This is a genomic window from Deinococcus aetherius (genome assembly GCF_025997855.1).
Classification (GTDB): Bacteria; Deinococcota; Deinococci; order Deinococcales; family Deinococcaceae; genus Deinococcus; species Deinococcus aetherius.
In genome coordinates, this window is sequence record NZ_AP026562.1 from 305,001 (window position 1) to 359,691 (window position 54,691).

A 54,691-nucleotide genomic window follows, 5' to 3' on the forward strand; every position below is an offset into this window, starting at 1 on the left:
TCGCCGCGAGTCGCCACGAAGGCGAAGGGCGCCACGTCGGGGTTCTCCGCCAGCCACGCGGGGAGGGAGGGGATGGGGGGGAACAGCGCCTCGCCCCGTGCCGCCTGCGGAAGGCTGGTGAGGCGGGCCCGCGCCCGCAGCCCCGGGTGGCCGAGCAGGGTGACCCCGCCGCCGAGCGCGGCGCTCTCCCCCACCGCCGGTACGGGCGCCGCCTCGCGGGGCCGCACGGTGGTGAAGGTCCAGGTGCCCGTGGTCCAGTCGGGGTGCTCGTCCGCGTCCTCGGGGGCGGGGCCCAGGTCGCGGGTCTGCACTCGGCTCAGGAGGCGGTCGAGGGCGCTCCGGGGGACGGGCCGGTCGCCCCGCCCGCCGCGCGGCACGTCGAGCGCGTCCTGGGCGAGCAGCGTCGCGTCGAAGGGCCGCTCGCTCACGATGAGCTTGAGCACGTCGGTGAACTCGGTGCGGCCCTCCTCCCACAGCGCCCTCGGCACGGCGGGGTAGATCGGCCGCCCGCCGTTCGCCGTGATCTCCTCCCCGGGGCCCAGCCGCAGGCAGCCCCCCGGGGTGAGGCCCGCGACGACCGCGAAGGTCTCGGGCAGGTCGAGGAGGGCGCAGTGCAGCTCCCAGCCCGTCGTGTTCCTCAGCCGCAGGCGGAGCTGGGGCTGGACCCACCGCCCGTCCCGGAACTCGTACTCCAGGCGCAGCGGGCCGCCAAGGGGAAGGGGCTCGGCGGTCAGGGCCACGCCGTCCGCCCCGGACCCCGGACGCAGCCGCTCGGCGGTCAGCTCCACGGCGTCCGGCGGAAGGCGGGTGTCCCCGTGGAGGAGGTCGCGGGTCTGTTCCCAGCGGGCGACGTGTTCGAGCCGGGCCACGACCAGCCGCGCGCCCTCCGGGGTGAGGCCGGGCACCTCGGGCACGAGCAGGCGGTCGGTGTGGGGCCGGGTAAGGCGGAACGCCCCGTCAGCCGCGAGGACCCGCAGCCCGGCGTCCCGCAGGTTCCCGGGGGTGGTCGCCTCGCGCACGAACAGGGACGGGACCTGCCCCCCGGCCTGAGCCAGCGCGTCCCGGAGGAGCCCCACCCCCTGCGCCTCCCCAGCGAGGATCACGGGCGTCCTGGGCAGGGGCGCGGACAGGACGACCGCCCGGTACGTCGTCCGGGAGTCGGGCGCCGCGCCCTCCCGCAGGGTGAGCCGCACCCGGCTCGCGGACGGCCCCACCTCGGTGACGCGGGCCGTGCCCAGTGAGGCCCTAGGGTCCCTCCACCCGGCGGGGGGACTTCCCAGGTCGAGGACGGCGAGGGTAGTCGTCTCCCCGCCCTCCGGCGGGCGCAGGCCGTGGAGGGTGCCCGCGTCGATCTCCCACTCGCCGCCGGGGGCGTGGCGCAGGGTGAAGGAGGGGGGCCGCGCGGCGACGGCGCCGCCGAGGAAGGGGCGGTCGAGGTCGCGCACGTCGCCCGCCTCCAATTGGGGCGTCTGCGCCTCGACCTCGTGGCGGATGACGGTGCTCACCCGGCCGAAGACGTCGCGCAGGCTGACGTTGGGGGGAAGCTGGCGCAGGGCCGTCTCCAGGGCGGCGGAGAGGGCGCCCCGTACCTCCCCGTCCCCGGCGCGCACCTCCTTGGCGGTCTCGAAGGCCTCGCAGGCGGAGATCACGGCGGCCCGGCTCTCGGGGAGGACGAACCACCCCTGGGCGGGGCCGCGCGCCCGCATCCCGGCCAGGGTCTCCGGGGCGAAGAGGTAGCTTTCCAGGGGCCGCACCTCCTCCCCGGCGGGCTGGTGGCGCACGCCCAGCACATCCTCGCCCGAATCGCGGGTGATGCCCCCGGCGTGGCAGCAGTCGAAGACGGCGAGGACGTGCGCCCCGCCCGCCGCGACCTCGGCGAGGAGGGCCCCGACCTCCTTGTCCGCGAGGTCGTACCCGCCTGGCAGGCGGCTGTCGAAGCACACCAGGGTCTGGTTGCGCCCGCCCGGCTCCAGGTGCCGGAACTCGGGGGGTGCTTTCTCCTGGGAGCCGTGCCCGCTGAAGTACAGGAGCGCGGCGTCCCCCGGGCCCGCCCGGTGCAGGTGGCTCCGGACCGCGCCGATCACCGCCTCCCGGGTCGCCTCCCCGTCGAGGAGCCGCAGGGGCACGAGGTCGGCCCCGGCGGCGCGCGTCCGGTCCTCCAGCAGGGTGAGGAGCGCCTGGATGTCGTTCCCGCAGCCCCGCAGGGGGCGAACCGGGCCAGCGTACGTGTCGATGCCGACTGCCAGCACGTAGACCTTCTTGCCCATCACACGGCCTCCTGAGAGAGGGAGTAGGGCGTCAGGGAATCGGGGACTCGACGGGCCCCCGGTTGGGCTGCCGGGGTTCCGGCGGGACGGGCTCGCGCCGCCCGCGCGTCTGCCCCACGTACTCCACCAGCGAGGTCGGCACGGGCACCCCGTCGAGGCGGGCGTGGTCCACGATGCGGCGCACCCAGGGGAAGAGGTTGGGCTGGGTGGGGCGCAGCACCTCGACCAGGTCGGGAAGCTGGGTGAGGGGGTAGGTGCCGCCCCGGACGAAGCCGCCCACGCCCTGCGGGGTGCCGTCGGGCGAGGTGAGCCAGAACGACCCGGCGCCGAGGGTGCTGGAACGCCCCAGCACGTCGCCCTGCGCCGTCCGCACGGGCTGCACCTCCGCCCGGCCCTCGAAGAGCAGGACGAGGGTGAGTTCGCGCTCGGGGACGTACACCAGCCCGATCCAGGTGCCCGTGGGCCTGACCCGGGCGGTGGGGGTCTGGAGGATCAGCTCGCTGCGGCAGAAGTTGCGGTAGGCCGTCGCCCCACCCGTGTTGCAGACGCTGTTGCCCGCCGCCCGCAGCGACTTCGGGCACTTGTCCACCGTGAGGCCGCTCTGCTGGAACACGTACAGCAGGCCGCACTCCCGGCGGTTTTCCCCCAGGAAGCGCAGCCAGCCCTCGCCGTCGCGGTCGGTCGTGATCCGGCTGCCGCCCGGCAGGGTCTGCCAGTCCCGCCCCCCCAGCATGGTGAGGTCCTGCCCGCCCGGCGATCCGGTCCACACGTTGAGCAGGCTGGTCCGGATCTCCATCGGCTGCCGCGTCTGGAGGGTCGTCGGGGTCACGGTGATCTGGGCGGACACGAACTGCGGGGAGCCGAGCCGGGCGGTTCCCGTGCCGCAGGTCCTCCCGGCTGGGCGGCCAGCCCCCGCGTCCGGAAGCGCTCCCGCCAGCGCCACGAGCAGCCCGGCGGGCAGGAGGGAAAGCCAGGGGAAGGTGAGCCGGTGGGTCTTCTTCATGCGAAATCTCCTCGCTGTGAGGTTGAAACCTTGCTGTGAAAGGCGACGAGCGTTCCGGTGGTCCTGGCGACCGGCCGCTGGGGCTTGGCCCTACTCCAGACGGGCAAGCCGCCGCGCGAGAGCGCCGCCGAGGGTGGTGCCCAGGACGAGGAGCGCGCCGACCAGGGCGGCGTCGAGGAGCACGAGGCCGTAGTACCCCCGGGCGCCGAGGTCGAGCGCGTTCAGGACCGCCGAGAGGTAGTACGCGTCGAGGAGCAGCACGACCCCCTGCCCGATGCGGTGGAGTTCGCGCACGGCGGGCCACTGGCCGGAGGCAGCGGTGACGAGGACGACGGTGACGACCATCGTGAGGGCGCCCGCCCCGAGCCGCAGCGCCCAGCCGACCACCCCCAGCCGGGCGGTGAGGGGCGGCTGGCCCCGCAGCGCGAGGCTGAGCCCCAGACCGGCGAGGAGGCCCGCCGGAAGGACGTACGGGTGGCGCCCCGGGTCGAGGCCGTTCTGGAGCGCGACGAGCAGGTGGGCGAGCCCGAAGCAGAGCGTCCCCGAGACGAGGGCCAGCCCGCTCGTGCTTTGGTCGTGCCCGGCGTCCCGGCAGACCCCGGGGATAACCCCGCGCTCGTCGGGCGGCGCGGCGCGCAGGGGCACCGCGAGCGCCGTTCCCAGGGCGAGGGCGGCCCCCAGCGGCAGGGCGGTGTAGAAGGCGCTGAAAAACTGCCCGCTCCCCGGCTCGGGGCTCAGCCGGAACTCCACTAGGCGCAGGGCGGCGACGGCGAGGCCCGCCCCCAATGCCCCCCCGGCGGCGAGGGGGCCCCAGCAGCGGCGGTCCCGGATGAGGCGGCGGCGCACCCGCCACGCCCACACACTCAGCCGCTCGGGGAGGGCCAGGTCCCCCCGCATCCGGGCGAAGCCGCTCGCGGGGTCAAGATCGGCCCGCGCGTCGGCGAGCGCGGCGAGGAGTTCACCCGTGCGCGACCAGCGCCGCACCCGGCCCGGCAGCTCGCACACCGCCCGGCGCAGTCGGTCGGGGCCCTCGAAGCCGTCGAGCAGCGTGAGGGCCAAGGCGGCGGTCCGGCGCGTTGCGGGGTCGGGCCCCAGCGCCGCCGCCCACGACAGCGGGCCGAAGCCGTGCGTGAGGGCGGCGGCGCTGGGGCCTCCCCCCGTGCCCAGCACGATCCGGGCGGCGCTGCTCGCCCAGCCCCTCACCCGGGCCTCCGGTGAGGTCCCGGCAGCCCGTGAGGGGGCGGCCGCTAGAGTTTCCGGCGGGCTGAACTCCAGGAGTTCGATGGTCGAGCGGCCCTCCTCGTGCCGCAGCAGGTCGAGCCAGGGCCGGGGCGGGTCCTCCCGGGCGACGGCGGCGCGCAGCAGCAGCAGCGCCTGCGGGGGGTCGGCGGGCGGGAGGTCCGCGAGGGCTTCCGCGAGGTGCCGGAGGTCCTCACGCGAGGGCAAAATCCCCTCCTCCTGCCAGTCGTCCCAGACGTGATCGAGGTCGCGCCGGGCCCGGTCCCGGGGGCTTTCCTCCCGCTCCCCCACCTCCGGCGCCGCCCAGGCCAGCGCCGCCCCCGGGGTGAGCGGGATGACGAGTTCACCCCCCTCGTCGAGGAAGAAGGTGCCGAACACCGGGGTCTGCCGGGAGTCCGACGCGCGCCCGACCGCCTTTTGCAGGAAGAGCCCGAGTTCGGAGGAGGTGACCAGGCCGTCGCCGTTCAGGTCCGCCGCGCCCCCGTCCAGGCCGCCCAGCAGGGTGCCCGTGAAGAGCGAGTTGCCCGCGAGCGGCCCGCCGCCGTCGCTGGCCTCCTCGTCGCGCTGGGCGGACGTGATCACCCGGCGGGAACGCTGCCGGGCGAGGGCCTGCTCGTAGCGCAGGGAGCGGTCGGCCCGCTCGACCGTCATCGCGTCGCCCACCGCGAAGCCGCTGCGGCAGGCGTCGAAGATCAGGAGGACATGCCGGGCGGGCAGTTCGCTGAGGTCCACGAGCAGGGGTTCGAGCTTGACGTACTCGCTCCAGTGGTCACCCCGGCTGGCCTCCGCCGGGATGAGGTAGCCGCTCTCGATGCGCCGCCGCCCGACGACGCTCAGGCGGGTGTGGCCGTGCCCCGCGAAGAACAGCACCAGGCTGTCGTCCTCGCGCAGCCGCCCCGGCAACTCGTCCTGGATGAGCGCCTGGATCGCCCCCCGGGTCGCCTCGCGGTTGAGCAGCGGCCGGGTGAGAGGCTGGAAGCCGAACTTCTCGACGAAGAGCTGCTGAACGCGCACGGCGTCGCTCACCGCGTTGTGCAGCGTCGGCCAGGCGGCGTACTCGTCGATGCCGATCACCGCGACGAAGTTGTGCCCGGACCGCAGCGGGGTCTCCTCCGGCCCCAGCCCGAGGTCGCGCGTCACCACCGGCGGGCCGCTCGTCTCCCCCGCCCACCCGTTCAACCCGCCTTCCGCACTGCCGGGCATCCCCACCTCCCCGCCCCCTCGGCGCGTGGCCTGCCGACTCCCCCGCTCCCCTCAACGCACGGTCACCGTGACCGTGAAGGTCCGTTCGGGCGGCGCTTCCCCCTCCCACGCCCGGCGCAGGGCGAGGCGCAGGGTGGCCTCCCCCGCTCCCACGGCCCGGACCTCGAAGGTGCGCGTGCCGCCCCCGCCGATCCCCCCGCCCCCGGGTGTGAAAAGGCCCTCGTCCGTGTGCAGGACGCCGCCCCCGGGCATCTCCGGCGACCAGCGGTAGCCGGTCCCGGGAGTCTCGGGCAGGGTGAGCGTGAGGGTCTCCCCCACCGTCGCCGTCACGTGGCGTCCGTCGTCCGCCTGGGTCAGTCGCATGGGTCCTCCTCCCCGCATGGCCCGGCCCCAGCGTACCGCCCGGGGCGGCGCCGGAACCAGGCCCAGGCCAGTGGGCTCACCAGACGTACAGCTCGTGGAGCAACCCGTCCCCCTCCTCGCGGGCGTCCACGCGCCCGGCGGCGAGGCGGGCGTGCGCACCCAGCAGGGTCAGGGCGAGGTGGGTGCCGTCCGAGGTCGTGGCGAGGCGCTTCCAGCCCTTGTCCTTGAGATACACCCAGGTGTTGCGGTTCTGGTTGACGGCCCACAGGGCGGTGACCCACGTGTCCTGGTGCCAGGTCGTTGCTCCCGCCCCGGAGGCACCCTCCACGCCGGGGGGCGGCCCCATCGTCGGGCCTTCCCGCACCGTCTCGGCCCCTCCGCCAAGCGTCTCCGGGTCCTGCTGCGGTCGTCCTTGGGTCATGGGCTGGCCTCCCTGCCCGGCGCCGGGCGGCGTGAGTTCGGGTCTCGCGTTCGAGTTCGTCATGGGCCCCACCTCCTAGAAGACGTAGACCTGCCTGACCACGCCCTGCTCCACGTACACGTTCGCGGGCAGCTTGCCGAGCTTGGCGGCGGCGAGGTCGGTGAGCAGGGAGAGCAGGACGTTGTCGTTGTCGAAGGCGAGGCGCCTCCAGCCGATCCCGTCGAGGTAGGCCCAGGCGTTGCGCTCGGCGTCGCTGACCCACAGCCCGAGGACCCGGACGCCGTTGCGCCAGCCGGTGTCCTCGACGCCCTCGACCGCGTGGACCCGCCAGGTGTCTATGGCGCACTCGCCGTACGCGATGCGGAAGAAGCCGCCCTCGCCGAAGCCGGTGTTCCACGAGTTCTTGCAGATCCAGGCTCCCGCCGCGTCGTCGTACCCGACGATGCAGACGCAGTGGCCGCCCTCCTGCCCGCCGGTGACGTGACGGTACACGCCGCCCCGGTAGCTGTAGAAGTCCGCGTACACCACCAGGCAGGCACTCAGGGGCCCCTTCGTCGCCAGCCACTCCTTCATCTCCGCGGCCTTGCCGGTGAGGTCGCGGGAGCCGCTGATCTTCGTCAGCGCCCCCTCCCAGCCCTCCTTCACGTTGCAGCCCGAGTCGCGCGCCACGTAGGGGTAATGAGCCTCGTCGGTCACGCCCTTCGTCCTGGCGAATTCGAGGGCGTGCTCGGGCATCCAGCCCGTGTCGCAGGTGACCCCCTGGGTGCGCCCGTAGCAGTAGAAGAGCTGCGCCTCCGAGAGGTCGATGGCCAGGGCGGGGTTGTTGCCCTGCACCCGCGCCGTGCCCTCGATGGTGGCGGCGGTGCCGAAAGCCACGCACGAGCCGCAGTTTCCCTGGTCACGGACGGGCGTGATGAAGTTCTTCCCGCCCACGTTCCGCCAGTCGTGCGCGGCGGGAGCCCCCACCTCGCGCGCCTCCGGGCGCTCGCCCGCGAGCCGTTCGGCCCCGCGCCGCACGATGTCGTCGAGCGAGCCCTCCTCCGGTCGGGGCCGCACCCCCAGCCGCACCCGCCTCTCCTGCGGGGACAGCTCCGAGACCGACGTCACGCCCGCCTCCCACCCGGCGCCCGCCGCCCGGATGGCCGCCCGCACCGCCTCCACGCTCACGTCCTGACCCGTCATCCTCGTCTCCTTCCCACCCGGCGGGAGCAGGGCCCGGCCGGCTCCACCAGCCCCCCGACTCTCTCCCCGCCTCCTGTGGTCGGGCTCACGATGCCGGGGGGCCCGTGTCCGCCCCGTGACACGGGCGTGACCCGGCGCCCACATGCGTGGGCAAGGAATTCAGCCCCACCCCCTCCAGATCGGGAAGATGCCGGACGCAGGAATTTCAAGCACGCGTCATCCGCGCACACGGGGACGGCGGGACACAGCACGGGCGGAGGCTACGACCGTTCCCGCCCTCACCACGGGGACGTCTTGCAAGGGGCTGGAAGTCTCACCCGACGGGCGGCCCTTCCTGCTCCCGGGCCGACACCGGCTGGGAACTGTTTCACCGCCTGAACCGCGACGACGCCTGCACGTACCTCCAGACCCGCGCCCGGCAGGGCTTCACGGTGGTCCAGGCCGTGGCCCTCGCCGAGATGGACGGCCTGACCGTGCCCAACGCCCGGGGTGACCTGCCCCTGGTGGACAAGGACGACGGGGGCCACCTCGAAATCGAGGTGGAGCACGCGGCCTCACTGGGGCTGGTCGTCGCGCTGCTGCGGGGGTGGGGGCGCCGGGTGAACGACGAGCCCATCTTCATGGCCGAGTCGGTCCGCCGCTACGGCACAGGCGTGAGGCAGCGGTGCCGGACCACCCCGTCCTCTGAATGCCAGCCCGGCGCCGGGGTGCTTCACGGGCACGCGGCCCGCCGTGGCGCTGCGGGGCCCGGATCACGGCCGGGTATACCTCCTGGACGACGGCGGGGCAGCCGTGACGCTCGAAGGCGTCATGGTTCAGCCCCAGGACCGGGCGGACCACCCGAATCGACACCTCCGCCGGGGTGAGCAGCCACACCTTCCTCGCCCGCCGCAGCCAGGACTGGCTCCTGCGGCCGGAACCCTCAAGCCGGAGCCCTCAACACGCCTGCCCCCGGTTGACGGGGCCGCGCCGCGAGGGGGCGGCGGCTCCTCCCGGCCCACTCATTCCCCCGACTCCCCGAAAGTTACGGGCGCCGCGCCGGCCCGGCGCCGGATGGCCGTGACCTCGTAGTGACGCATCTCCTCGATGTTGCCCACGAAGGGCCTCACGTCCCGGAAAAAGGCCCCGAACTCCGGGCTGCGGCGAAACCCCTCCAGGTGCCCTGTCAGGGAGTCCCACTCGATGCGCAGGATGTAGTGCGAGGGCTCCTCGACGCAGCGCGAGAGTTCATACCCCAGGCAGTGGGCCGAGGCGTCCAGGGCCGTGCGGGCGCTCGCGTAGGCGCGCTCAAGGGCGCCTGCCGCCCCCTCCTCCACCCGGTAACGGATGTATTCGACGATCACCGAAAATCCCCTCCCCTCGTCCGGCCCCTTCGGGTGTCCGGCCGTGCCCGCAACTGTAAGGGCAAAGGGAGCCGGGCACCTCCCCCGAACGGCCAAGTTGCCCCTCATCCGTTCGATGCGGGAGGCCTCCGCCCCTGGCCTACCCGCGCAACTGTTCGAGCAGCCCGTGAACGTCCCACACGTTCCACAGCGCCGAGATGTGCCCCTCCTCAACCTGGAAGAGCGTCACGCCGGTCATCGTGACCCGCCGCCCGCTCGGCGCCAGACCGGCGAAGGAACCGAGGTGGGTGGCGGCGGCCCGCCAGCGGGTCACGACCCGGCGACCCTCGACCAGGGTGTCCACGACCTCGTACCGAATGTCGGGGAAGGCGGCGAGGAAGGCCCCGATCACGCCCCTGGCCGCCTCCGGCCCCACGACCCGCTGGCCGTTGACCTCCCCCACGTACTCCGAGGCGAGCAGGCCGTCGAGGAGGCTCAGGTCGTGGGTGTTGTACACCTCGTAGAACCGGCGGACGGGAGCCAGGGTCGCCTCTCGGGATTCGGTCACCCCGACATTGTGCTTCCGGTAAGGGGGGCAGGTGCAGGGTGGGAAAATTACCGTGCTGGACGCAAATGAATTTGCCGTGTTCTGACGCCTTGAAGCACGAGGAACAAAAGTGCCTCTCTCCGGGCCGAGAAGGCCTCTCGAAAATCCTCCGTGGGGAAATTCCTCTCGCAAGTCCGGAAGGCGCCTTCTCGTGGCTCCTGTGAGCAACCAGGGCCATCGTCGCCCGGAGACCCAGCCCACTTTCGACGCGGACGCTCCTCGACCCCCGACCTTCAGATGCCGTAGGTGCCCCGAATCTGTTCGGCGAATTCCGGCAGGCGCAGTTCGGAGGCGGCGCGCATGACCTCGCGGTAGAGGCCGTAGGGTTCTAGCTCACCCGCCTGGAGGGCGATCAGCAGCCGACGGAGGTGGTCTTCTCGCAGTTCGCGCCCCACGAACAGCCGCACCTGCGTGACCGCGCGGGCGGCCTGCTCGTCCGGGGGCAGGGCCAAAAATTCACGTTCCACCGCCGTGGTGAGGCGCTCGGTCTCCTCCGCCTCGCGGCGGGCGAGTTCGGTGCGGCGGGTGGAGGGGACGGCGCGCCCTTGCTCGGGCTGGGCCTCCCTGGGGTCCAGGTACTTCCCCTCGTCGTCGCGGATCACGTCCACGAGGAGGGCACCCTTGTTGCGGGCGCGGTACCCGGCGCGGATCATGGCCTCGAACTTCTCCAGCCGCGCGGTGACGTGTCCCTCGCCCCGGTCCTGGACGAGCTTTCGGGCAACCGTGTGAGCCACCCCGTAGCGGCGCAGGGCGTCGATCACGGGGGCGTCGGGAATGACCTCGATGACGGGTTCCGGTGCAGGCGCGGTGGCGGGCAGGTCGCCGAACTCGTACACGATCACGGTGTCGTTGCGGGTGCCCTCGTAGGTCACCGCGCGCAGGTAGCCGCGTTCGAGCAGTTCGGTGTGGGCACTTTCGAGGTTGCGCTTGATGCGGGCCGGAAGCGTCTCGCGCAGCTTGCACTCGCGCGCCCACTGCTGGAGCTGGATGCGGAAGTCGGGCGCGGGCTCATGGGGGTGCTGGGGGTCGTAGCGGTGGGCGTCGAGCACCCGGTAGAGGCTGCGGGTCAGCGAGCGCTTGAGGCTGAGCACGAAGGTCATGTCGAGCGGCTTGAGGTACCGCTCGCGGATGCTCTGCACGACCGGGCGGGCCAGCCGGACCTTGAGGCTGGTGCCGCTCCCGAAGGAAGTGTCCCCCTGGGTGTCGGCCATGATCTGCTCGATGATGTTGAACTTCACGGTCGTCCAGCGCTGCCGCTTGTGGTCGCGCCACGACTCGCTCGCCGTGTACGTCGCGCCCTTGAGGCGGTCGAGGCTCTCCTGCAAGGCCGCGTAGTACTGGCCCGAGTCGGGAAAGCCTGCCCGCTGGAGGAGCTGGTAGGCCGTGGTGTGGACCTCGCCGTCCTCGGGGGCCCCCTGCTCCAGGTACATCACGTTGAGGATGGTGGCGAAATCGCCGTCCAGGCCGTGCGGCACACCCCCGTACTCGCTGGGCGAGATGCAGGTCAGCCGGGCGTCGCGGTTGTCGATCACGAACTGGACGTCCCAGCGGGTGTAGTCGCTCGGAATGCGTTCCTGCACGCAGATGAGCCCCAGCCGCGCCGAGTTGGCCTCATCGAAGCGGTCGATGTCGGCGGGCGCCGTGGGCTTGACCTTGCGTTTCTTCTCCACGGATGACAAGGGAAGGGGCCTCCGCCCGGAACTATACCCGACCCCGCCCGGCCCGGTTCGCCCTGCCCTATGCACCCTTGATGATGATTTTTTGTATGTAGTTATCTTTTAAAAGATATTGATGATCAACATCAAGGGCGGGCGGCCCGGCGAGAAAAAACTGCGGTCCAGACGCAAAGTGCTAAAAGAACATGCCGAGTAAATCGGTACTTTCTGCCGAGTAAATCGGTAGTTAACACTGTTTACATGCCGAGTAAATCGGTACTTTCTGCCGAGTAAATCGGTAGTCGGGCGCCCGAAGATGCCGAGTAAATCGGGAGGGGCCTGTGGAAAACTTGAACAAGATGCCGAGTAAATCGGTAGTCGATGCCGAGTAAATCGGTACCCCGGGGTGAATTGTTCTACCGATTTACTCGGCAGAATATGCAAAAGATGCCGAGTAAATCGGTACTTCCTGCCGAGTAAATCGGTAGGGGGCGCTCGGGTACTACCGATTTACTCGGCATGTTCCCTGAAGAGCCGGAGGCCCGCCAGGAGCAAAAATTTCCGATTCGAGCCCCTAACCCCCCTTTTCGACATGCCGAGTAAATCGGTAGTCCCTCTGCATAAAGGGCGAGGCAGGAAATGACGGGAGTGTCACTTCTTTCAAAGCGGCGCCTGGAGGGCTTTTTTGACGTACCAGGCCTGTGGACGACCTCGCTTGCCTTTATGTGGACCGCTCCGCCGCGTCGAGGGCCGCCCTGACGTGGCGGTAGACCTCGCGCAGTTGACCGAGGTCGCGCGGGAGGCCGGAGCGCAGGGCGTCGAGGGCGCCGAGGATGTGGGAGGCGCCGACCATGCGCTCCTCCTCGGGGAGGGCCCAGTCGGGGAGCTTCAGCGGGGTGACGGGCGCGCGGCGGGCCTCGTCCCAGGGGACCCAGGTGGCGGGAAGGTCGTAGAGGTAGCGGCCCACCCCGAAGTGCACCGCGCAGCGTTTGAGGGCGTCGCTCGCTGCGGCCTTGAGGGTCCCCGCCTCGCCCTCGCCCGCCTCGCCCACGTCGCTGCGGGTCAGGCTCAGGACGGTCAGGCGGCCCCGGGCGGTGGGCGGGGTGCCGGGGAAGAGCTTCACGTCGAAGGCCCAGTCGCCCGGGCACACGGCGTCCAGGCGCTCCATGACCGCCCGGGCATCGATGAAGGCCACCATCAGCGCCGAGGAGCGGTCCCGGCTGAACGCCTGAGGCTTCCACGAGACGCGCCGGGCCGGGAAGGGGGCGGCCAGTTGCTCCTTGACCTTCAGGTAGGACACGCCCGCAGGCTAGCGAAGCCGGACCGTCCGGACAGGTCAACAGGAACGATAGGGGAAGGGCCCCCGCTCCCCCCAGCGGGGGCGTTAGGCTGTCGCCCGGAGGTTACGACGATGAACCAGCGTTTCCTGGGCCGCACCGGCCTCTCCGTCAGCGAGCTGTGCCTGGGGGCCATGACCTTCGGGCGCGAGACCTCCGAGGAAGGCAGCCGCCGCCTGCTCGACCGCTTCGTCGCCGCCGGGGGCAACTTCATCGACACCGCCAACGTCTATGGGCGGGGCGAGTCCGAGCGCATCCTGGGCGGGTGGCTGGGGGAGCAGAGGCGGGAAGACCTCGTGATCGCCAGCAAGGTCCGGTGGCCGATGGGCGACGGGCCCAACGACCAGGGGCTCGGGCGCGGGCATGTCCTGCGGCAGATCGAGGACAGCCTGCGGCGGCTGAAGACCGACTACCTCGACCTCTACCAGGTCCACGGCTGGGACCCCGCCACGCCGCTTGAGGAAACGCTCGCCACCCTGAACACCCTCGTGGCGCGGGGGCTGGTGCGGTACATCGGCGTGAGCAACTTCAGCGGATGGCAACTGCAACGCTCGCTCGACCTCAGCCGGGCGCTGGGCCTGGAACCCTTCGTCAGCCTGCAACCCCAGTACAACCTCCTGTGTCGCTCGACGGAGTGGGAACTGCTGGAGGTGTGCCGGGTCGAGGGGCTGGGGGTGCTGCCGTGGAGCCCCCTCAAGGGCGGCTGGCTGACGGGCAAGTACACGCGTGGGATGAGCGCCCCGCCGCCCGGGACCCGGGTGGACGCCGCCGAGCGGGAGGGCTGGAGCGAGTCGTGGACGAACCTGAACAATGAGCACACCTGGCGGGTCATCGACGCCCTGCTGGCGGTGGCCGGGCGACTGGAGCGCACTCCAGCGCAGGTGGCGCTCCGCTGGCTGCTGCAAAAACCTGTCGTCACGTCGCCGATCATCGGGGCGCGGACTGCGGAGCAACTGGAGGGGCACCTGGGGGCGCTGGGCTGGGAGCTGCCCGAGGACGCCATGCGGGAACTCGACGAGGCGAGCGACCTCCCTCTCCCCTACCCCTACGACTTCGTGCGCAACGGGATTCTCAGCCGGGAGCGCCGGGGGTAGGCGCGTCCGGGGCCAGCAGACCCCCGGCCTTGAGGTCCTCCCACAGCTCGGGCGGAATGGGAGCCCGCAGCAGGCGCAGGTTCTCCTCCAGATGCTCCGGCACGCGGCCCGCCACGAGCACGGACGCGACCGCCGGGTGGGCGAGCGGAAATTGCAGGGCGGCGGCCTTGAGGGGGATTCCGTGCCGTGAGCACACCGCCTCGATAGCCTGGGCGCGGGCGAGAACTTCGGGCGGCGCGGGGGCGTAGTTGTAGGGCGCTCCGGGCCCCGGACCCGCGAGCAGGCCGCTGTTGTACACGCCGCCGATCACCACCTTCGCGCCTCGCTCCTCGCACAGGGGCAGGAACTCCCGCAAGGACTCCTGTTCGAGCAGCGTGTATCGCCCCGCGAGGAGGAACACGTCGAAGTCGCCCTCCCGAAGAAATTCGGCGGGCATCTCCCACTGGTTCATGCCCGCCCCGATGGCGCCGACGAGCCCCTGCTCGCGCAGCTCGTGCAGGGCCCGGTAGCCTCCCCGCATGATCTCGCCCACGCTCACGCCGACGGCGTCCGGGTCGTGGATGAAGAGGATATCGAGGCGTTCCACCCCCAGCCTCCGCAGGCTGTCCTCGAAGGAGCGCAGAAAGCCGTCGTACGAGTAGTCGTACTCGACGTTGAGGGGCGAGGAGGTCTTGAACCCCGGCGTGCCGTCCGGGCCGAACTGGCTGGAGTGCGGGGGAATGTCCGCCCGAAGCACCCGCCCCACCTTGGAGGAGAGCACGTACCCCTCCCGTCCCCGCAGCGCCTCGCCCAGCCGCTCCTCGGCGAGGCCGTAGCCGTACCAGGGGGCGGTGTCGAAGTACCGCAGGCCCGCGTTCCACGCCGCGTCGAGGACGGCGCGGGCCTGCCCGTCGGGCACCTCCGTGTACAGCCCGCCCAGGGGCGCCGTGCCGAAACCCAGGCGGGGCAGCGACACCCCACCGCCCCGCAGGCGGACGTGCTCGAACGCGTCGGTCATGCTCCCCGTTGTACACCTCCGGGCCTCAGCCCCCCCGTTTCCCCACCCGCGCCGCCGCGACCCAGGTGACGAGGGACCCCAGCAGGGTGACGAGGAAGGCGAGGGCGAAGGCCCGGCTCAGCGGCTGGGCCCGGGCGAGCAGCGCCCCTCCCACCCCCGCCGCCACCGCCGTCATCAGGACCTCGATATTCGCCAGCTGGCCGGAGAGCCGTCCCGAGGCGTCAGCCCCGACGCTCAATAGGGCGAGCAGGCTGTTGCTGTTGTACCCCACGCCCATCCCGAAGGCGGCCACGAACCACCCCGCGTAGGCGGCCCCGAGCGGTAACTCCCCCAGCGCCGCCAGCGCCGTGACGAGCAGGCCGACCGACACCCCCACCATCCCGAGGCGAATCCGCGCCGGGCGCGACCCCGGGCCCAGGCGCCGCTCCAGGCCCGCCTGCGCCCACGAGCCCAGGGTCCACGTCGCGCCCCCCACGCTCAGGAGCCACCCCGCCTGGGTGAGGCTCAGGCCGCGCAACTCGTGCAGGGCGAGCGGCAGGAAGGCGTTGGCTCCCAGCAGGCCGAAAGCGGCCCAGCCCCGCACCATCAGCATGGCCGGGAGCCCGGGGGCGAGGCGCCACATCCCCGCCGGGAAGAGCGGGCGCGAGGCGAGCAGCACCCCGGCCACACCCAGCAGGGTGAGGGGCAGGGACAGCGCATCCTCGCGGCGCAGCCCCTCCACCAGCGCCCCCGCCGCGAGGGTCAGGCCCAGGGCGGGCCACAGGAGGGGCCGCTCCGCCGTTCCCGGCGCCGCCCGCTCCCCGCCCCGCAGCGGCAGCACGCACAGCGGCGCGACGAGGGCGAGGGCCGGGATCAGCCCCCAGAACACCGCCCGCCACGACCACGCGTCCGCGATCAGGCTGGCGACCAGGGGCCCGACGAGGGCGGGCAGCAGCCACGCGCCCGAGACGGCGGCGAGCATGGGGGCGCGGCTCGCCTCCGGGTAGCGGGTGCTGATCACCGCGAAGGGGAGGGCGCCCAGTCCCCCCGCCCCGAAGCCCTGCACGAGCCGCCCGAGCACGAAGACGAGCATGGACGGGGCGAGCCCCGCGACGAGCAGCCCGAGCGCGAACACCGCCAGGCAGAGCGCGGCTCCCCGGGCCAGCCCCCGGCGGTCGGACAGGGCCCCGAACGCCACCGCGCCGAACAGGCTGGAGAGCAAAAACGCGCTCGACGCCCAACCGTACAGGGGAAGGCCCCGCAGGTCCTCCGCGACGCGCGGCAGGACGGTCCCCACCGCCATCGACTCGAAGGCGACGGCGAGGACCACCAGCAGCAGGCCCGCGTCGAGGGTGCGCGGCGCGTGGGGAGGGGTGGAGGCGGACGAACGCGCGGACGGCAGGGACACGGCCGCTATCCTGCCACGCCGGGACGAGCCGGTGGGCGTGTTTGTCATCCTGTGGGGAGGTTCAGCCCGCCCGCGAGGTACCACCCCACCGTCAGAAGTTGGGTCAGCGGCGCCCGTTCCCCCGGCTGGCGGCCCAGGCCGAGCGGTCTCGGCAACAGCACGGCGCCCAGCCCGGCGGCGAGCCCGAGGGCCCCTCCCCTGCCCCAGGCGTTGCGCGGGCCCCCGACGCCCACCAGCGCGTAATACAGGGTGTTCGAGGCGAGGTCACCCAGCAGCGTCCAGCGGTAGAGGCTGTCTCCCCGGGGCGGGTTCACCCCCACGGCCTCCAGCGCCTCGCTCAGGGCCCGCTCGCCGATCACGTCCATACGCGGCGCGTGGGGCGTCACCCGACGGACGCCCTCGTTCAGGAGTGTCACCGTAACGGCCCCCGCCACGCCGCCCGCCACGACGGGCAGCCAGCGCCGGAGAGCTGTGCCGCGGAGTTCGGGGGAACGTTCGTCCGGTCGGAGTACCGCGCCGCCTTGGATGTCGTCTTCCGTCATGGTCCCCCCAGTACAGCATGGAGGGCGCGGAAGGCGTCTTCCTAAAACGTTCGGGGGACGCGCCGGGCCGGCCTCCCCGCTCTCCTGGGAAGGACCGCCCCGTTCCATTGGAAGAGTGAGGGAGAATCCGAAGACCAGCCCCGCTCTCGTGGCCTCAAAGGAGTTGGGTGCCGCCGATCACTCAGCCCGCCTTCACCCGGCTCGCCGTCGTCGGGCTGCTCGGCCTGCTGGGGCTCTCCCCCACCCTGCTCGGCCTGTTGGAGGGGGCGGCGCGGGGCGAGGGGCCGCTGCCGAGCCTGCCCGGTTCCCTCTCCCCCGCCCTGCTCGCGGCCCTCTCGCTGATCCAGCCCGGCCTCCTGCTGCTCGGGGGCGTCGCGCTGGGCGTCGTCCTGGCCCCCAGGGTGGGGCTGCGTTCGGTGCTGCCCGGGCTCTCGGACCGTCCCTTCTCGTGGGGCGACGGGGCCGCCGGACTCCTCGCGGGCGTCCTCTACGGGGGGCTGACGGAGGAACTGCTGTTGCGCTGGGGATGATGACGTTGCTCGTCTGGCTGGGCTGGGGCCTGGTGGAACGCGGGCGGGGTCGCCCGGGAGCGGGGGTGATGTGGGGGGCAGTGGTTTTCTCCGCCGTGCTCTTCGGGGTCGGGCACCTCGGGGCGGCGGGGCTGGTGACCGACCTGACGCCCGCCTTCGTGGCGCGTACCATCCTGCTCAACGCCCTCGTCGGGGTGGCGTTCGGCTGGCTGTACTGGCGCCGCAACCCGGAGACGGCGATGCTTGCGCACGCCTCGTGGCACATGACCGTCACGCTGCTGAGTCGGCCGGTGTGAGTTGGCTGGGGGAGGAGGCGCCCCTCGCCCCGCTTCCGCGCTAGGGTGAGGCACCATGAGCCGCCCGAACATCGACTGGACGACGCTGGGCTTCAGCTACCTCAGGACCGATCTGCGGTTCCTCTCCCACTGGCGGGACGGCGCGTGGGACGAGGGCGTGCTCACGGGGGACAACTGCCTCCACATCAGCGAGGGCTCGGCCGCCCTGCACTACGGCCAGCAGTGCTTCGAGGGGCTCAAGGCCTACCGTTGCCGCGACGGCTCGGTCAACCTCTTCCGCCCTGACCGGAACGCGGCAAGACTTCAGCGCAGTTGCGCCCGCTTGCTGATGCCCACCATTCCGACCGAACGCTTTCTCGACGCCTGCCGCCAGGTCGTGCTCGCCAACCTCGACTATCTCCCGCCCTACGGCTCGGGCGGGGCCCTCTACCTGCGGCCCTTCGTGATCGGCGTCGGTGACAACCTCGGCGTCCACAGCGCGCCCGAATTCCTCTTCTCGGTCTTCTGCGTGCCGGTGGGCGCTTACTTCAAGGGCGGCCTGACCCCCACCAACTTCGTCGTCTCGCGCTACGACCGCGCCGCTCCCAACGGCACCGGGGCCGCCAAGGTGGGCGGCAACTACGCGGCGAGCCTCCTCCCCGGCCGCGAGGCGCGGGAGCGCGGCTTCGGCGACTGCATCTACCTCGACCCCGAGACTCACACCCGGATCGAGGAGGTCGGCTCGGCCAACTTCTTCGGTATCACCCGGGACGGGCACTTCGTCACCCCGCGCTCGCCCTCGATCCTCCCCGGCGTCACCCGAGATTCCCTGCTGTCCCTGGCGAGGGAGCGCCTGGGCCTGGAGGTGGAGGAGCGGGACGTGTTCGTCGACCGGCTGGACGAGTTCGTGGAGGCTGGGGCCTGCGGGACCGCCGCCGTGATCACCCCCATCGGCGGCATCCAGAACGGCGACCGCTTCCACGTCTTCCACAGCGAGACCGAGGTGGGGCCGGTCACCCGGCGCCTGTACGACGAGCTGACGGGCATCCAGTCCGGGGATGTCGAGGCGCCGGGGGGGTGGATCGTCAAGGTGGAGTGACCCTCCAGAACACAGGTCAGGTCGGCTCGCTGACGGCCGCGTCGAGGGCCACCGCGCGTCCCTCCCCCTCGCCCACGTCGTCGAGGTTCATCGCCCGCAGTTCCGGAGCCAGGTAGGCGGTCACTCCCACCACGAGCAGCGTGACGAGGCCGCCCAGCCACACGCTGCGGGCCGTGCCGAGCAGGCTGGCCGCCACCCCGCTCTCGAAGGCGCCGAGTTCGTTGCTCGCGCCGATGAACATGCTGCTGACGGCGCTGACACGCCCGCGCAGGTGATCGGGGGCCTTGAGACGCAGCGTCGCGCGGCGGATCACCATGCTGATGCCGTCGAAGAGGCCCGCGAGCACGAGCGCCGCCACGCTGAGGGCGAGGTTTCTGGAGAGCCCGAAGACGATCATGCACACCCCGAAACCCGCCACGGCGGCGAGCAGAGTCCGCCCGGCATTACGGCCCGGGGGGCGGTTGGTCGCGTACAACATCACCGCCAGCGCGCCGACGCTGGGCGCGGCCACCAGGATTCCCAGCCCCTGCGGACCGACCCGCAGGATGTCCGAGGCGAACACCGGCAGCAGCGCCACCGCCCCCCCGAACAGCACGCTGAAGAGGTCGAGGGCCATGCTTCCCACGAGAACCTGTCGCCGCAGGACGAAGGCGAGCCCCTCCTTGATGCTGTGCCACACGGGCTCGCCGGGGATGAACCGGGGTCTGGGCTTGGGCCGGATCAAGGCCACGCAGAGGAGCGCCACGCCGAACAGCGCGGCGGCGAAGAGGTACGCGCCCCCGGCCCCCAGCACGGCGTACAGCACCCCGCCGAGCGCTGGGCCCGCAATGGCCGCCGCCTGCCACACGCTCGCCTGCCACGCCGAGGCCCGCAGCAGGAGGTCACGCGGCACGACCTGGGCCTCGAAGGCCGGGAGGGCCGGGTCGGAAAAGCCGCGCGCCAGCCCCAGGCAGAAGATCAGGGCCAGGATGGGCCACACGCCGCTCCCCGCCCCCAGCAGCGCGTACCCGGCGAAGAGCAGCGCACACCCGAGTTCGACGGTGGTCGTCGTGAGCAGGATGCGGCGCCGGTCGTTGCGGTCGGCCACCACGCCCCCGAAGAGGGCCAGGCTCAGCGCGGGGATCGCCTCGACAAGCCCCAGGATGCCCAGGGTGAGCGGGTTCTTCGTGAGTTGATAGAGCTGGTACGCCACGGTGAGGGCCACGGCGCGGCCTGCCAAAGTGCTGCACAGGGTCGCCAGCAGGAGCGCGCGAAACTCGGGCAGCCGCAGGACGGCCCGGTTGGAGGAGTCGGCGGGAACGGGCATAGGCGAAACTGTAGCGGGCGAGTGGGCTTGGAAGTGCACGCCTGTTTCGCCTTCCCCTGTCCCTCCCGGGGGCACGCGCTGCTTGCCGTCCGGACGGTCGGGGTCACGCCTCAGAGAAGTCCTTGGAAGAGGCGCCTAACCGCTTTAGGACGGCTCCAGGCAGTTCTCCCCCTCTGAAGTCGCCCGTTCTCTCCCTGTCCCGGATGTCCGTCGAGGGCGGTTTATCTTTCCGGAAAGATAAGAGGGCTTGGGTCCCTGCCACCCCGCCCGGTGCGAGGTTGAGCGCGTGTCCACCCTCCACCCCTGCTTCACCGTGCTTGTGGGTTAGACTCGGCTGGATGCGTGCCATCACGTTTTTCAATCATGCGGGCGGCGCGGCGAAGACGAGCACGGCCCTCAATGTGGGGTACACGCTCGGTGCCGCCGGATACCGCGTGCTGCTCATCGACGCCGACCCGCAGGCGAACCTCACCCGCTGGCTGGGGGCGGAGGTGCCCGGCGGACCCGACGCCAAGTTCGAAACCCTGTATTCGGCGGTCCTGGGCCCGACGGAGGATCTGAGCCTACCCCAGCCGGTGCGTGTCCACGGCCTCGACCTCGTGCGGTCGTGCCTCGACCTGGCGGAGGTCGAGCCGCTGCTGCCCGGGCAGGTCATGGGGCAGATGCGGCTACGCACGGCGGTCCGCCACCTCGCCTCCGCGTACGACTTCGTGCTTATCGACCCGCCCCCCAGCCTGGGGCAGCTTTCGACGCTGGCGGTCCTCGCGGCGGACGACCTCGTGGTGCCCGTGCCCGCCGGGAACAAGGGGCTGGAGGGCCTGACGGGGGTCACGCGCATGGTCGCCACCTTCAGGCAGGTTGCAGTGCCCTCGCTGCGGATCGCCCTGATGGTGCCGACCCGGGTGGGAAACACCAACCTCAGCCGCGAGAGCGTCGAGGCGTTGCGGGCGGCGGGCGTCGCCCCCGTGAGCACGCCCCTGACGGAGCGCCCCAGCGTCTACCCGAACTCACAGCTCCAGGGGTTGCCCATCGCACTCTACGACCCCAGAAACCCAGCTGTCGCCGAGGTGCAGGCGGTCACGCGCGAACTGCTTGAAGTGCTGGGGGAGGTGCCGCATGCCCAGGCGCGACCCTGACGCCCGGCGCGGGGCCCTCGGCGCCCTGGTGGCAAACCTGACCCCGGTGGACACCCGGGAGGAGTCTCCCCGCGAACTCTCCGTCGAAAGCCTGACCCCTAGCCGTTTCCAGCCCCGCCGCCACTTCGACGAGGCCGCACTCCGGGACCTGGCGGCGAGCGTGGGCGACAGGGGCGTCCTCCAGCCGCTGCTCGTGCGCCCGCTGCCGGGAGGAGACGGTCACGAGATCGTCGCGGGGGAGCGGCGCTGGCGGGCGGCGAAACTCGCGGGCCTGAGGGCCGTGCCCGTGGTCGTGCGCGACCTGAGCGACGAGGAGGCGCAGGACGCCGCTGCCGTCGAGAACCTCCAGCGCGCCGACCTCGATGTCATCGACGAGGTGGACCTGACGGTCGCGCTGGTGTCCCGCGTCCTGGGGCTGCCCGCCGAGGAGGTGCCCGCCCGCCTGCACGTCCTCGTGAACCGGCCGGGTGAACACCCCGAGGACGTCACGCGCCTGGAAGCGCTCTTCACCGGGCTGGGGCGCGGCACATGGACGTCCTTTGTCAAGAACAAGCTGCGGGTTTTGCGCTGGCCTGCCCCCGTCCTCACCGCCATGCGCGAGCACGGCCTGGGGTACAGCCTCGCCGGGGTCGTCGCCGCCGCGCCCGAGGGGCGTCAGGGCGAACTGCTCGACCTCGCCCTGGGCGGCGCGACCAAGGCCGAACTCCGCGAACGGCTCCTATCTTTCCGGAAAGATAAACCTGCGGACCCCGCCGCGCTCGTCGCCCGCGCCCTGCGGGACAGGCGCCGCCTCGACGCCCTGGGGGCGAAGGAAAGGCGCCGTGCCGAGACCCTGCTGGGGGAACTCGCGCGCCTGCTCGGGGAAGCCGGGTAGATCGACCCGCCGGGCATCCGGAACAAACGACGGAAGCAGCGAAGGGACACCTTGAGCCTTCGCTGCTTCCATCGTTGCCGTCTAGTTGAACGCCGCCTCGCTGGATTCGGCGGTGGGGGAGAGGGCGCCCCGCCCCTTTACTCGTCCCGGCCGTGCATCTCGGCGGGAGGGTGGGTGGCCTCGACCGCCGTGAAGGGTTCGAGAATCTTGTAGCGGTGCTCGGCATTTTCGGGCACCACCCAGGAGTCGCCGGGTTCGAGGAGAAGCACCGAGCCCGAGATGTGCAGCTCGGCGCGCCCCGAGATCACGAAACCGACGGTCTCGTACGGGCGGGCGTGGGCCTCGTCGCCCTCGCCGGGCTGCTCGTCCTCCCACAGCCGCATGGACATGGACTTGCCGTTCACCAGATACTTCTGGCCCTGCTTGCCCTTGGGGGAGTAGTGGGAGTTCACCTTCTTCACCGTCGTGTCAGCCATAGCGGCCTCAGTATCGACGACTCCCGGCCTAGGAGGGGAGAGGCCGGGCGGTCATGAAGCAAACCGCAAGCCGGGAGGTCCGAACCCTCGGGCCGGGTCGGTGGAGAAGTCTCCTGCGCCCGCCCTTTCGGGAACTCGTGGGGGCACCCATCACCCGCGCGGGGCCGCATGACCCTGGTGATCGCCCACCGCCTCGCCACCATCCAGGGGGCCGACCGCATCGTGGTGGTGGAGGGGGGCGTCGTCGCCGAGCAGGGCACCCACGAGGCGCTGCGGCGGGGCGGGCTCTACCGCCAGCTTCACGACGCGCAACTCCACGCGCAGGAGGTGCGCTGAGGGGCCGAGGGTCACCGCGCCCCCGCCCCGGAGTCCGGCAGACCCTCAACCAAATCGCCGCCGGGGCGGGAGAGCAGGACCCAGGCGCCCTGGTGGACCTCACGGCGGCCACCCGTGAGCTTCGCAAGGGCCTGGAGATGGTCGGCTCTCTCGCTCAGCATGTGCAGACCCTGGAGAAGCGCATCGAGGCCCAGGAGGGGCAGGGCAGCGAGACCCAGAAGGCCGTGGGTGAACTGAGGACCACCATGCAGAATCTGACCAGGGCTGTAAACGGCGCCTTTGCGGAGCTGCTGACGGCTCAGGAAGAGGCCCGCAATCAGCCCAAGGGCGGCCTGTTCGGGCGGCGGTAGTCGAGGAGAGGGGAGATCATGGCGCGATCCTTCGCGGTGGTAAAGGCCAGCTACACCCGCAGCGTTGCCGAGGCCAAGGGGTCAGTGAGGTACATGCAGCACCGGCAGAACGACCTGGGCGAACGCGAGACGCGGCTCCTCTTCGACCGCCAGGGGGAGGTCAGCCGCCAGCAGGCTTATGAGCGGTTGGATCAGGCCGGGGAGCAGCCCGGCAAGGCCTACCACTACCGCCTCGTGCTCAACCCGGGCGAGGGGCACGCTGACCTCGACGAGGAGGGGCGGCAGGCATGGACGGCGGCGGTCATACAGCGCATTGAGGAGCAAGGCCTCAAGGTGCGCGATTGGGTGGCGGTCAGCCACACCGACCAGGGCGAGCACGACCACGTGCATGTGGTGGCGGCCACGAGTAGGACCTTGCAGAAGGACGAGTTGGCGGAGCTGCGGACCTACAGCCGCGAGGCGTACAGCCAGCAGAAGGAGTTGCAGCTAGAGCTGGGCATCTACCAGGAGGACCCCCGGACGCTGCTCGAGCTGGAGGAGGTTCACCAGTGGCACCGCGAGCTGGAGGTCGAGCGCCAGCAGCACCAGCGTCAGCACTCCCTCGACTGGGACTACTGACCGAGAGCGGGCGACGGCGGCGCCGGGCATCAACACAGGGGAGGGGGTCTGCGAGCGCTCCTCCCCCGTGTTGATGCTTGGTCTTAACCCATTCAAGAAGGAGTGTTTGAAACCGTCTAACTGGAGGTTTACCCGCCGCCGGGCAAGAGGTGCTGAGCTCCTTCGGAAGAGGTTGTGAGGTCCAGCAGGACTATTCCTGCCGGAGAACGTCGTCAGGCCGGGGTCTAGCGCGATCCCTTCATGTTCAAAGGTTCACCGGAGAGTAAGAGATTCGACATTCTGCACCGGGTACAACTCGGGGCAGATGCAAGCAAAGCCATCCTCACAGAGCCTCATTTCCCTGGGTTCGGAAAGGAGTTGACGTGGCTCTCTTCGGCGACCTTGAACACCATCCGCTCACCGATCTGGCGAGAGTCCTCAAACCTCGCAGTGGGACGCTGTACTTCCACAGTGCCTACCGAGGTCGCACCCTCGAATTGACGCTGATTCAAGGCGCTCTGCGCGCCCTGTACCTCGACGGCTTCCCGGTCCGGGAGTCGAGCCGGGTTCACGACATCCTGGGGGAATTGTGCGCCCAGGGCCGGGGGGCCTTCGAGTTCAAGCCTCGCGAGTTCTCGGCCATCATCTCCGGCTTCTACAAGCTGCCGCTGCTGGAGCTGCTTCCTGCCTCAGCCGAAACCTCCGTCCCCGAAGACCAGTTGCCCCACCCGGACACCCGCTTCATGCCCGCCTCGACCACCGCGCCCGTTCCCCCTGGGCTCGCGGACACCTGGGCCATGATCGGGCCGCATCTGGCCGCAGGAGCGAGCGCCTCGGACCTGGCCCGGCGGGTCGGTCGCCCCGAACGCGAGGTTCAGGAGACGTTGCACCGACTGCGAGCCGTGAGTTTAATTGCGCCGCTGCGGGCGGGGAGCGTCCTGCCCCAGGCGGCGGGCGCCGTAGGGTCGGTGGCAAGCCCGGTCCCCGCCGCCCCTCCTCTCGCTCCCGCCCCTCCTCTCGCTCCCGCCCCGCTCGTGCAACGCCTGCTCGGCGCCCTGCGCCGCTTCTCCGGCCTGGCGAGCGCATGACCGATTTCCAGGCCCCACTGAAGCTCGTGGTGTCCGGCCCCGTCGGCGCGGGTAAGACCACCTTCGTCCAGACCCTCTCCGAGACGCCCGTCGTCGCCACCGAGGCCGAGGCGAGCGAGGACATCGGCAAGCGTCATACCACCGTTGCTTTCGATTTCGGCACCCTGCGCCTCGACGGCCAGGAACTGCACCTGTACGGCACCCCAGGGCAGGACCGCTTTTCCTTCATGTGGGAGGTGCTGTGCGAGGGCGCCCTCGGGCTGGTGCTGCTTGTCGCCGGGGACCGTCCCCAGGACTTCGCCCACGCCCGCAACATCCTCGACTTCATCACCAGCCGCATCCCGGTGCCCTTCCTGGTCGGCGTGACCCGCCAGGACCTGCCGCGCGTGTGGGCCCCTGACGACGTGGCCCTGTACTTCGGCCTGCCCGAGCGACAGGTCGTCGGTCTAAACGCCACCGACCCGGATCACGCCCGGTTGCTGCTCGCCAGCCTGCTCGAACTCCAGCTCGCCGCCCCCGCCCTCTCGTGACCGGGCTCACCCTCAGCCCCGGAAAGGAAGTCACCATGACCGCGACCCTCAGCAAGCAGGACCTCCTGAACTCCACCCTCACCACCCTGCGCACCTCGATGCCCGAACTGCGGGGCGCGCTCGTCGCCACGGTGGACGGTCTGCCCATCGCGCAGGCAATGGGGAACGGCACGGACGCCAACCGCGTCGCCGCGATGGCCGCGACCGCCCTGGGGCTGGGCAAGCGCATCAACGACACGCTCGGCTCGGGTCAGCTCACCGACATGAGCGTGGGGGGAGCACACGGCCAGGTGTACATCTACGCGGCTGGGAACAAAGGCGTGCTCGCCGTCGTCGCCCCGACGGGGATCAACCTGGGCCTGCTGAACATGGAAGCCCGGGACGCCGCCCAGAGCGTCGCCACCATCCTCTGATCCCCTCTCCCCGACGTTCCGAGGTTCGTATGGCAACCCTGCCCGCCTCGCTCCACCACCTGCTCACCACCCTTTACCCCAGGAGGACTCCCGTGACCGCCGCCGCCACCCCGCAATTGCGCCCGCACCTGGGCGACTTCAATTCCGTCGTCTGCTTCAAGGCCGTGATCGTCGGCGTCGAGGACACCCTCGGCCCGGACGGGGCCGCCGTCGTCTTCACCCGCGCCGGGAAGGTGCGGGGCCGCGACCTCGCCACCGAACTCGGCGTGGCGGGCCGCAATGTGCCGGTCGAGCAAATTGCGCCCCTGCTTGACGCCGCCATCGGGCGGGACGGCACCTGCCTGGCCGCCGTGACCCGCTCCTACCGCGAGGGCGAGAACATCGTCATCGAGACCCAGGACACCGTGTGCTCGGCGGGGGAACCCCTCGGCAGCGACCGCAAGTGCACCTTTACCCTGGGCGCGGTGTGGGGGGCGCTGGAGGCGATCATCGGGGAGATGTACCTCGGCGAGCACACCGAGAGCGTCCTGCGTGGCGGCACCTGCGACAAGTTCGTCTTCAGCCCACTCTGAACCAGTCTCCCGAGCGCCCTCGCCCCCGGACGAGGGCGCTCTCGCTTGCCCCAAAGGAGGTGCCGATGACCCTCTGGCCCAACGTCTTCTCTCCTCGCCTCTTCCCGTCGAGTGGGGTCTGCCCACGCCTGGCCGAGCGCGTGGCCGGGTGGCCTCCCACCGCTCACTCCGGACGGGTGGCGCTGCTGGCCGCCGCCGTGTCCGAGCACCTGAGGCTCTCCGACGAGCAGGTGCGTGAAGCCTGCCGGGCCGGGCTGCTGCACGATCTAGGCAAAGTGTTCGTGCCCCGGGCCGTGCGCCACAAGGCCGGTCCATTGAGCGCGCAGGAATGGCAGTGGATGCAGCGGCACCCCTTGGACAGCGTCCGTCTGACCACCCTGCTGCCCGGAGTCTCATCCACAAAATCTGATGTTCAACCATCAATAACCACACCCGTGGTGGTAGTGCATGCAACTGGGATGCGAAGCGAGGCGAAGGAACTGGTTTTCGCGGCGAAACAGAGACAGCGAGTGGGTGAGAGGTAAAAACCCTTCACCCACTCGCCAGGAATCAGTCGGCCTTCGAGCCTCTCGCAATAAGCTCAGCCAGTCGAACGAGGGCAACGAGCTGAAGGTGGTGATCGAGAGTATCCAGGACACGATTCAACCCTTCAACAGCCAGCCGGGCTTCTGAAAAGAGGACACATAGAACGAAGGCGAGAACACAGAGCGCCATAACGTCGTACTCGGGAATCCGCTTCATAAAAACTTCCTGAGGAGAGGACCCTCTGATCCCCTCCCCCCTGCCTTGGACCACCCCGCCAGGGGTGGTGTCGCCTCCCCGGCAGAGACTGGGGATGAAGCAGCAGGCAGAAGACGGAAGGTGTCGTCCCGAGAGGACCCTTGCCCCCCTCACCCACCAAGCGTCCTGGCGAGTCAATCCGGGCCAAAAAGTTGGCTAAGATGTTGGACAAAAGGAGGTAGGAGGATGCGGAACGTGGGAATCAAGGAGCTCAAGGATCAGGCGAGCAGCATTGTGAACGAGGGTGAAGCGGTGATCATCGAGCGGTATGGGCGCCCGGTGGGGATGTACGTACCGCTGGGGGACACAGCGCGGGGGGACAAACTGCGCGTCTATCAGCTCGCCCAGAACGTGCAGCGGCTGCTAGGGGAGATCGCGGAGCGGAACGACATGACGACGGACGCCCTCGCGGACGAGATCGAACGCCTTGCACGGGAAGACGACGGCCACGCGCGTTGAACGTGGTGGATGCAAGCGTGCTGGTGGGCGAGGTGTTGCGGGCACGAGGGCTGGCGTTGCTGGCTCACCCAGACGTGACACTGTTTCAACCTCAACACGCGGCGAGCGAGACGGAGCACGAATTGAGGCGCCGAGGTGGACTGATGGTGAGGAGCGGTCGTGCGGAGGCGGAACAGGTCGAACAGCTCCTGGAGAACGCCTTCAACTTCCTGACCGCCCGAATCGTGTACGTGGTAGCGGCCGATTACGCGGATCGAGAGGCTGAAGCGCGCCGCCGCGTGCCGCGCGACCCGAACGATTGGCCGCTGGTGGCCCTGGCGCTGCATCTGGGTGACGCACCGATTCTCACAAGCGACGGAGACTTCCTGGGGTGCGGTCTACCGACGTGGACGCCTGAGACCCTTCGAGCACACTTGGGGGTGTAACCCCGGTCCAGGGCAGGAAGTGTCTGTAGAAGAAAGGCGGCCCGGCGGCCGCCTTTCTTCTGTTCAATCGCTCTATGGGTGGCGAACACTTGACTCGACGGTATGAAGTCGGCGCAGGATGCTCACGTACGCTATCGGAGCCAGACCGAGTAGGAGCGCGAGCAGCAGCAGGCCCACGCCCTGCACGACCAATGGCGGCACCGGGACGTGCAGCAGGGCCAGCACCGCCAGCACGCCCTGGGCCAGGGTAATGAGCAGGCTGATAACACCGAGCTGACTCTGCCGCACCATCAGGACAAGCGAACCGATCATCAGCGCGATCAGGACCAGGCGCTGGACAATGGGGCGTGGCAATTGATCGGTACGGAGGGCGAATGCCAGCACCTGATCAGTCAGGGGGCGCTGGCGGTAAAGGAGCAAGGCGATCAGGCCGATCAGGAGCAGGAGCAAAATCATCGAAACCTCCACCATTAGCCTCGCTACGCATGGGTGGCAGCGTCAAGGGGAGTTGATCGCGTTCTAAGCACATCCGCCCGAAAACGTCCGTTAGGGCTTTTCACGCCGTCTGGGAGGGAGTTCGTGCTTTAACCATGCGGTGCACCACGTTCCTCGCTCGTGCCGCCACCCGCCCGAACGCTTCCAGCAGTTCGGCCGGCTCACGCACCTCGACCTCCACGTCCAGCGACAACAACAGCGCCGCCGCCGTGTCCAGGTGCAGCCCACTCAGACGCACCAGCGAGCCCATCCCCTCCGGGGACACCAGCAGCGTTGAGTGCGGCCAGCGGGCCAGCACCTCATGTGGCGGCAGGTCCACCCAGGCAGTCACGCGCCACGGGCTCACCGCCAACGTTAATCGCTCCTGCACGAAGGCCCGCACGTCCAGTTCCAGGTCGGCCGCGAAGGCGTCCCGGGTGACCTCCACCTCACGCGCCCGGTCCACCCGAAACAGGCGCGGCGCACCTCGCAGCCGACAGTACGCGGCGAGGAACCAGTGCCCGTCATGCCGCAGCAACCCCAGCGGCTCCACCACCCGCTCGGTGGCCGTGTCCGCGTGCCAGACGGCGTACACCAGGCGCACGGCGAGCCGAGCCTGCACCGCCTGCGCCAGGGTTGTGAGCACCTGCGCCTGGGGGGTAGGTATGGCGGGTGGCAGGTCGAACGCGAGGGCCGCGAGGGTCCCCCGCAGGCGTTCCCGCACTTCAGGAGGGAGGACCCGCTCCAGTTTCGCGCGGGCGCCTGGTAAGTCGGGGTTGCCGTCGTGAAGCTCCAGGTACGCCAGCGCGTCGAGACCCAGTGCGAGTGCGAACGCCTCCCCGAGACTGAACATCAGGGGGGGCAGGCGAAAGCCGGGCCGCAGGCGGTACGTCGCGCCGGGACCCCGGGTGGAGTGCACGGGAATCCCCAGGTCTTGCAAGCGGGCCACGTACCGCTGCACGGTGCGAACGCTGACCTCTAGCGCCTGGGCGAGGTCGGTGGCGGTGACCTGCTCGCGGGCTTGCAGGAGTTCCAGGACCGTCAGGACGCGCATGCTGGGGTCGTACACACGTGCAGCTTGCCACAAGAGCACGACAAGCCCTGACGGGCACTGGTGGCAGGCTGATGGACATGAACACCAACCTTCAGGGAGAGCCGGGAAGCAACCCCGTCCAGCGTCTGCGCGGCATCGCGACGGTGAATCTGTGGGCGGATGATTTGGAGGCGGCCAAGCGGTGGTACACCGAGGTCCTGGGCCTCCCCCCGTATTTCGAGCGCCCGGGGTACGCGGAGTTTCGCGTGGGCGACTACCAGCAGGAGCTGGGCTTGATCGACCGCCGGTACGCACCGGAAGGGTTCGCGTCCAGCCCAGGCGGCGCAGTGGTGTACTGGCATGTGACTGACATCGAGGCGACCTTCGAGTGGTTGCAGTCGCTGGGCGCAAGGCCGCTGCAAGGACCCCAGCACCGCGGTGCGGGATTCGTCACGGCGACCGTCATTGATCCGTTCGGTAACGTGCTGGGCGTGATGTACAACCCGCACTACGTGGATGTCCTCCGCTAACCGGACACCGCACTCCTGGGGGCGGTCTTCGGCGGTCCCTGCCCCCAGCGGTCAGCACCCGGGTCACCAGAAAGGTCAGACACTCCCCTTTCGCTCAAGCGGCGTGTCACGCGCTGTCGGCCCGACCGCCCGAGATCAGCCGTTGACCGTTCGCACTTGTGCTTCGACCTCGAATTTCTCTCGAACAATCGAGGTTTTACTGCCCAACCCAACGGCGAACATCGGTAGAAATGACGCAGTATGGCTAAAGCACGAACTCCCTCATAGACGGCGTGAAAAGCCTTAACGGACGTTTTCGGGCGGATGTGCTTAGAACGCGTTGATGTGTTCAAAGATGAGAGGAAGCAAGGCCCCTACCTCCGCGTCCGGAGTCTGAGAACCGATATTCTCAGACCACATGAGGGCCCTTCACCGGAGCTTGGAAGACGGGTCGGGAGGGCTCTCAGGTGTGGGCATCTGCTCAGACCAGCGCTGCGGGTGACCCCTATCCTGACCGCATGTCCAGTCCGGCCACGTCCCCCGCATCCCTGAGCCAACGGCTGCAAGACCTCACGGAGGCCCTGGCCGCTGCGGGCACGCGGGACGACGTGTTCCGGGTGGTCCTGCACCCCGCCTTGGAGGCACTGAGCGCCGTCGCGGGCGCGGTGCTCCTGGTGAGTGCGGCGGGGGACCGCCTGGAGATCGCGGCCGTCCAGGGCCACGAGGAGGGGGCCCAGACCCTGTGGCAGGACGGTCCCCTGGACGGTAACGTGCCCACTGGAGACGCGTTGAGGCGCCGCGAGCCCCTGTTCTTCGAGCACGAGGGGGACCTGTTGCGGGCCTATCCCGAGCTGGAGGCCCGCACGGGCGGCGTGGCCGCCGTTGCCACCGCCGTGTTGCCGATGTTCCTCGACGAGGCTCCCCTGGGCGTCATCGTCCTCGACTTCCAAGAGCCGCACGGGTTCACGGGGGAGGAGAAGCGCTTCCTGCGCACCCTCGCCTCGCAGTGCGCCTTGGCCCTGGGACGCATACGGCTGCTCGTGGATCTGCGCGGCAGCGAGGCCCGCTTTCGCCGGATGGTCGAGGCCAGCCCGGTCGCCATCGCCGCCGGGGACTTGTCGGGGCGACTCATCCTGGTCAACGACGCCTACCTGGGGCTCCTCGGCCTGACCCGCGCCGAGTTCGAGGCCGGGGAGATTGACTGGGCCTCGCTCACACCGCCCGAGTACCGGGAGGCCGACGGGCAGGCCTTCGCTCAGGCCCTGGGCGAGGGCACCTCCGAGCCCTACGAGAAGGAGATGCTGACCCGAGGGGGAGAGCGAGTCCCCCTGAACGTGGTGCTGGTGCGCTACGAGGACGTCGGGCAGTCCTTGGTGGTGGGCTACCTGGGAGACCTGCGCACCCGGCGGGCGGCCGAGGCCGCGTCGCGGGCGCGCGGTGCCGACCTGGAAGCCCAAGTGCGCGAGCGCACCCGCGAGTCCGAGATGGCCCGGGTACGCGCCGAGGTGCTGGCCGCCCTGGGGGACGCCCTGCAACGCGCCTCCACCCCGGAGCAGGTCTCGGACCTGGCGCTGGCGACCCTCGGCCCGGCCCTGCGCGCGCAGAGCATGTTGGTGGTACGCGTGGACGGCCAGGGCATTCGGCTGCCCACCCTGTGGGGCCAGACGCCGGAGGTCATCACGAGCTACATGACCCGCCCGGGTCTGCGGCTGGAAGACACGCCCATCCTGCATCGGGCCGCCGAGGCGGGCCGGGGGGTGTACCTGAACGACTACCACGCGGAACCCGGCACCCTGGCCTCGTTTCCCTCGCTGGCGGGTGGGGTGGAACCCATCCACCTGCCGGACGGCACGCTGGAGGGCTTTCTGGTGGTGTGGCGGGGGACGGACCTGGGCCCATGGCAGGACAGCGAGCGCGACCTGCTGTTTCGGGCGGCGGGCACGCTGGGGTTGGCCTTCGAGAGGGCCAGGGCGGCAGCCCAGCTTGCCCACAGGGCCCGGCAGATCGAGGAGAAGGCCCACGCCCAGGAGGCTTTTGTGACGTTCACCGAGGCGGTCGGCACCTCGACCGACGTGGTGACCCTTGCTGGACGGGCCGTCGAGGTCCTCAAGGCCCAGTTCGTGGACGGGACGGGCGGCTACTACCAGCGCGAGGACAAGGTGTGGAAGCTGCGGACGTGGACGACCGACCTCGATGCCCAGCCCGACTTCATCGCCGCCCGGCAAGCGGGCCTGCCGGGCGACACACCCTTGATCGCGCAATTGCTGCGCGAGCGGGCGCCCATCTTCACTAAGGGCTGGGATGCCGAGCCCGAGGGCATTGAGGGCCGCGACCACGACGGCACGGTCGCGGCGTACCCGGTCATGGTGGCGGGTGAGGTGCTCGGCTTTCTCATGATGGGCTTCAAGACCACCTCGCGGTGGGCGGAGCGCGACCAAGTCATCTTCCGGGCGGTAGGTCGCAGCCTGGAACTGGCCCTGGAGCGTGCCGAGCAGGCCCGCCAGCTTCAGGCCCGCAAGGACGAGGAGGCGCGGCGCAGCCAGGCCCTCTCGGCGTTCGCCGAGCTGTCGCGCGACCTCGTGCTGGAAACCGACCCCTACACCCTGATCCGCCGCACCCAGGAGGTGGTGCTGGGCCTGCTGCCGCCGGGCTTCTCGTCGTACTTCGAGCCGGACGGGGACCGGTGGCGCCCGCGCTCGCAGGTCGGCCACGCCAACACGCCCGAGTTGCAGGCGGTGCTGGCGGCGGGCCTCCCCTTCGAGACGACCCCCAACCTCCTGATTCCGTGGCGCGGCGGCGAGGCCCACTATCAGGACGAGTACGACCCGGCGAGTGATCACCTCGTCGGCAGCGAGGAGTACCCGGGAGCCACGGTCACGCTGCCGGTGCAGGTGGGCGGGGAGGTGCGGGGCGTGCTGGGCTTTGCGCTCTTCACCGTGCGGCGCTGGTCGGGCGAGGACCGGGCAGCGCTGGAGACGGTGGGACGCCAGCTTACCCTGGCGCTGGAACGGGCCGAGCAGACCCGGCGCCTCGCCGAGCAGAACGCAGAACTGGAGGCCAGAACCCGGGCCCTGGAGGGCTTTTCCGACCTGCTGGGCGACCTCACCCTTCAGACCGAGCCCTCCGCCCTGATCGGGTCGGCCCTGGAGATGGTGATGACCCTGCTGCCGCCCGGCTACGCGGCCTTCTGGGAGGTCCGCGACGGCCGCTGGTACGCCACCGCCCAGGCCCGCAACGTGGGCAGCCCCGCCCTTCAGGCGACCATCGACGCGGGCCTGCCCGCCGGACAGACCCCGACCCTGGACATCCCGCAGCGCACCCGGGCACCCTACTTTCAGGACGTGTACGCGCAAGGAGCCGACACGCCCGCCGAGGTGGTGAGCCACGTGAACGCGGTCGCCACCCTGCCGGTGATGGTGCGCGGCGAGGTGCTGGGCATCTTCAACGTGCCGCTGTTTCACGAACGGCGCTGGAGTGCCGAGGACCGGGCGGTCCTTGAAACCACCGTACGCAGCCTGGGCCTGGCCCTGGAACGCGCCGAGGGGGTGGCGGACCTGTCCCGGCGCACTGAGGAGCTGCGGCGCAGCAATGCGGAACTGGAACAGTTCGCGTACATCGCCTCCCACGACCTGCAAGCCCCGATCCGCGCCGTGACCAGCTTTGCTGGGGTCATCCACCGCAAGTACGGTCAGCACCTCGACGAGCGGGGGCAGCTCTACCTGCGGCAGATCATGGAGAGCGGCGAGCACATGAAGCGGCTGGTCGATGACCTGCTGGCCTTTTCCCGGGTGCATACCCAGCAACGCGAGCCGCAGCCCGTAGACAGCGGCGCCGTGTTCGATGTGGTAGCCCGGCGCCTTCAGGCAGAACCGGGGAACACGGATGCGGAGATCACCCGTGGACATCTGCCCCTGGTCCTCGCCGACGGGCAGCAACTGGATCAGCTCTTGCAGAACCTGATCTCGAACGGGCTGAAGTACCACCGGGAGGGCGTCGTCCCGCGCGTTCGCGTTTCCGCTGAGCAAGACGGCGAGTTCTGGCGCTTCGCGGTCTCGGACAACGGTATCGGGATCGAGCCGCAGTATTACGAGCGCATCTTCACCATCTTCCAGCGGCTGCACGGCCGGGAGGAGTACGAGGGGACCGGAATTGGGCTGGCGGTGTGCAAGAAGATCGTCGAGCGCCACGGCGGCCGGTTGTGGCTGGAGAGCACCTTGGGGGAGGGCACGACCTTCTTCTTCACCCTGCCGGAAGGGTAAGGAAAGCTTCGCTTGTGGCCCCGCTTCTCCACGGCCCGGTCCATACTCAAGAACCGATGACCACCCTGGTCCCCGCCCAAGTCGCCCTCACCCAGCGTGCCGGGCGCTACGCCCACCTGTCCGAAGAGGAGCGCAAGCGCACCGCCGCCCAGGCGGTCGCCCTTCAGGACCTCGACTTGCTGTGGGCGTTGACCGAGGCCCACCTGACCCTCTACGGCGGCCAGGGCGCCCGCGTCAGCCCCCTGACCCTGCGCAGCTACCGCACGGGGGTTCGGGTGTTCCTGGCCTGGGCCGCTCACGAGGCCCTGAGCCTGCTGCGCCCCAAGCGGGACACGGGGCGGCCTGGGAGTACCGCGGTTTTGCGGCTCTTCCGCAATCCCGGTGCAGCCCTCAGGCGGCGTGTTAGACCGAGGGATGGGCGACCTACATGCTGTGTTGGAACGGCTTCTTCCCGTCGAACTTCATCTCCGGCTCGTCGCCGCCCACCTGGGGACCACAGCACTTGACCTGACGCTGCAAAGCGAGCGGACGTGCGTGCCGTGCCCGAGATGCCAGTCGCCCTCGTCTAGCGTCCACAGCCGGTACGCTCGCCATGTGCAGGACTTACCATGGTCAACGTTACCCGTCACCCTGCACCTCGTCGTGCGCCGCTTCCGTTGCCGCATCGCCCGCTGCTCGCAGCGGGTCTTCGCCGAACGGTTTCCCGCACTGGCTGAACCCTTTTCGCGCTGTACCAGCGCGTTACGCGCCGTCCTTTGGCGGGTTGCCCTGTCCTTGGGTGGTGAGCCTGGCAAGCGGGTTTTACAAGGCTGCCACATTGCCACCAGCGGTGATCGGCTCCTGACCGTCCTGTGGGACGGTCAGCCACAGCCGGTCGAGCGATGCGTCGCGGTGGGGATCGACGATTTCGCGTTGCGCAAGGGCATCAGGTACGGCACAGTGGTGGTCGATCTCGACACCCGAAAGCCCATCGATCTTCTGCAAGGCGGCACGGTGCAAACAGTGTCGTCGTGGCTTGCGGCGCATCCGGAGATCGAAGTAGTAAGCCGTGACCGTTGGACTGAGTACGAGCGGGGCGTGACCTTAGGTGCCCCGCAAGCGACCCAGGTGATGGACCGCTGGCACGTCGTGAAGAACCTGCGCGAGGCATTGGAACGGCAACTGCAGCGGTCCCAGACGAGCTTCGACGCAGCGAAGCTCGAATTGATGCCTGAACCGACAATTCCGCGCACAGCACGTGAGGAAGCTGAACGTCAGCGGCGCTATGAGCGCCGCCAGGCCAAGGTGGCGCGCGTCAAGGAGATGCATGCTGTGGGCAAGCCCATAGCAGTGATTAGCCGAGAACTGCGGTGCAGCAAGCATTTCGTCCGGTTCAGCCTGCGGGTGGATGTCGTGCCCGAGACACGGCACCGCGCCCGGAAAAGCGCGATTGACGCCTACGACGAGTACCTTTGGCAGCAGTGGCAGGCGGGCGAACGGAACGCGCGGGAACTGTTGCGCCAGATTCAGGCGCAGGGCTATCCAAACGGCTAGAAGCGGGTCCATCAATGGGTGCTGGCTCGACGCATTGAGGAGGCCGAACATCCCGAGGGGCGTCCAGAACGCCCTGCTGTCAAGGGGCCGTGGAAAAAGTCCGATTTTCTTGCTGGTCAGATCGTGTGGCTGCTGCTGAATGACGACGACCGGTTGCAGGAGCGCGACCGAACGCTGTTCGACAAGCTCAAGGAGAAGTGCCCGGACCTGATCGCCCTGCGCCAGTTGGCGCAGGGCTTCCGGCACCTGATGCGTGAGGGCACGGAGGCCGATCTGGACGCCTGGTTAACGGCGGCGAAAGAGAGCAACTTCCAGGATGTGCGCAGCTTCGCGGTGGGGCTGACCCGGGAACGGGCGGCATTCCTGGCAGCGGTGACACTACCCTGGAGTAATGGGCCGACGGAGGGGGTCGTCAACAAGATCAAGCTCGTCAAGCGCCAGATGTACGGGCGAGGGTCTTTCGAACTCCTTCGTCGGCGTGTCCTGCTCGCCGCTTGAGGGCTGCACCGGGATTGCGGAAGATCCGCACAACCGAGGCAGGCCCAATCCCTTTAACCTCGCGTTGGATGCACTCCAGGTCAAGCCTGTGCACCGCCTCGCGTAGTACAATGTAAGACATGAAAGTGAAGCTGTTGAAGCACGGCAATAGCCTGGGGTTTAACATCCCCGCCGCGCAGGCCCAGCTCGCGCACCTCGTCCCCGGCCAGGAGTTCGAGCTGTCGATGCTCGAAGACGGCACCCTGGCCTTCAAACCCCTGCGGCGCCGCCGCAGCCGCTACGACATCGAGGAGTTGCTGGAGGGGATGCCCGAGGGCCACCTGCGCTACGAGGACATGCCCGAGCAGGACCTGGTAGGCAAAGAGGCCGAGTGGCTGTGAAGTCGCCCGAGCGCGGCGACATTTACTGGGTGAACTTCAACCCCCGGACCGGACACGAGCAGGGTGGGGAGCGGCCCGCGCTGGTCATCAGCAACAGCGGGTACAACCGCCGCACCGGCCTGATGATCTGCCTCCCCATTACCACCCGCAGCAAGGGTTACAGGACCGAACTGCCCCTGCCCGGGACATTGAGCACCAGCGGCGTCGTCCTGACCAGCCACGTCTACACGGTGGACTGGCAGGCGCGCGGCGCCCGCTTCGCTGAGGTCGCTCCCGGGGAGCTGCTGGAGCAGGCGGTGGACATGACCGTCGCGGTTCTGGCAACTTAAGCTCGGTAGGCTGGTGAGCTGTGACCGACCGCAAGCCGTACCGCCACCGTTTCCCCCTGAGCGTCATTGGGTACGCGCTTTGGCTGTATCACCGCTTCCCCCTCAGCCAGCGGGACGTCCAAGAACTGCTCCACGAGCGCGGTCTCGTGGTCAGCCACGAGACCCTGCGGCAGTGGAACATCAAATTCGCCCCCTTGCTCACCGAGGAACCACGCCACAGAGAACCCCGACGGGGTTCTCTGTGGCATCTCGACGAGATGTGCGTGCCGGTCGGAGGGGTCAAACACTGGTTATGGCGGGCCGTCGATGAACATGGCGCTGTGCTCGACATCCTGCTCCAGCCGCATCGGGACACAGAAGCCGCCCGGGGCTTCTTCACCCGGCTGCTGAGTGAGTATGACGTCCCCGAGGTCATTCATACCGACAAGCTCTGGAGCTATGGCGCCGCTCTTCGAGGACTTCCCGTGCTCCACATCGTGGAGCACGTCCAGGTCGCCTCGACCGCGCGCTGCAACAATCTGATTGAGCAGTCACACCGCCCAACCCGACGACAGGAGCGAAGCCAACTGGGTTTCAAGCGACGACGACGGACTCAGGAATTCCTGGCCCTGCACGCCCAAGTCTCAAGCTCATCTCTTGCATCTGAGTAGGTAGCAAAAAGCGCTCCCAGACGCGAGAAAGAGGGTGTGTGTGACCTCAAACTTCGCGGGGAGCGCGCCTCCCCAAACGGCAGACGCGCTGCTCGCCATCCCGACCAGTCCGTACCAGAAGCGCAGCCTGGAGGCTGCGCTGGGGCTCTTTCTCGACCTGAAGACGAAAAAAGCGCTGCACCGGGCCCACACGGTGAGGGCCAGTGCGCTCAGTCGCTTGCTCAACGTGTACGAGTGGAACACGGCGGCCTGTTGGACGACCTTGGTGCAAGCTCAATGGGACGCCCTGCTGCTCGCCGCCCGCCGCAAACACCACCCTCGCTTACGGCTGTGTGTGGACCTGACCAGCGTCCCGAAGACGGGACGCGAGCTGCCCTTCGTCCGCGTGCAGGGCGAGGTCTACGGCATTCATCTGGTGGTGCTGTATGCGGTGTACGGAGACCTGAAGTTGCCTGTGGGCTACCGGGTGTACCGGTGGAAGCCCATGGGCTTCCACCGGGGGCAGGGGTCCCCTTCCCCTGTTCGTCTCGCCCTGGAGTTGCTGTCAACCGTTCCAGCAGAGGTCTGCGAGCGGTTTGACGTGTGGGTGCTGGCGGACAGCGGCTTCGAGTCCGCCGCGTTCCTTCAGGGCGTGCGGGACCTGGGCTTCGAGTTCGTGGTGGGGGTCCGTTCCACTCGACGCACCGACCATCCTGGTCACGTCACGGTGCAGGACTGTGAACACGGGAGCTGGATTCACCTGGCCAACTGGCCGTGGGACACGCTCACCCTGGCCCGGGTTGACCGAGGGCAGCGCACCTTTTTCTCCGTCGCCTCCCAACTGCTCCCGGGCGACTTGGTCGCCCGGGAAGGAGCACGGCGCTGGGCCATCGAGTCGTTCTTTAAAGAAGCGAAGCATGGCTTCGGGCTGAATCGGTTCGCGTTGCGAACCGCCCAAGGACTGGACCGCTGGGTCCTGCTCGTCTTTGCCGCGTTCACGCTGGCGATGCTCTGCCGCGCCGACAGCCTCTCGTTGGAACAGGCGGCCGAAGTCGCGGCTCGAATGGCCCTGCCCCTGTTAGTCGTTCAGCGACTTGCTGTACAGGTCTGGCAAGAGGAGGAATTCCTGCGCCAGCACGGCTATGCACTCTCCCTATCCAGGTGCAAGACCTGAGTTGAGGCCATCCCGCCTCCCCCCGTGTTGACTCTTGCTCACCTGCACGCTGTCACCTTGCACCTGGGCAACCCATTGTGCAGAGCTACACCGGAATCGGCTCGCCGCCCTGTTAGGCAAGCCTTCGCTTTTAGGGTCCGACGAGAGTTGGAACGAGGCTTGGCGCTGAGCAGAGTTCGGGTCAAAATGATCGGGCGCGACCTCAGCCGCTGCCCCCTCGATAGGCCATCCCCTCCTGCTGCTGGGTTGAACCACCGGCCTCGTTTGCGTCATCCCGCCGCGCCAGCAAGGGCTCTTCTTCCAAGCCGCCGGTCAATGGCAGCCAGGTGGTTAAAACACCGGCAGCCTTGTCGATCACGCTTGACCAGTGGAAGCCACCCTCGATGAATAGAACCTCCAGGCCGAGGGTGCCCTCCTGCGTCCACCCGGCCCGCGCCAGAATTGTCTCCTCGCTGCCTGCCCAGAGGGTCGTCTTGCTCTCATCCCAGGTGGTAAGACCGAAATCAATGGTGTGCTCACTCCAGTTGTCGGTGACCATCAACCGGCAGGACGTAAAGCCCGCGATGAGCCGCGCCCTCCTCAACTGAGCCTCGTTTGGCCCAAAGGTGTAGGTCTCGTCGAGCAGGGTTGCTCGCCATTCATCCCCCGTCTCGTCAGTCGTCTTCGGCCTATCGAGGCGTAGGGTGGCACAACGGGCACACAAGGTCTCCAGGGTGCCCGGGTCCTCAGGCCACGCCCCATGCTCGTCCATTCCGGCCAGGAGGTGCGTCCACACGTGGTCGAGCACGCGCTGCATGTTCTGCACGCCTGCGGTGATCGTCAGCACGGCCTCCTGCTGTGGCATCACCACACACAACTGCCCGAAGGCCCCATCGGCGCGGTAGGCATCAAAGCGGCAGCGCCAGAACTGGAAGCCGTACCCCTGGGCCCAGTCGCTCGCCTCGTCCTCGCCGGGCGGCACCTGGGCGCGGGTGGCCTCATCCACCCACGCCTCGGGCAACATCTGCTCACCCTCCCAACAGCCACGTTGGAGGTAGAACTGCCCGAAGCGCGCGATCCCCTCGGTGGTCAGGTATAGCCCCCAGCCGCCGACATTGATCCCCTGAGGGTTCGTGATCCAGCGGGCTTCCCCCAAGCCCAGCGGCTCCAGTAGCCTTGGGCGCAGGTAGTCGAGCAGCGTCTCGCCCGTCAGTCGCTGCACCAACGCCGAGAGCATGAAGGTGGCCGCGCTGTTATAGACAGAATGCGTGCCCGGCGGCAACGTGACGGGCTGAGCAAGAAAGGCCCGTACCCAGTCGCCGTCCGGCGCCTTGACCACCGTGCCCGTCGGGTCCTCGGCGTGCCCGGTACGCATGGTGAGCAGGTCATGGACCCGCATGGCGGCCAGGTGCTCATCCACTGTGGTGGGCAGGGCGTCCGTGAAGAGGGACACCATCCGGTCCTCCACGTTCAGCCGCCCCTCGGAGACAAGCAAGCCGATGGCGGTCGCGGTGAAGCTCTTGCTCAGGGAGTGCAGGCGGTGGACGCGCTCTGGGCGGTACGGCGCCCACCAGCCCTCGTGACATTGCCCCCATTTTGAGGTCCAGCGCTGACACCCCAGGTAGAACAGGGGGAGCGTATGGGGAAAGAACGACACAGTGAAGAGAAGGTCCTCGAAGTTCTCGGACGGGTCGAAAACGGCGAGACCATCGCAGCGGTCAGCCGCTCAACCGGGATCAGCCGCAAGACCATCCAGTATTGGAGGGCCACCTACAGCCAGCAGCCCAAAACTGACGACGCCAAGCGGCTCAAACAGCTTGAGGATGAAAACGCCCGGTTGAAGAAGTTGGTCGCTGACCTGGCCCTCGACAACGCGATGCTGAAGGATGTCGTGGGAAAGAAGTGGTAGCGCCCGCGCAGCGCCGTGAGGCGGTGCGCTACCTCCAAGCTCATCACGGCGTCAGTGAACGTCGAGCCTGTCGTGTGCTCGGCCTGAGTCGCTCGTCGCATCGCTATAAGGTCCGCAAAAACGATCAACAGCTGGGGGAAAAGCTCCAGAAACTCGCCCAGGAGCGACCTCGGTTCGGGTACCGGCGGCTGGAGGTGCTGTTGCGCCGGGAGGGCAAGGTGGTCAATCACAAGCGGGTGTATCGCGTCTACAAGGCGCTCGACCTGACCGTCAGGAAAAAGACCCGGAGAAAGCGGGTGGTGCAGCGCCGCACGCCGTTGACGGTGCCCTCAGCGGCCAACGAACGTTGGAGTACCGACTTTGTCAGTGATCAGCTCGCCAGCGGGCAGCGGTTCCGCGTTTTGAACGTCGTGGATGACTTCACCCGGGAATGCGTGGTGTGTTTCGCCGACACCTCGATCACGGGCGACACCGTCGCCCGTCTGTTGGGGGAAGCTGTAAGAGAACGGGGGAAGCCGAAGGTGTTGATCAGCGACAATGGCCCGGAGTTCACCAGTCGCGCCCTGGATGCCTGGGCCCACCAACAGGGGATCGAGCGACACTTCATCGACCCGGGAAAACCTGTGCAGAACGCCTATATTGAGAGTTTCAATGGGCGCTTCCGAGACGAGTGCCTCGACCAGCACTGGTTTGTGAATCTGCCGCAGGCCCGGTTGGTCTTGAGCGTGTGGCGCCGGGACTACAACGGAGTCCGGCCGCACAGCTCGCTGGACAACCTGGCGCCGCAGGAATTTGCCCGCCGTTCGGCGGGCTGAGGTAGGCTGCCGTGAGGGGTCCAGTCTGGACCACAAAATGGGGCAGGCTCACTCGGCCAGCACGGTGCCACGGCGCAGCAGCATGAAGCTGTGCAGTTCGAGGTCATCCGCCGAAAGGGCGTCCAGCCACGCGAGGACAGCGCGGGACGATACCCCTTGCGTTTCGGGCGAGGAGCGAGGCAGCGGTCGTAGGGTGGGCACGGTTCACTGTAATGGGTGAAGAATGCCGCCTGAGGACGGAACAGACGGGGAGGTCGCGTAATGAGGACGAGTACAACAGGCTTGGTGATCTCACCCTGAAATCCGCTCAGCGCCAGACCTCGTTCCAACTCCCGTCGGACTCCCTCTGGGCCGCGCTATCCCTGTCCCTGGTTGCCCTCCAACGGGTCCGAGACGTACAGGTACACGTCAGCGAGCTGGGCGGGAAGACCGCCGATTTGCACCCGCTGGCCGCGCTCGTCCACGCCGTCGAGACCGACCTTGCCCTGCTGGACGGTCAACCCGCGCGGGAGATCACCAAGATGGGGGCCGATTAGATAGACCGTGCCGCCATCGGCGGTGATGGCGTAGGCGTGCAGCCGCTCCCGTTCCACTCGCTGTTGAAGGAGCAGCGCCCAGGTGTGCGTCACGAGGCAGGGGAACAGCGGCCCGATGGTCTGGCCCGGGTGCAGCAACGTCTCCCACTCGCGCTGGTCGTGCATTCCTCACCCTACCGTCCACACTCTGACGCTCTCAGCACACTGGACGGCTGATCCCTTCCCCAGCCCGCCGCCGAGTTGCTTAAGATCAGGCATGTTGACCCTGGCACTCGGCCTGGCGCTCACCTTCCCTCCTGGCCCGGGAGCGGCCACGGCAACCGACCCTCCCACCATCCGGTGCAGGCCCCTGACCTCAGCGCCTCTCCAAGACCTGCTGTGCCGACCTGAGGAACCTCAAGCGGCTCGACCGCCACTCCTGTACAACCCCTTCTTCCCACAGGACGGGAACTCCCGCTCACCTGAGGACGGCCGGGCCTGCCTCCCCGGACAGCCTTCTAGCCACCTCAGGCTTCAGGCTCCTGCCCCTCAACCCTCGACGTTCCGCATCCGCTACCCGGGAACAGTCGAGGGGTGGCGCTGCGGCCTCCTTCCCCAGGACCGTTGAAGGAAACGTTCTCCCGCTGGGTTAACTGACATCTTGCAGTTTTGAAAAAGGACGTCTGGAACGCGTTTTTGGCCCCAGAGTGGGGTGTGTATCCAAAAGAACAGCGTTCCAAACGACTTTATTCTGACATCCTGCCCTGCTTTTCTCGCCAGCAGCACCGGGAATCCTTCGAGGTCTTCCTCGACCTGCTGCTGGATGGTTCGGGTCAACCGCTGCCGGAACGGGCGAGTGTCAAGTCCCCCTCGGCCCTCAGCCGCTTTCTCAACCACGCGGCCTGGGACACCCGGCAGAGCTGCCGGGTGTTGCGTCAGCACGCCCAGGAGACGTTGCAGAACTTCTGGCGACAACAGCCCCACCAGCGCCCTCGGCTGGAACTGCTTGTGGATCTGACCAGCCTGGAAAAGACCGGTAAGTTCAGCGAACTTGCCGACTGGGTCCACACCTACCACAGCGTCCGCGGCGTTGACCTGGTGGTGCTGTACCTGTGCTGCGGGGAGCTTCGTCTGCCCTGGGCCTTTCAAGTGTGGCGGGGGAAGGGGTCCCCTTCCCCTGCGCAGCTCGCGTTGAAGTTGCTCCGCACCGTTCCTGCCGCTCTGCTCGCTGGAAAACGGTGTCCCCGTCTGCATGCGGACGGGGGCTTCGAGAGTACCGAGTTTATTCGGGCGTCCTCGCCCGTGGCCTCGACATCGTGGTCGGCGTGCGCTGCTCCCGGAAATTGGAGGGTGGGCGGCAGGTCCATGACCTGATGGTCTGCGGGAGCGTGGTCAAGCCCACACGGCCCCCGCCAGGCTATGTGCGTCTCCTGGGTGTGGCTCTACTGACATCTTGCAGTTTAGGTTGAGGGGACGAGAAGTGCGTGCTGGAAGGCGTCGAGCGCGTCCAGTTCCAGTTGGAGTGCTTGGCGACGCACGTCGGGGACGAACGAGAACCGTACGGTTCTCGCCAGCTCGCCCCCGTCGGGCCACATGGTCACTCCCCCCTCGGGCAGATCGAGGTCTTGGAGAGGGCAGAGGAGAAAGGCCGCTCCAGAGAGGCACCACCAGCGCATGACCCCCTGTTTGCTGTGCTGGGCGAAGCGTTCGAGCCCAAAGCGTCCCTTGACTGTTTTAAAGAAGGCGAGGGTAAGCCAGCGGCGCTTCCCCACGCGGGCGAGATACTTGCCGCCCAGGTCGTGATTCAACATCACGAAGCGTTGTTCTGGCTCCTTGTTTCGGTAGACTGAGATCTTGCAGTTTGGGGTCAGGTGACGAGAACACCGTCCAGCACGGCCCGAACTGTCTCAATCTCTGTTGTGGCAAGGTGTTGGCGTCCAGGAAGCGGGAGACCTTGGAAAGGCAGGTGGCCTGAACTTCAGGCCACCTGCTGTACTGTTTCCCGCCACATCTTGAACGCAGCTTGTTGTTGAAAGCGACGGTGACGAGCGGGGACGGTCGAGCGAGCGGGGTGGTGAAGGTTCGCCAAGCGGGCGTGCAGGTCGAGAAAGCCTTGCGCCCGTCGTCGTGATCGGAAGCCTCGCTGTGAACGTTCCTGCCGACGGGTCGGGTGGTGGGATTGTTCGATCACGTTGTCACGGCGAGCAGTGGAGACCACCGGGACGTGCTCCACCCCGTGGAGCACGGAAAGCTCGCGCAGGGCCGCACCGTAACTCCAGAGCTTGTCGGTATGGATGACCTCCGGCACGTCGTCTTCCCCCAGCAACCGGTGGAAAAACGACTTGGCGGCCTCGGTATCACGGTGTCCTTGAAGGAAGACGTCCAGCACGACGCCGTGTTCCAGGGCGGCCCGCCACAATCAGTGGGTGACACCCCCGACATCCACATGCATTTCGTCCAAATGCCACCGGGAGGGGACGTCAGGGTTCCCGGTGGCGGAGACCCTGAGCCAAGAGGTCACTGAAGTTGATGCACCAGGTCCGAATAGACTCGCGCGAAACGACGATGCCCCGCTCCAGCAGCAGTTCCTCAACATCGCGGTAGCTGAGGGTAAAGCGGTGGTATATCCAAACCGCGTAGCTGATCACGGCAAGAGGAAATCGGTCGCCAGGAAGCTTCTGACTGCTCAGCACTGCCTCACCCTACCCCAACAACTTGCCACAACCACTTGCCCTTAGCGCCGCACCCGCAGCGGGGGGGCGCCGAAGAGCTGGCGGCGCAGGGACTCGCGGGCCGCGCCGAGGGCGGCGTCGAGTCCGGGGCCACAGTCGGCCACGGCACGCAGCCAGGCCGCCCCGCCGGCCGCCTGGCCCGTGGCGAGCTGCCCGGGGACAGCGGGCCAATCGGTCACCTGGGGGGCCCCGACCCACACGCCGCTTGCCAGGTAGTCCCCGCCGCCCCACACCCCGGGTGAGCGGGTGTGCTCGCCGGGGCACAGGCGCAGGGCGTCGAGGTAGACGCGCCTCCCCCCCCGCCGGACCTCCATCCGGCTCGCGTACTCGTGGAAAGCTAGGCTCTCCCCGCTGCGCACGCGCCCGCCCGCCAGCGTCTCGGTGAGGCCTAGCTCCGCCCCCTCCCCCAATTCGGCGAGGACCGTCTGGCGAAAGGCGCTGCCCGCGAAGGGAATGGTCCGTTCCGGGTAGAACTCCAGCCTCCCGCCGGGGGCCACCTCCAGGGTGACGTCCTGGGTGGCGGCGGCCCGGTCCGGCGAGGGCTGGACCCGCGTCGCCGACTGGGTGAGGACCAGGGCCCGCGCGCCCCCCTCCACCCGCACGCGAACCTCGCTGTGGTCGCCGCCCAGCACGCCGCCCATGGGATTCACGATGAAGACCATCAGCGTGCCGCAGGGCAACTCGAAGGGCCGCACGATCATCAGCGGGGCCTTTTGCAGGTCGCGCAGCAGGACGGTTCGCCCAGCGCGCACCCCGAAATGCAGGTGCAGAACGCCCGTGCGGGTGCGGCGAAGGAGCGTCAACCCAGGCCCACCCGGGGCGGCGCCACGTGGCGGAAGAGCAGGTCGTGCTCGATCCAGGCGATCACCTCGGCCACGCCCTCCCCCCCGCGCAGGTTCGTGAAGACGTAGGGGCGCACCTCACCGCTGGCCGTCCGCTGGGCCCGCGCGTCGGCGTCCATCACCTCCAGGCTCGCGCCCACGAGGGGGGCGAGGTCGGTCTTGTTGATCACGAGCAGGTCGGAGTGCCGCACGCCCGGGCCGCCCTTGCGCGGCACCTTTTCCCCGCCCGACACGTCCAGCACGAAGACCCAGGCGTCCACCAGCTCCGGCGAGAACGAGGAGGCCAGGTTGTCCCCGCCGGACTCGATGAACAGGAGGTCCAGCCCCGGGAAGTCCGCTTGCAGCGCCTCCACCGCCTCCTGGTTCAGGGAACTGTCCTCGCGGATGGCCGTGTGGGGGCAGCCGCCCGTCTGCACGCCGCGGATGCGCTCGGGGGGCAGGGCGGCTGCCCGCGTCAGGATGCGCTGGTCCTCGAAGGTGTAGATGTCGTTCGTGATGACCGCCAGCTCGTAGCGGTCCCGCAGCTCGCGGCACAACACTTCCAGCAGGGCGGTCTTGCCGCTGCCGACCGGGCCGCCGACGCCGATTTTGAGGGGGAGGGTCACGGAAGTCCTTTCAGGTCTGGAAGAGGCGGCTCTCCAGCCCCGCCTGCTCACTCGCGGCGATATCGAGCAGGGGGGAAAAGCCGGCCAGGTCGTCGGAGGTCGCTGTCAGGGCCGCCCCGATGCAGGTTCGCGCCGCGTCCTCGCACTGGCGGGCGCAACGCTGGGCGTCCAGTCCCCCCAGTTTCATCAGCCGGGTGGCGGAGGTCGCGCGCCCCAGCAGCCAGGCGGAGACGTAGGCGGTGACCGCTTCCTCGCGCCCGACTCCCAGTACCGCGGCCATCGCCCCGAAAGTCGTGGCGTGGTGACGAGTCTGAGGAAGCGTGGCGAGGTCCTCCGGCCAGAGGTGCCCCGCGGCTCTTCGCAGATTCGCGCCCACCCGCACGCTCGCCTCCCGGGGCCCCCGCACCAGCTTCAGGTCGTCGAGCAGGGCGTCCAGTTCCGTGAGGGCCGGGGGGCGTCCGCGTTCCAGGCGAGGGCACAGGCGGGGGCATCCTGCCGGCCCCACCCGTGGACGAGCTGCCCGCACAGGAAGGCCCGCAGGTCGTCCGCCGTCCGCACGTCGCCCCGCTGCGTCAACGTCTCCAGCCCGTCGCTGAAGGCGTATGCTCCCGTCGGGAAGGCGGAATCCGCGAGTTGGAGCAGGCGCAGGTTCACGGCTCGTGTTCCCACGAGGGCCGCCCGTGAAAGGGACGATCTTCGCGCGTGAAGGGCACGCCCAGGCGGGTGAGCAGCAGCTCTACCGGGGCGTCCCACAGCACCAGAAAGGCGTCCCCGTCCTCCACGAGGTCGCGGTGCAGGTTGCCGACGGCATGGGCCACCCGGGCGGCCTCGGCCATGCCCCGGGGACGGACCGCCGCCACGTCCTCCGGCGCGGCCTCCACCACGTAGCTCACCCCCCCCCGGCGCTCCAGCACACTGCCGGGCAGGAGGACCGTGCCCGTCGGAAAGGCCAGCCGCAGCTCCGCGCCGTCGGGGGCGGTCAGGCGGCGGCGCACCCGGCGGCGGTCCGCAGCGGTCATGGGGACGTGGATCACGCGGCCCTGTGCCCCGGCGGGGGCAGCGGGGGCGGGAAGCACGGCGCGGCGCAGCCCCGAGAGCCGGGTCACCCTACGCCCCCCGCACGAAGTCGAACCACGCGTCCAGGCCCTCCCCGCGCTTGCTGCTCAGCTCGACGACCCTCACCCCGGGCCGGGCGCGGTCGATGTTCTCGCGGCACAGGTCGCGGTCGAACTCCACGGCAGGCGCCAGGTCCATCTTCGTGATGACCACCACGTCCGCCGTATTGAACATCGTGGGGTACTTCAGCGGCTTGTCCTCGCCCTCGGTGGTGGAGATCAGCACCGCACGGGCCGCCTCGCCCAGGTCGTAGGAGCTGGGGCAGACGAGGTTGCCGACGTTTTCCAGAAACAGCACGTCGAGCGCGGCCAGGTCGAAGCGGGGAAGGACGCCCCGCACCATCGCCGCGTCGAGGTGACAGACCGTCCCCGTCACGATCTGCTCGGCCTGCGCGCCCCATTGCCGCAGCCGCGCCGCGTCGTTCTCGGTGGCGAGGTCGCCCACCGCCACGGCCAGACGTAGCGTCCCCCCCAGGTCGCGCAGCGTGCGCTCCAGCAGGGCTGTCTTGCCCGCGCCCGGACTGGAGACGAGGTTGATGGCCCGCACCCCCGCCTCCCGGAAGGCGCGGCGGTTCTCGGCGGCGGTGTGGTCGTTGGCCTTGAGGATGTTCTGCCGCACCGTGACGATGCGGGGGGTCGTGCTGGTCATGGCTTCTCCTTCAGGCGAGTTCGAGTTCGTCCAGCTCCAGTTCGTCGCCCCGGAGCAGCGTGGGCGTGGGGGCGCCGCAGAGGGGGCAGCGGAGGCCGCGCGTGGCCTCCAACTCGACGGGCCCATGCCGGGGGCACTCGGCCACCCCCGGCACGCGCACGATGCTCAACCTGGCTCCCTCCAGCGGTGTCCCCTCGGCACAGGCGGGGAACGCTCCCAGCAGCGCCTCCGGCACCACGCTGGACCACTGGCCGACGCGCACGGTGAGGGCGCTCGCCCGCGCCGCGCCGTGTGCGCGCAGCACCTCGCAGGCCACGTCGATGAGGGAGAGCGCGATGGAGCTTTCGTGCATGGCCCCTCCTCAGAACAGGAAATACTTCTGCGCCAGCGGCAGCCGGTCCAGCGGCTCGCAGGTCACCAGGTCGCCGTTTACCCGCACCTCGTAGGTCTCGGGGTCCACCTGAAGGTCGGGCGTCCCGGCATTGAGGAGCATGTCCTTCTTCCCGATGGAGCGGGTGTCTTTCACGGCGCGGTAGGGACGGGCCACCTCGGGGAGACGACCTCCTTCCAGACTCGCCGCCGAGACGAAGTGCAGGCAGGTGCCCGCCCGGGCCCCGCCGTGCGCCGCGAACATGGGGCGGGGGTAGACGGGCTGGGGGGTGGGAATGCTCGCGTTGGCGTCCCCCATCTGAGCCGCCACGACGAGCCCGCCCTTGAGGACCATCGCCGGTTTCGCCCCGAAGAAGGCAGGTTTCCACAGCACCAGGTCTGCCAGCTTGCCGACCTCCACGCTCCCCACCTCGTGCGCGACGCCGTGGGCGATCGCCGGGTTGATCGTGTACTTGGCGACGAAACGCCGGGCGCGCAGGTTGTCGGCGCGGCGGTCCTCCCCGAGGCCGGGGATGGAGAGCGGCCCGCGCTGGACCTTCATCTTGTGGGCCGTCTGCCAGGTGCGCGTGATCACCTCGCCCACCCGGCCCATCGCCTGCGAGTCGCTGCTCATCATGGAGAAGACGCCCAGGTCGTGCAGCACGTCCTCGGCGGCAATCGTCTCGGGGCGGATGCGGCTCTCGGCAAAGGACACGTCCTCGGGGATGCGCGGCGAGAGGTGGTGGCAGACCATCAACATGTCGAGGTGCTCGTGAAGGGTGTTCACCGTGAAGGGCATGGTGGGATTGGTGGAACTGGGCAGCACGTTGGGCAACCCCGCCACCCGGATGATGTCCGGCGCGTGACCGCCCCCCGCCCCCTCGGTGTGGAAGGTATGGATGGTGCGCCCGGCAAAAGCCCGGATGAAATCCTCCACGAAGCCCGACTCGTTCAGGGTATCGGTGTGGATCGCCACCTGCACGTCGAAGTCGTCGGCCACGCTGAGGGCCGCGTGGATGGCGGCGGGCGTGGTCCCCCAGTCCTCGTGGAGCGTGAGGCCCAGCGCCCCCGCGCGAATCTGCTCGGCCAGCGGTGCCTGCGTGCTCGCGTTTCCCTTGCCCAGCAAGCCGAAGTTGAGCGGCAGAGCGTCCAAGGCTTCCAGCATCCGGTGGATATGCCACTCGCCGGGCGTGCAGGTCGTCGCGCTCGTGCCCGCCGTCGGCCCGGTGCCGCCGCCGATCATGGTCGTCACGCCCGATTCCAGCGCCGTCCAGCATTGCTGCGGGGCGATGAAGTGGATGTGCGTGTCCACCCCGCCCGCCGTGAGGATGTGCCCCTCGCCCGCCACGATCTCCGTGCTGGCCCCAATGGTCAGTCCCGGCGTGACGCCGTCCTGGGTGCCGGGATTGCCCGCCTTGCCGATGGCGCTGATCCGCCCGTCCTTCACGCCCACATCCGCCTTGATGACGCCCCAATGGTCGAGAATCACCGCGTTGGTGATGACCAGATCGGGCACGTCCGGATCCCCCCGCGTGGCCGTGCTGCTCTGCCCCAGCCCGTCGCGGATGACCTTGCCGCCGCCGAACTTCACCTCCTCGCCGTAGGTCGTCAGGTCGCGCTCGATCTGGATGAGGAGGGCCGTGTCGCCCAGCCGCACCCGGTCCCCGGTGGTGGGGCCGTAGAGGTCGGCGTACTGACGGCGGGAAACCTTCACTCCGTCCCCCCGAAGCCTGCCGCCCGCGCGCGCTCCAGCGCCGCCTCCCGCATCCTCGGCGCGTCGAGTTCCCCGCTGACGAGCGCGTTCATGCCGTACACCGAGCGCGTTCCCCCCAGCGGGACGAGTTCGATGCCCTTTTCCTCGCCGGGCTCGAAGCGGACGGCGGTTCCGGCGGGGATGTTCAGGCGCTGGCCGTAGGCGGCGGCGCGGTCGAACCTCAGCCCGGCGTTCACCTCGAAGAAATGGAAGTGGCTGCCCACCTGGATGGGCCGGTCGGCGGTGTTCGCCACCGTCAGCGCCGTGACGGGCCGTCCGGCGTTCAGCTCGATCTCGCCCTCCTCCAGCAGGTATTCCCCGGCGACCACCCCGCTCGCGCTGCCGCGGATGGGGTCGTGGATGGTGACCAGCTTGGTGCCGTCGGGGAAGGTGCCCTCGACCTGAATGTCGTGGATGAGTTCGGGCACGCCGTCCATCACGTCGTCGGGGGTGAGCAGGGTCGCGCCCCAGCCCATCAGGTCCTCCACGCTTCTCCCGTCGCGGATGCCTTCGAGCACCTCGGCGGTGATGAGGGCCACCGCCTCGGGGTGGTTGAGTTTCAGTCCGCGCGCCCGGCGATGGCGCGCCACCTCGGCGGCAGTGAAGATCAGCAGCTTGTCGCGTTCCCGTTCGGTCAGTTGCATGGTCGGACCTCCTTCTGGGCTGGGTGGGGCGCCGTCAAGACCGCTGCCAGAAGTCCAGGTGGGCCTGCGCCGCCTCGTCCTCTAGGAAGGGGCCGAGGACCTGGGTGGGCCGCTGCCCGCGCGCGAACACCTCCCGGCAGGGAAGGGAGAACGTGGGGTTCTCCGGGTGGTCGCCCGTGAGACGCAGCAGGCGTTCTTCGGACAGCGCGTAGACCACGCGGCCGATGTTGCACCAGTACACGGCCCCCGCGCACATCACGCACGGCTCCGCGCTGGTATACAGCGTGGCCTGAGCCAGCTCCCCCGCTGGCAGGAGGCGGGCGGCCCGGGCGGCGACGCGCAACTCGGCGTGCTGGGTGGGATCACCGTCGGGTGGCAGGGAGTTGTTGCCCGCCTCGGCCACGACCAGGCCCGCCCCGTCCACCACCAGCGCCCCGAAGGGGTGCTGGCCCGCTGCTCGCGCCTCCCCCGCCAGGTGCAGGGCGCGGCGAAGGTGCCGCGCGTCCTGGGGGGAGAGGAGCAAGGGCCTCACCCCTGCTCCCCTGGAGATGGGTCTGCCCATACGGTTTGTTTTTTCTGCACAGCATGCTGGTAGGAGGAGCAGTATGGACAGGACATAGCTAATTTTTGCATTTTATCTTCCGTGTTCGATACATTCTGCACATACAGGTGACTGTGTCCTGTTTCCTCCGGCGTCAGCCCTTCTTTCGCCGCCGCCGTGTCGTCCGGCCGTTCATCTGTGAAGATTCACCTCACGTCCCAGCCCCCCATCCCGGGCCACCCGAAGAGGAGGAAGAGATCAGCACCCCTGAAGTGGCACCGAGAACGAGGCCAGCGGACGCGGCGGGACCGCCCGTCCTGAGGCTGCGGGGCATCACCAAGCGCTTTCCGGGCGTGACGGCCAACGATCACGTGTCGCTGGAGGTTCACGCGGGCGAGGTGCTCGGCCTGCTGGGCGAGAACGGCGCGGGCAAGAGCACCCTCGTCAGCATCCTGTACGGCCTGTACCGACCCGACGAGGGCGACATCCTGATGGACGGGAGGGAGGTGCGCCTGACCTCCCCTGCCCAGGCGCTGAGGCTCGGCATCGGGCTCGTGCCGCAGCACCCCCTCCTCGTGGAGCGGCACACCGTCGCCGAGAACCTGGCGCTGGGGGCGGGGGGGGCGTGGCTCCCGGTGCGCCGCGTGACTCCCCGCCTCCGCGAACTGTCGCGGGCCTACGGTCTGGAGGTGGACCCCAACGCGCCCGTCCACACCCTCTCACCCGGCGAGAAGCAGCGCGTGGAGATTCTGCGCGCCCTGCTGGGTGGGGCCCGCGTCCTCATCCTCGACGAGCCCACGAGCGTGCTCACCCCGCAGGAGGCCGAGGGGCTCTTTCGGGTGATGCGCGAGCTGAGGGCGAGCGGCAAGTCGCTCATCTTTATCAGCCACAAGTTGGGCGAGGTGCTGGACATCTGCGACCGCACGGTGGTCCTGCGCCGGGGGCGGGTGGTGGGTGGCCTCCCCATAGCCGAGGCGACCCAGGCGAAACTCGCCGAGCTCATGGTGGGGCGCGGGGTGAACTTTGAGCGCCGCCGGGTGACGGGCCGCCTCGGCCCCGTCTTGCTCGGCGTCCGCGACCTTCAGGGCCGGGGGGAGCGTGGCCACCTCGCCCTGCGCGTGGTGAGTTTTGACCTGCACGCGGGCGAGGTGCTGGGGGTGGCGGGCGTGGCCGGGAACGGGCAAACCGAACTCGTGGAGGTGCTCGCGGGCCTGCGTCCAACGAGCGGCGGCGAGATCACGCTCGGCGGGCAGCCCCTGACGGGCGATCCGGCACGGCGCTTCTCGCAGGGAGTGGCGCACATTCCGGAGGACCGCCTCCACACCGGGACCGTTCCTACCATGAGCGTCTCGGAGAATCTGGTGCTGCGCGAACACGGCCAGGCGCCCTTCTCGCGGGGGGGCCTCCGTGACATCGCGGCTCAGGACGACTTTGCCCGCCGCATGGTGGACCGGTACGGGGTGTCCACCCCGGGCATCCACACCCCCAGCCGCCTGCTGTCGGGTGGAAACATCCAGAAGCTGATCCTGGCACGTGAACTCGCCGAGAACGCCCAGCTGATCCTGGCCGTCCACCCCACCTATGGCCTCGATATCGGGGCGACCGAGCAGGTCCACGGCGAACTCCTGCGGCGGGCGGAAGGAGGCGCGGGCGTCCTGCTGGTGGGCGAGGACCTCGACGAACTGCTCTTGCTGTGTGACCGCATCGCGGTGATGGTCCACGGCGAACTGCTCGGGCCCTTCGATGCCGCACGAACCTCGCGCGAGGAGCTGGGCCTGCGGATGACCGGGGGCGCGGCATGATGCGCCTCTCGCCCGTGGTGAACCCCGGTCCGCTGAGGTTGCTGCTCGTCACGCTGGCCGCCGTCCTGGTCGCCGCCCTGATCTGTGCCGGGGTCTTCGCCCTTTACGGGGTGAGCCCGCTGGAGGCCTACCGCAGCATGCTGGGCAGCACCCTGGGCGACCCGGTCGGCCTCTCCGAGGTGGCCCGGCGCTTCATCCCCCTGCTGCTGATCGGGGCGGGGCTCGCCCTGGCCTACCGCGCCCAGTTCGTGAACATCGGCGGCGAGGGGCAACTCCTGCTCGGGGCGGTGGGCGGCTCCGGCATCGCCCTGTTCCTTCCGCCCGGGCCCTGGACGCTGCCGCTGATGTTCCTCCTCGGGGCGCTGGCGGGCGGCCTGTGGGCCTGGATCGCCGTGTGGCTCAAGGTGCGCTACCGGGTCAACGAGATTGTGACCACGCTGATGCTGAACTACGTGGCCGTCAGCCTCGTGCTGTACCTCATCAATGGGCCCTGGAAGGGGCGCAACGTGCAGGGCTACGTGTACTCGGACCTGTTCCCGGACGCGGCCACCCTGCCCGTCCTCGGGGGCACGCAGGTCCACTGGCCGACCCTGGTGCTGGGCGTGCTCGTGGCCGCCGGGCTGCAATTCCTGCTGACACGCTCGGTGTTCGGCTACCGCCTGCGGGTGGTGGGCGAGAATCCGGCGGCGGCGGGGTACGCCGGGATCAGCGCGGGCCGCGTGATGACGCTCGCCGCCCTGATCACCGGGGGCGCGGCGGGGCTGGCCGGGGTGGGCGAGGTGGCGGGCATCCACCACCGCCTGATCGAGCCGGGGCAGCTCTCACTGGGGTACGGCTTCACCGCCGTCATCGTGGCGTGGCTCGCGCGGGGCAATCCGCTGGCCGCTTTGCTCACCGCGCCGCTGATGGGCGTGATCCTGGCGGGCGGCGACGTGCTCAAGATCGACCAGAACATGCCCTTCCGCATCGTGGACGTGTTCAGCGGCGTGATGCTGCTGTGCCTGATCGTGAGCGAGCTGTTCGTGCAGAACAGGGTCCGGCTCGGCACGGGGAGGGCTCATGGATGAGGTCGTGAACGCCCTGCTGCGGGCTTTGTCCTTCGGCACGCCGATCCTCCTCGCCTGCCTGGGCGCCATCGTGAACGAGCGGGCGGGGGTGTCGAACCTTGGCGTCGAGGGAATGATGGCCGTGGGGGCGCTGGCCGCCTTCGCCACGGCGAACAGCACGGGCAATCCCTGGCTGGCCGTCCTCGCGGCGGTGGCGGGAGCAGCGGCCCTCGCGCTCGTCCACGCCGTCGCCACCATCCCGCTCCGGGCAAACCAGTTCGTGTCGGGGCTGGCCCTCACCCTGCTGGGCATCGGGCTGGCGGGCCTGCTCGGCAAGCCCTACGAGGGTTCTCCGCTCCCCGTGCGGGTTCCCGAGTGGCCGTTCATCGTGCTCGCGGCCGTCCTCACGGTGGGACTCGCCCTGATCCTCTCGACCACCCGCCTCGGGCTGATCCTGCGCTCGACCGGCGAGAACCCGGCGGCGGTGGACGCGCTGGGAATCAGCGTCCCGCGGGTGCGTTTCCTGGCCGTACTGATCGGCGGCGCCCTCAGCGGGCTGGGCGGGGCCTTCCTCGGCCTCGCGTACCGGCCCTCGTGGATGGACAACATCACGGGTGGGCTGGGGTGGCTGGCCGTCGCACTCGTCATCTTCGTGGCGTGGAGCCCGGTGCGAGCGGCGCTCGGGGCCCTGT

General features: G+C 69.3%; 59 protein-coding genes and 5 pseudogenes (2 of these 64 only partly in view). 32 read left to right on the top strand and 32 right to left on the bottom strand.

Translation table 11 applies throughout. The features are described 5' to 3' along the window. The 6 genes from DAETH_RS21010 to DAETH_RS21035 all read right to left on the bottom strand — a co-directional run. Positions 1-2,267, bottom strand: partial view of a caspase family protein gene (locus DAETH_RS21010; protein WP_264778082.1) — the 5' portion only. 1,270 nt of this gene lie to the left of the window's left edge; the window shows 2,267 of its 3,537 coding nt (coding positions 1-2,267); the start codon lies at positions 2,265-2,267; its stop codon lies off the left edge, out of view. Positions 2,268-2,298: 31 nt separating this feature from the next. Continuing rightward, positions 2,299-3,270, bottom strand: coding sequence for a hypothetical protein (locus DAETH_RS21015; protein ID WP_264778083.1), 972 nt, complete (start codon positions 3,268-3,270; stop codon positions 2,299-2,301). Between the two features lie 90 nt (positions 3,271-3,360). Continuing rightward, positions 3,361-5,712: a caspase family protein gene (locus tag DAETH_RS21020; protein ID WP_264778084.1), complete on the bottom strand. Its 2,352-nt coding sequence runs from the start codon at positions 5,710-5,712 to the stop codon at positions 3,361-3,363. 51 nt (positions 5,713-5,763) lie between these two features. Next, positions 5,764-6,075: a protease inhibitor I42 family protein gene (locus DAETH_RS21025; protein WP_264778085.1), complete on the bottom strand. Its 312-nt coding sequence runs from the start codon at positions 6,073-6,075 to the stop codon at positions 5,764-5,766. 76 nt (positions 6,076-6,151) lie between these two features. Beyond that, positions 6,152-6,559: a hypothetical protein gene (locus DAETH_RS21030; protein ID WP_264778086.1), complete on the bottom strand. Its 408-nt coding sequence runs from the start codon at positions 6,557-6,559 to the stop codon at positions 6,152-6,154. 12 nt (positions 6,560-6,571) lie between these two features. Further along, complete coding sequence (locus DAETH_RS21035; protein ID WP_264778087.1) at positions 6,572-7,678, bottom strand: C1 family peptidase; 1,107 nt, start codon at positions 7,676-7,678, stop codon at positions 6,572-6,574. 146 nt (positions 7,679-7,824) lie between these two features. Here DAETH_RS21035 and DAETH_RS21040 point away from each other — a divergent pair, with 146 nt between their 5' ends. After that, positions 7,825-8,544 carry an apiosidase-like domain-containing protein gene (locus DAETH_RS21040; RefSeq protein WP_264778088.1) on the top strand — a complete coding sequence of 240 codons (720 nt, stop codon included), beginning with the start codon at positions 7,825-7,827 and terminating at the stop codon, positions 8,542-8,544. Between the two features lie 135 nt (positions 8,545-8,679). On the opposite strand, the gene DAETH_RS21045 is transcribed toward DAETH_RS21040, so the two are convergent. The 4 genes from DAETH_RS21045 to DAETH_RS21060 all read right to left on the bottom strand — a co-directional run bounded on the left by DAETH_RS21045 (position 8,680) and on the right by DAETH_RS21060 (position 12,562). Next, the gene (locus tag DAETH_RS21045; RefSeq protein WP_264778089.1) at positions 8,680-9,021 is read right to left on the bottom strand and encodes an antibiotic biosynthesis monooxygenase family protein; all 342 of its coding nucleotides are present in this window, start codon (positions 9,019-9,021) and stop codon (positions 8,680-8,682) included. Positions 9,022-9,160: 139 nt separating this feature from the next. Beyond that, positions 9,161-9,568: an ester cyclase gene (locus DAETH_RS21050; protein WP_264778090.1), complete on the bottom strand. Its 408-nt coding sequence runs from the start codon at positions 9,566-9,568 to the stop codon at positions 9,161-9,163. A gap of 272 nt (positions 9,569-9,840) precedes the next feature. Further along, positions 9,841-11,277 carry a replication initiator protein A gene (locus DAETH_RS21055; RefSeq protein WP_264778091.1) on the bottom strand — a complete coding sequence of 479 codons (1,437 nt, stop codon included), beginning with the start codon at positions 11,275-11,277 and terminating at the stop codon, positions 9,841-9,843. Positions 11,278-11,983: 706 nt separating this feature from the next. Then, the gene (locus DAETH_RS21060; RefSeq protein ID WP_264778092.1) at positions 11,984-12,562 is read right to left on the bottom strand and encodes a Rad52/Rad22 family DNA repair protein; all 579 of its coding nucleotides are present in this window, start codon (positions 12,560-12,562) and stop codon (positions 11,984-11,986) included. Between the two features lie 111 nt (positions 12,563-12,673). Between DAETH_RS21060 and DAETH_RS21065 the strand changes: the two genes are divergently transcribed. Further along, positions 12,674-13,693, top strand: coding sequence for an aldo/keto reductase (locus tag DAETH_RS21065; protein ID WP_264778093.1), 1,020 nt, complete (start codon positions 12,674-12,676; stop codon positions 13,691-13,693). Here DAETH_RS21065 and DAETH_RS21070 read toward each other — a convergent pair. Genes DAETH_RS21070 through DAETH_RS21080 form a run of 3 tightly spaced genes read right to left on the bottom strand, consistent with a single transcriptional unit; the run spans position 13,671 to position 16,619 of the window. Further along, complete coding sequence (locus DAETH_RS21070) at positions 13,671-14,690, bottom strand: aldo/keto reductase (RefSeq protein WP_264778094.1); 1,020 nt, start codon at positions 14,688-14,690, stop codon at positions 13,671-13,673. The genes DAETH_RS21065 and DAETH_RS21070 overlap by 23 nt on opposite strands. A gap of 25 nt (positions 14,691-14,715) precedes the next feature. Then, positions 14,716-16,077, bottom strand: coding sequence for an MFS transporter (locus DAETH_RS21075; protein ID WP_264778095.1), 1,362 nt, complete (start codon positions 16,075-16,077; stop codon positions 14,716-14,718). A 44-nt stretch (positions 16,078-16,121) separates the two neighbouring features. After that, entirely contained in the window at positions 16,122-16,619 is a 498-nt protein-coding gene (locus DAETH_RS21080) for a hypothetical protein (RefSeq protein ID WP_264778096.1), read from the bottom strand. A gap of 167 nt (positions 16,620-16,786) precedes the next feature. On the opposite strand from DAETH_RS21080, the gene DAETH_RS21085 reads away from it, so the two are divergent. The 3 genes from DAETH_RS21085 to DAETH_RS21095 are packed head-to-tail and all read left to right on the top strand — an operon-like array spanning position 16,787 to position 18,523. Continuing rightward, positions 16,787-17,149, top strand: a complete 363-nt coding sequence (locus tag DAETH_RS21085) for a hypothetical protein (protein WP_264778097.1) — start codon at positions 16,787-16,789, stop codon at positions 17,147-17,149. After that, positions 17,149-17,445 (top strand): CPBP family glutamic-type intramembrane protease, encoded by a 297-nt coding sequence (locus DAETH_RS21090; protein WP_264778098.1) that lies wholly within the window; start codon positions 17,149-17,151, stop codon positions 17,443-17,445. Before DAETH_RS21085 ends, DAETH_RS21090 begins: the two co-directional genes overlap by 1 nt. 55 nt (positions 17,446-17,500) lie before the next feature. Beyond that, complete coding sequence (locus DAETH_RS21095; protein ID WP_264778099.1) at positions 17,501-18,523, top strand: branched-chain amino acid aminotransferase; 1,023 nt, start codon at positions 17,501-17,503, stop codon at positions 18,521-18,523. Positions 18,524-18,539: 16 nt separating this feature from the next. Here DAETH_RS21095 and DAETH_RS21100 read toward each other — a convergent pair whose 3' ends face one another. After that, positions 18,540-19,829: an MFS transporter gene (locus DAETH_RS21100; protein WP_264778100.1), complete on the bottom strand. Its 1,290-nt coding sequence runs from the start codon at positions 19,827-19,829 to the stop codon at positions 18,540-18,542. Between the two features lie 338 nt (positions 19,830-20,167). Here DAETH_RS21100 and DAETH_RS21105 point away from each other — a divergent pair, with 338 nt between their 5' ends. Together DAETH_RS21105 and DAETH_RS21110 are read left to right on the top strand one after the other, a co-directional pair. Further along, on the top strand, positions 20,168-20,965 hold the full coding sequence (locus DAETH_RS21105) for a ParA family protein (protein ID WP_264778101.1): 798 nt from the start codon (positions 20,168-20,170) through the stop codon (positions 20,963-20,965). Beyond that, positions 20,946-21,839 (top strand): ParB/RepB/Spo0J family partition protein, encoded by an 894-nt coding sequence (locus DAETH_RS21110; RefSeq protein WP_264778102.1) that lies wholly within the window; start codon positions 20,946-20,948, stop codon positions 21,837-21,839. Before DAETH_RS21105 ends, DAETH_RS21110 begins: the two co-directional genes overlap by 20 nt. A gap of 137 nt (positions 21,840-21,976) precedes the next feature. Here the strand turns inward: DAETH_RS21110 and DAETH_RS21115 are convergent, their stop codons facing one another. Next, positions 21,977-22,315, bottom strand: coding sequence for a cupin domain-containing protein (locus DAETH_RS21115; RefSeq protein WP_264778103.1), 339 nt, complete (start codon positions 22,313-22,315; stop codon positions 21,977-21,979). 156 nt (positions 22,316-22,471) lie between these two features. Here DAETH_RS21115 and DAETH_RS21120 point away from each other — a divergent pair. The 8 genes and pseudogenes from DAETH_RS21120 to DAETH_RS21155 all read left to right on the top strand — a co-directional run. Continuing rightward, positions 22,472-22,651 (top strand): annotated as a pseudogene (locus DAETH_RS21120) (hypothetical protein); the annotation flags it as partial. Positions 22,652-22,743: 92 nt separating this feature from the next. Further along, entirely contained in the window at positions 22,744-23,001 is a 258-nt protein-coding gene (locus DAETH_RS21125) for a hypothetical protein (RefSeq protein ID WP_264778105.1), read from the top strand. Positions 23,002-23,019: 18 nt separating this feature from the next. Further along, entirely contained in the window at positions 23,020-23,619 is a 600-nt protein-coding gene (locus DAETH_RS21130) for a hypothetical protein (protein WP_264778106.1), read from the top strand. Between the two features lie 362 nt (positions 23,620-23,981). Next, a complete protein-coding gene (locus DAETH_RS21135) occupies positions 23,982-24,686 on the top strand; it encodes a hypothetical protein (RefSeq protein ID WP_264778107.1) in 705 nt (234 codons plus the stop codon). Further along, positions 24,683-25,216, top strand: coding sequence for a GTP-binding protein (locus DAETH_RS21140; protein WP_264778108.1), 534 nt, complete (start codon positions 24,683-24,685; stop codon positions 25,214-25,216). The genes DAETH_RS21135 and DAETH_RS21140 overlap by 4 nt, the downstream gene beginning before the upstream one ends. 35 nt (positions 25,217-25,251) lie before the next feature. Continuing rightward, positions 25,252-25,629, top strand: a complete 378-nt coding sequence (locus DAETH_RS21145) for a roadblock/LC7 domain-containing protein (protein ID WP_264778109.1) — start codon at positions 25,252-25,254, stop codon at positions 25,627-25,629. 29 nt (positions 25,630-25,658) lie between these two features. Next, the gene (locus tag DAETH_RS21150) at positions 25,659-26,201 is read left to right on the top strand and encodes a hypothetical protein (protein ID WP_406585124.1); all 543 of its coding nucleotides are present in this window, start codon (positions 25,659-25,661) and stop codon (positions 26,199-26,201) included. Between the two features lie 65 nt (positions 26,202-26,266). Next, on the top strand, positions 26,267-26,725 hold the full coding sequence (locus DAETH_RS21155) for an HD-GYP domain-containing protein (RefSeq protein ID WP_264778110.1): 459 nt from the start codon (positions 26,267-26,269) through the stop codon (positions 26,723-26,725). Positions 26,726-26,750: 25 nt separating this feature from the next. On the opposite strand, the gene DAETH_RS21160 is transcribed toward DAETH_RS21155, so the two are convergent. Continuing rightward, positions 26,751-26,942 carry a hypothetical protein gene (locus tag DAETH_RS21160; RefSeq protein ID WP_264778111.1) on the bottom strand — a complete coding sequence of 64 codons (192 nt, stop codon included), beginning with the start codon at positions 26,940-26,942 and terminating at the stop codon, positions 26,751-26,753. Between the two features lie 225 nt (positions 26,943-27,167). Between DAETH_RS21160 and DAETH_RS21165 the strand changes: the two genes are divergently transcribed. Both DAETH_RS21165 and DAETH_RS21170 read left to right on the top strand, forming a co-directional pair. Next, a complete protein-coding gene (locus tag DAETH_RS21165; RefSeq protein WP_264778112.1) occupies positions 27,168-27,440 on the top strand; it encodes a type II toxin-antitoxin system Phd/YefM family antitoxin in 273 nt (90 codons plus the stop codon). 2 nt (positions 27,441-27,442) lie between these two features. Beyond that, positions 27,443-27,865, top strand: a complete 423-nt coding sequence (locus DAETH_RS21170) for a PIN domain-containing protein (RefSeq protein ID WP_264778113.1) — start codon at positions 27,443-27,445, stop codon at positions 27,863-27,865. 72 nt (positions 27,866-27,937) lie between these two features. Here the strand turns inward: DAETH_RS21170 and DAETH_RS21175 are convergent, their stop codons facing one another. Together DAETH_RS21175 and DAETH_RS21180 are read right to left on the bottom strand one after the other, a co-directional pair. Beyond that, the gene (locus DAETH_RS21175; protein WP_264778114.1) at positions 27,938-28,321 is read right to left on the bottom strand and encodes a hypothetical protein; all 384 of its coding nucleotides are present in this window, start codon (positions 28,319-28,321) and stop codon (positions 27,938-27,940) included. Between the two features lie 100 nt (positions 28,322-28,421). Beyond that, positions 28,422-29,408 (bottom strand): helix-turn-helix transcriptional regulator, encoded by a 987-nt coding sequence (locus tag DAETH_RS21180; RefSeq protein WP_264778115.1) that lies wholly within the window; start codon positions 29,406-29,408, stop codon positions 28,422-28,424. Between the two features lie 62 nt (positions 29,409-29,470). Here DAETH_RS21180 and DAETH_RS21185 point away from each other — a divergent pair, with 62 nt between their 5' ends. The 9 genes and pseudogenes from DAETH_RS21185 to DAETH_RS21225 all read left to right on the top strand — a co-directional run bounded on the left by DAETH_RS21185 (position 29,471) and on the right by DAETH_RS21225 (position 38,683). Further along, entirely contained in the window at positions 29,471-29,902 is a 432-nt protein-coding gene (locus DAETH_RS21185) for a VOC family protein (protein ID WP_264778116.1), read from the top strand. A 497-nt stretch (positions 29,903-30,399) separates the two neighbouring features. Further along, positions 30,400-34,140, top strand: coding sequence for a GAF domain-containing protein (locus tag DAETH_RS21190; protein WP_264778117.1), 3,741 nt, complete (start codon positions 30,400-30,402; stop codon positions 34,138-34,140). A gap of 56 nt (positions 34,141-34,196) precedes the next feature. Further along, a complete protein-coding gene (locus DAETH_RS21195; protein ID WP_264778118.1) occupies positions 34,197-34,646 on the top strand; it encodes a hypothetical protein in 450 nt (149 codons plus the stop codon). Next, on the top strand, positions 34,555-35,673 hold the full coding sequence (locus tag DAETH_RS21200; RefSeq protein ID WP_264778119.1) for an ISL3 family transposase: 1,119 nt from the start codon (positions 34,555-34,557) through the stop codon (positions 35,671-35,673). The genes DAETH_RS21195 and DAETH_RS21200 overlap by 92 nt, the downstream gene beginning before the upstream one ends. A gap of 18 nt (positions 35,674-35,691) precedes the next feature. After that, entirely contained in the window at positions 35,692-36,171 is a 480-nt protein-coding gene (locus DAETH_RS21205; RefSeq protein WP_264778120.1) for a transposase, read from the top strand. Between the two features lie 119 nt (positions 36,172-36,290). Next, positions 36,291-36,551 carry an AbrB/MazE/SpoVT family DNA-binding domain-containing protein gene (locus DAETH_RS21210; RefSeq protein ID WP_264778121.1) on the top strand — a complete coding sequence of 87 codons (261 nt, stop codon included), beginning with the start codon at positions 36,291-36,293 and terminating at the stop codon, positions 36,549-36,551. After that, complete coding sequence (locus DAETH_RS21215; RefSeq protein WP_264778122.1) at positions 36,542-36,880, top strand: type II toxin-antitoxin system PemK/MazF family toxin; 339 nt, start codon at positions 36,542-36,544, stop codon at positions 36,878-36,880. Before DAETH_RS21210 ends, DAETH_RS21215 begins: the two co-directional genes overlap by 10 nt. 20 nt (positions 36,881-36,900) lie before the next feature. Next, positions 36,901-37,509: pseudogene (locus DAETH_RS21220) on the top strand (IS6 family transposase); the annotation flags it as partial. A 57-nt stretch (positions 37,510-37,566) separates the two neighbouring features. Next, positions 37,567-38,683: pseudogene (locus tag DAETH_RS21225) on the top strand (transposase). Between the two features lie 202 nt (positions 38,684-38,885). Here DAETH_RS21225 and DAETH_RS21230 read toward each other — a convergent pair. Beyond that, the gene (locus tag DAETH_RS21230) at positions 38,886-40,319 is read right to left on the bottom strand and encodes a serine hydrolase domain-containing protein (RefSeq protein WP_264778123.1); all 1,434 of its coding nucleotides are present in this window, start codon (positions 40,317-40,319) and stop codon (positions 38,886-38,888) included. Here DAETH_RS21230 and DAETH_RS21235 point away from each other — a divergent pair. Together DAETH_RS21235 and DAETH_RS21240 are read left to right on the top strand one after the other, a co-directional pair. Further along, complete coding sequence (locus tag DAETH_RS21235; RefSeq protein WP_264777618.1) at positions 40,302-40,571, top strand: transposase; 270 nt, start codon at positions 40,302-40,304, stop codon at positions 40,569-40,571. The genes DAETH_RS21230 and DAETH_RS21235 overlap by 18 nt on opposite strands. Before the next feature lie 23 nt (positions 40,572-40,594). Then, positions 40,595-41,386 (top strand): IS3 family transposase, encoded by a 792-nt coding sequence (locus DAETH_RS21240; RefSeq protein WP_264777617.1) that lies wholly within the window; start codon positions 40,595-40,597, stop codon positions 41,384-41,386. 48 nt (positions 41,387-41,434) lie between these two features. Here DAETH_RS21240 and DAETH_RS21245 read toward each other — a convergent pair whose 3' ends face one another. Both DAETH_RS21245 and DAETH_RS21250 read right to left on the bottom strand, forming a co-directional pair. Then, entirely contained in the window at positions 41,435-41,587 is a 153-nt protein-coding gene (locus DAETH_RS21245) for a hypothetical protein (protein ID WP_264778124.1), read from the bottom strand. A gap of 155 nt (positions 41,588-41,742) precedes the next feature. Then, on the bottom strand, positions 41,743-42,087 hold the full coding sequence (locus DAETH_RS21250; protein ID WP_264778125.1) for a hypothetical protein: 345 nt from the start codon (positions 42,085-42,087) through the stop codon (positions 41,743-41,745). 528 nt (positions 42,088-42,615) lie between these two features. On the opposite strand from DAETH_RS21250, the gene DAETH_RS21255 reads away from it, so the two are divergent. Continuing rightward, the gene (locus tag DAETH_RS21255) at positions 42,616-43,275 is read left to right on the top strand and encodes a transposase (RefSeq protein WP_264778126.1); all 660 of its coding nucleotides are present in this window, start codon (positions 42,616-42,618) and stop codon (positions 43,273-43,275) included. Between the two features lie 86 nt (positions 43,276-43,361). Here the strand turns inward: DAETH_RS21255 and DAETH_RS21260 are convergent, their stop codons facing one another. From DAETH_RS21260 to DAETH_RS21315, 11 genes and pseudogenes are all read right to left on the bottom strand, one after another. After that, a complete protein-coding gene (locus tag DAETH_RS21260) occupies positions 43,362-43,712 on the bottom strand; it encodes a hypothetical protein (RefSeq protein ID WP_264778127.1) in 351 nt (116 codons plus the stop codon). 167 nt (positions 43,713-43,879) lie between these two features. Next, a pseudogene (locus tag DAETH_RS21265) lies at positions 43,880-44,591 on the bottom strand (IS6 family transposase). Positions 44,592-44,635: 44 nt separating this feature from the next. Next, complete coding sequence (locus DAETH_RS21270; RefSeq protein ID WP_264778128.1) at positions 44,636-45,436, bottom strand: urease accessory protein UreD; 801 nt, start codon at positions 45,434-45,436, stop codon at positions 44,636-44,638. Then, positions 45,433-46,080 carry an urease accessory protein UreG gene (gene ureG, locus DAETH_RS21275; RefSeq protein WP_264778129.1) on the bottom strand — a complete coding sequence of 216 codons (648 nt, stop codon included), beginning with the start codon at positions 46,078-46,080 and terminating at the stop codon, positions 45,433-45,435. The genes DAETH_RS21270 and ureG overlap by 4 nt, the downstream gene beginning before the upstream one ends. Positions 46,081-46,090: 10 nt before the next feature. Next, positions 46,091-46,833 (bottom strand): annotated as a pseudogene (locus DAETH_RS21280) (urease accessory protein UreF). Continuing rightward, on the bottom strand, positions 46,731-47,186 hold the full coding sequence (gene ureE / locus DAETH_RS21290) for an urease accessory protein UreE (RefSeq protein WP_264778132.1): 456 nt from the start codon (positions 47,184-47,186) through the stop codon (positions 46,731-46,733). The pseudogene DAETH_RS21280 and the gene ureE overlap by 103 nt, the downstream one beginning before the upstream one ends. Before the next feature lies 1 nt (position 47,187). Continuing rightward, a complete protein-coding gene (gene hypB / locus DAETH_RS21295; RefSeq protein ID WP_264778133.1) occupies positions 47,188-47,844 on the bottom strand; it encodes a hydrogenase nickel incorporation protein HypB in 657 nt (218 codons plus the stop codon). Positions 47,845-47,854: 10 nt separating this feature from the next. Next, positions 47,855-48,196: a hydrogenase maturation nickel metallochaperone HypA/HybF gene (locus DAETH_RS21300; RefSeq protein WP_264778134.1), complete on the bottom strand. Its 342-nt coding sequence runs from the start codon at positions 48,194-48,196 to the stop codon at positions 47,855-47,857. A 9-nt stretch (positions 48,197-48,205) separates the two neighbouring features. Beyond that, positions 48,206-49,927, bottom strand: a complete 1,722-nt coding sequence (gene ureC, locus DAETH_RS21305; protein ID WP_264778135.1) for an urease subunit alpha — start codon at positions 49,925-49,927, stop codon at positions 48,206-48,208. Continuing rightward, the gene (locus DAETH_RS21310) at positions 49,924-50,610 is read right to left on the bottom strand and encodes an urease subunit gamma (RefSeq protein ID WP_264778136.1); all 687 of its coding nucleotides are present in this window, start codon (positions 50,608-50,610) and stop codon (positions 49,924-49,926) included. Before DAETH_RS21310 ends, ureC begins: the two co-directional genes overlap by 4 nt. A gap of 34 nt (positions 50,611-50,644) precedes the next feature. Next, a complete protein-coding gene (locus DAETH_RS21315) occupies positions 50,645-51,172 on the bottom strand; it encodes a nucleoside deaminase (protein WP_264778137.1) in 528 nt (175 codons plus the stop codon). Between the two features lie 251 nt (positions 51,173-51,423). Here DAETH_RS21315 and DAETH_RS21320 point away from each other — a divergent pair, with 251 nt between their 5' ends. The 3 genes in view from DAETH_RS21320 to DAETH_RS21330 are tightly spaced (each overlapping or abutting the next) and all read left to right on the top strand, a layout consistent with a single transcriptional unit that may run on beyond the window. Next, positions 51,424-52,953: an ABC transporter ATP-binding protein gene (locus DAETH_RS21320; protein WP_264778138.1), complete on the top strand. Its 1,530-nt coding sequence runs from the start codon at positions 51,424-51,426 to the stop codon at positions 52,951-52,953. Continuing rightward, entirely contained in the window at positions 52,953-54,020 is a 1,068-nt protein-coding gene (locus DAETH_RS21325; protein ID WP_264778563.1) for an ABC transporter permease, read from the top strand. The genes DAETH_RS21320 and DAETH_RS21325 overlap by 1 nt, the downstream gene beginning before the upstream one ends. Next, a protein-coding gene (locus DAETH_RS21330) for an ABC transporter permease (protein ID WP_264778139.1) crosses the window boundary here: on the top strand, positions 54,013-54,691 show its 5' portion. 182 nt of this gene lie beyond the right edge of the window; the window shows 679 of its 861 coding nt (coding positions 1-679); the start codon lies at positions 54,013-54,015; the stop codon falls past the right edge of the window. Before DAETH_RS21325 ends, DAETH_RS21330 begins: the two co-directional genes overlap by 8 nt.

What these genes read in the sequence shown, in the direction of transcription:
- DAETH_RS21325 (WP_264778563.1), top strand. Translation starts at nt 52,953, where the DNA reads ATGCGCCTCTCGCCCGTGGTGAACCCCGGTCCGCTGAGGTTGCTGCTC.
- DAETH_RS21065 (WP_264778093.1), top strand. Translation starts at nt 12,674, where the DNA reads ATGAACCAGCGTTTCCTGGGCCGCACCGGCCTCTCCGTCAGCGAGCTG.
- DAETH_RS21190 (WP_264778117.1), top strand. Translation starts at nt 30,400, where the DNA reads ATGTCCAGTCCGGCCACGTCCCCCGCATCCCTGAGCCAACGGCTGCAA.
- DAETH_RS21200 (WP_264778119.1), top strand. Translation starts at nt 34,555, where the DNA reads ATGGGCGACCTACATGCTGTGTTGGAACGGCTTCTTCCCGTCGAACTT.
- DAETH_RS21130 (WP_264778106.1), top strand. Translation starts at nt 23,020, where the DNA reads ATGGCGCGATCCTTCGCGGTGGTAAAGGCCAGCTACACCCGCAGCGTT.
- DAETH_RS21100 (WP_264778100.1), bottom strand. Translation starts at nt 19,829, where the DNA reads ATGCCCGTTCCCGCCGACTCCTCCAACCGGGCCGTCCTGCGGCTGCCC.
- DAETH_RS21105 (WP_264778101.1), top strand. Translation starts at nt 20,168, where the DNA reads ATGCGTGCCATCACGTTTTTCAATCATGCGGGCGGCGCGGCGAAGACG.
- DAETH_RS21185 (WP_264778116.1), top strand. Translation starts at nt 29,471, where the DNA reads ATGAACACCAACCTTCAGGGAGAGCCGGGAAGCAACCCCGTCCAGCGT.
- DAETH_RS21020 (WP_264778084.1), bottom strand. Translation starts at nt 5,712, where the DNA reads ATGCCCGGCAGTGCGGAAGGCGGGTTGAACGGGTGGGCGGGGGAGACG.
- DAETH_RS21150 (WP_406585124.1), top strand. Translation starts at nt 25,659, where the DNA reads ATGGCAACCCTGCCCGCCTCGCTCCACCACCTGCTCACCACCCTTTAC.
- DAETH_RS21035 (WP_264778087.1), bottom strand. Translation starts at nt 7,678, where the DNA reads ATGACGGGTCAGGACGTGAGCGTGGAGGCGGTGCGGGCGGCCATCCGG.
- DAETH_RS21210 (WP_264778121.1), top strand. Translation starts at nt 36,291, where the DNA reads ATGAAAGTGAAGCTGTTGAAGCACGGCAATAGCCTGGGGTTTAACATC.
- DAETH_RS21015 (WP_264778083.1), bottom strand. Translation starts at nt 3,270, where the DNA reads ATGAAGAAGACCCACCGGCTCACCTTCCCCTGGCTTTCCCTCCTGCCC.
- DAETH_RS21095 (WP_264778099.1), top strand. Translation starts at nt 17,501, where the DNA reads ATGAGCCGCCCGAACATCGACTGGACGACGCTGGGCTTCAGCTACCTC.
- DAETH_RS21250 (WP_264778125.1), bottom strand. Translation starts at nt 42,087, where the DNA reads ATGCACGACCAGCGCGAGTGGGAGACGTTGCTGCACCCGGGCCAGACC.
- DAETH_RS21070 (WP_264778094.1), bottom strand. Translation starts at nt 14,690, where the DNA reads ATGACCGACGCGTTCGAGCACGTCCGCCTGCGGGGCGGTGGGGTGTCG.
- DAETH_RS21090 (WP_264778098.1), top strand. Translation starts at nt 17,149, where the DNA reads ATGACGTTGCTCGTCTGGCTGGGCTGGGGCCTGGTGGAACGCGGGCGG.
- DAETH_RS21160 (WP_264778111.1), bottom strand. Translation starts at nt 26,942, where the DNA reads ATGAAGCGGATTCCCGAGTACGACGTTATGGCGCTCTGTGTTCTCGCC.
- DAETH_RS21115 (WP_264778103.1), bottom strand. Translation starts at nt 22,315, where the DNA reads ATGGCTGACACGACGGTGAAGAAGGTGAACTCCCACTACTCCCCCAAG.
- DAETH_RS21110 (WP_264778102.1), top strand. Translation starts at nt 20,946, where the DNA reads ATGCCCAGGCGCGACCCTGACGCCCGGCGCGGGGCCCTCGGCGCCCTG.
- DAETH_RS21235 (WP_264777618.1), top strand. Translation starts at nt 40,302, where the DNA reads ATGGGGAAAGAACGACACAGTGAAGAGAAGGTCCTCGAAGTTCTCGGA.
- DAETH_RS21260 (WP_264778127.1), bottom strand. Translation starts at nt 43,712, where the DNA reads ATGTTGAATCACGACCTGGGCGGCAAGTATCTCGCCCGCGTGGGGAAG.
- DAETH_RS21165 (WP_264778112.1), top strand. Translation starts at nt 27,168, where the DNA reads ATGCGGAACGTGGGAATCAAGGAGCTCAAGGATCAGGCGAGCAGCATT.
- DAETH_RS21145 (WP_264778109.1), top strand. Translation starts at nt 25,252, where the DNA reads ATGACCGCGACCCTCAGCAAGCAGGACCTCCTGAACTCCACCCTCACC.
- DAETH_RS21175 (WP_264778114.1), bottom strand. Translation starts at nt 28,321, where the DNA reads ATGATTTTGCTCCTGCTCCTGATCGGCCTGATCGCCTTGCTCCTTTAC.
- hypB (WP_264778133.1), bottom strand. Translation starts at nt 47,844, where the DNA reads ATGACCAGCACGACCCCCCGCATCGTCACGGTGCGGCAGAACATCCTC.
- DAETH_RS21030 (WP_264778086.1), bottom strand. Translation starts at nt 6,559, where the DNA reads ATGACGAACTCGAACGCGAGACCCGAACTCACGCCGCCCGGCGCCGGG.
- DAETH_RS21315 (WP_264778137.1), bottom strand. Translation starts at nt 51,172, where the DNA reads ATGGGCAGACCCATCTCCAGGGGAGCAGGGGTGAGGCCCTTGCTCCTC.
- DAETH_RS21080 (WP_264778096.1), bottom strand. Translation starts at nt 16,619, where the DNA reads ATGACGGAAGACGACATCCAAGGCGGCGCGGTACTCCGACCGGACGAA.
- DAETH_RS21310 (WP_264778136.1), bottom strand. Translation starts at nt 50,610, where the DNA reads ATGCAACTGACCGAACGGGAACGCGACAAGCTGCTGATCTTCACTGCC.
- DAETH_RS21300 (WP_264778134.1), bottom strand. Translation starts at nt 48,196, where the DNA reads ATGCACGAAAGCTCCATCGCGCTCTCCCTCATCGACGTGGCCTGCGAG.
- DAETH_RS21195 (WP_264778118.1), top strand. Translation starts at nt 34,197, where the DNA reads ATGACCACCCTGGTCCCCGCCCAAGTCGCCCTCACCCAGCGTGCCGGG.
- DAETH_RS21140 (WP_264778108.1), top strand. Translation starts at nt 24,683, where the DNA reads ATGACCGATTTCCAGGCCCCACTGAAGCTCGTGGTGTCCGGCCCCGTC.
- DAETH_RS21025 (WP_264778085.1), bottom strand. Translation starts at nt 6,075, where the DNA reads ATGCGACTGACCCAGGCGGACGACGGACGCCACGTGACGGCGACGGTG.
- DAETH_RS21155 (WP_264778110.1), top strand. Translation starts at nt 26,267, where the DNA reads ATGACCCTCTGGCCCAACGTCTTCTCTCCTCGCCTCTTCCCGTCGAGT.